The 57,671-nt window shown below is 29.0% G+C and carries 49 protein-coding genes and 5 tRNA genes (1 of these 54 cut by a window edge); 24 read left to right on the forward strand and 30 right to left on the reverse strand.

The genetic code is table 11. The features are described 5' to 3' along the window. Positions 1 to 1,305: the 3' portion of an ABC transporter substrate-binding protein gene (locus GCL60_RS14565; protein ID WP_153421407.1), read on the forward strand. 330 nt of this gene lie to the left of the window's left edge; the window shows 1,305 of its 1,635 coding nt (coding positions 331-1,635); its start codon lies beyond the left edge, outside the window; its stop codon occupies positions 1,303 to 1,305. Positions 1,306 to 1,316: 11 nt separating this feature from the next. Beyond that, positions 1,317 to 3,071 carry an ATP-binding protein gene (locus tag GCL60_RS14570; RefSeq protein ID WP_153421408.1) on the forward strand — a complete coding sequence of 585 codons (1,755 nt, stop codon included), beginning with the start codon at positions 1,317 to 1,319 and terminating at the stop codon, positions 3,069 to 3,071. Here the strand turns inward: GCL60_RS14570 and GCL60_RS14575 are convergent. The 11 genes from GCL60_RS14575 to rsmA all read right to left on the reverse strand — a co-directional run bounded on the left by GCL60_RS14575 (position 3,054) and on the right by rsmA (position 14,132). Continuing rightward, the gene (locus GCL60_RS14575) at positions 3,054 to 3,599 is read right to left on the reverse strand and encodes a hypothetical protein (RefSeq protein WP_153421409.1); all 546 of its coding nucleotides are present in this window, start codon (positions 3,597 to 3,599) and stop codon (positions 3,054 to 3,056) included. The two genes, GCL60_RS14570 and GCL60_RS14575, sit on opposite strands and share 18 nt — an antisense overlap. Positions 3,600 to 3,640: 41 nt before the next feature. Next, a complete protein-coding gene (locus GCL60_RS14580) occupies positions 3,641 to 4,033 on the reverse strand; it encodes a hypothetical protein (RefSeq protein ID WP_153421410.1) in 393 nt (130 codons plus the stop codon). A gap of 16 nt (positions 4,034 to 4,049) precedes the next feature. Next, entirely contained in the window at positions 4,050 to 4,523 is a 474-nt protein-coding gene (locus GCL60_RS14585; protein WP_161998232.1) for an NUDIX domain-containing protein, read from the reverse strand. A 27-nt stretch (positions 4,524 to 4,550) separates the two neighbouring features. Continuing rightward, positions 4,551 to 5,732, reverse strand: coding sequence for an MFS transporter (locus GCL60_RS14590; protein WP_153421412.1), 1,182 nt, complete (start codon positions 5,730 to 5,732; stop codon positions 4,551 to 4,553). A 144-nt stretch (positions 5,733 to 5,876) separates the two neighbouring features. Continuing rightward, positions 5,877 to 6,605, reverse strand: a complete 729-nt coding sequence (locus GCL60_RS14595) for a hypothetical protein (protein ID WP_153421413.1) — start codon at positions 6,603 to 6,605, stop codon at positions 5,877 to 5,879. Between the two features lie 47 nt (positions 6,606 to 6,652). Continuing rightward, complete coding sequence (locus GCL60_RS14600) at positions 6,653 to 7,747, reverse strand: FAD-dependent oxidoreductase (RefSeq protein WP_153421414.1); 1,095 nt, start codon at positions 7,745 to 7,747, stop codon at positions 6,653 to 6,655. 79 nt (positions 7,748 to 7,826) lie between these two features. Beyond that, a complete protein-coding gene (locus GCL60_RS14605; RefSeq protein WP_153421415.1) occupies positions 7,827 to 9,251 on the reverse strand; it encodes a S41 family peptidase in 1,425 nt (474 codons plus the stop codon). Positions 9,252 to 9,456: 205 nt separating this feature from the next. Continuing rightward, positions 9,457 to 10,281, reverse strand: coding sequence for a succinate dehydrogenase/fumarate reductase iron-sulfur subunit (locus GCL60_RS14610; RefSeq protein WP_237639069.1), 825 nt, complete (start codon positions 10,279 to 10,281; stop codon positions 9,457 to 9,459). Between the two features lie 19 nt (positions 10,282 to 10,300). Continuing rightward, positions 10,301 to 12,220, reverse strand: coding sequence for a fumarate reductase/succinate dehydrogenase flavoprotein subunit (locus GCL60_RS14615; RefSeq protein WP_153421416.1), 1,920 nt, complete (start codon positions 12,218 to 12,220; stop codon positions 10,301 to 10,303). A 6-nt stretch (positions 12,221 to 12,226) separates the two neighbouring features. After that, entirely contained in the window at positions 12,227 to 12,892 is a 666-nt protein-coding gene (locus tag GCL60_RS14620) for a succinate dehydrogenase cytochrome b subunit (RefSeq protein WP_153421417.1), read from the reverse strand. A gap of 352 nt (positions 12,893 to 13,244) precedes the next feature. Continuing rightward, a complete protein-coding gene (gene rsmA / locus GCL60_RS14625) occupies positions 13,245 to 14,132 on the reverse strand; it encodes a 16S rRNA (adenine(1518)-N(6)/adenine(1519)-N(6))-dimethyltransferase RsmA (protein WP_153421418.1) in 888 nt (295 codons plus the stop codon). 68 nt (positions 14,133 to 14,200) lie between these two features. Here rsmA and GCL60_RS14630 point away from each other — a divergent pair, with 68 nt between their 5' ends. After that, positions 14,201 to 14,839, forward strand: coding sequence for a glutathione S-transferase family protein (locus GCL60_RS14630; RefSeq protein ID WP_161998233.1), 639 nt, complete (start codon positions 14,201 to 14,203; stop codon positions 14,837 to 14,839). A gap of 1,105 nt (positions 14,840 to 15,944) precedes the next feature. Here the strand turns inward: GCL60_RS14630 and hflX are convergent. The 5 genes from hflX to GCL60_RS14655 form a co-directional block, all read right to left on the reverse strand. After that, entirely contained in the window at positions 15,945 to 17,354 is a 1,410-nt protein-coding gene (gene hflX, locus GCL60_RS14635) for a GTPase HflX (protein ID WP_153421420.1), read from the reverse strand. A gap of 131 nt (positions 17,355 to 17,485) precedes the next feature. Beyond that, positions 17,486 to 17,560, reverse strand: a tRNA-Thr gene (locus tag GCL60_RS14640). 55 nt (positions 17,561 to 17,615) lie between these two features. Continuing rightward, positions 17,616 to 17,692: transfer RNA gene (locus tag GCL60_RS14645), tRNA-Gly, on the reverse strand. A gap of 33 nt (positions 17,693 to 17,725) precedes the next feature. Continuing rightward, positions 17,726 to 17,811 (reverse strand) — tRNA-Tyr (locus GCL60_RS14650). A 7-nt stretch (positions 17,812 to 17,818) separates the two neighbouring features. Next, positions 17,819 to 17,894: transfer RNA gene (locus GCL60_RS14655), tRNA-Thr, on the reverse strand. A 221-nt stretch (positions 17,895 to 18,115) separates the two neighbouring features. On the opposite strand from GCL60_RS14655, the gene GCL60_RS14660 reads away from it, so the two are divergent. The 9 genes from GCL60_RS14660 to GCL60_RS14700 all read left to right on the forward strand — a co-directional run bounded on the left by GCL60_RS14660 (position 18,116) and on the right by GCL60_RS14700 (position 29,651). Continuing rightward, positions 18,116 to 18,679, forward strand: coding sequence for a hypothetical protein (locus GCL60_RS14660; RefSeq protein ID WP_153421421.1), 564 nt, complete (start codon positions 18,116 to 18,118; stop codon positions 18,677 to 18,679). A gap of 227 nt (positions 18,680 to 18,906) precedes the next feature. Further along, a complete protein-coding gene (locus GCL60_RS14665) occupies positions 18,907 to 20,385 on the forward strand; it encodes a hypothetical protein (protein WP_153421422.1) in 1,479 nt (492 codons plus the stop codon). Between the two features lie 326 nt (positions 20,386 to 20,711). After that, positions 20,712 to 21,125, forward strand: coding sequence for a hypothetical protein (locus GCL60_RS14670; protein ID WP_153421423.1), 414 nt, complete (start codon positions 20,712 to 20,714; stop codon positions 21,123 to 21,125). Positions 21,126 to 21,575: 450 nt separating this feature from the next. Next, positions 21,576 to 24,080: a hypothetical protein gene (locus GCL60_RS14675; RefSeq protein ID WP_153421424.1), complete on the forward strand. Its 2,505-nt coding sequence runs from the start codon at positions 21,576 to 21,578 to the stop codon at positions 24,078 to 24,080. 324 nt (positions 24,081 to 24,404) lie between these two features. Then, positions 24,405 to 25,436 (forward strand): ATP-binding cassette domain-containing protein, encoded by a 1,032-nt coding sequence (locus tag GCL60_RS14680; RefSeq protein WP_153421425.1) that lies wholly within the window; start codon positions 24,405 to 24,407, stop codon positions 25,434 to 25,436. Then, positions 25,429 to 26,226, forward strand: coding sequence for an ABC-2 family transporter protein (locus tag GCL60_RS14685; RefSeq protein WP_161998234.1), 798 nt, complete (start codon positions 25,429 to 25,431; stop codon positions 26,224 to 26,226). Before GCL60_RS14680 ends, GCL60_RS14685 begins: the two co-directional genes overlap by 8 nt. Then, complete coding sequence (locus GCL60_RS14690) at positions 26,227 to 27,003, forward strand: ABC-2 family transporter protein (protein WP_153421427.1); 777 nt, start codon at positions 26,227 to 26,229, stop codon at positions 27,001 to 27,003. A 163-nt stretch (positions 27,004 to 27,166) separates the two neighbouring features. Further along, entirely contained in the window at positions 27,167 to 28,264 is a 1,098-nt protein-coding gene (gene serC, locus GCL60_RS14695; protein WP_161998235.1) for a 3-phosphoserine/phosphohydroxythreonine transaminase, read from the forward strand. 193 nt (positions 28,265 to 28,457) lie between these two features. Continuing rightward, a complete protein-coding gene (locus GCL60_RS14700; protein WP_153421429.1) occupies positions 28,458 to 29,651 on the forward strand; it encodes a catalase family protein in 1,194 nt (397 codons plus the stop codon). A gap of 4 nt (positions 29,652 to 29,655) precedes the next feature. Here GCL60_RS14700 and GCL60_RS14705 read toward each other — a convergent pair whose 3' ends face one another. The 3 genes from GCL60_RS14705 to GCL60_RS14715 form a co-directional block, all read right to left on the reverse strand. Then, entirely contained in the window at positions 29,656 to 30,465 is an 810-nt protein-coding gene (locus GCL60_RS14705; RefSeq protein WP_153421430.1) for an ATP-binding cassette domain-containing protein, read from the reverse strand. 102 nt (positions 30,466 to 30,567) lie between these two features. Beyond that, the gene (locus GCL60_RS14710; RefSeq protein WP_153421431.1) at positions 30,568 to 31,719 is read right to left on the reverse strand and encodes a citrate/2-methylcitrate synthase; all 1,152 of its coding nucleotides are present in this window, start codon (positions 31,717 to 31,719) and stop codon (positions 30,568 to 30,570) included. Between the two features lie 151 nt (positions 31,720 to 31,870). Then, the gene (locus GCL60_RS14715) at positions 31,871 to 32,854 is read right to left on the reverse strand and encodes a 3'-5' exonuclease family protein (RefSeq protein WP_153421432.1); all 984 of its coding nucleotides are present in this window, start codon (positions 32,852 to 32,854) and stop codon (positions 31,871 to 31,873) included. Between the two features lie 479 nt (positions 32,855 to 33,333). Between GCL60_RS14715 and GCL60_RS14720 the strand changes: the two genes are divergently transcribed. Further along, positions 33,334 to 34,740: a hypothetical protein gene (locus GCL60_RS14720; protein WP_153421433.1), complete on the forward strand. Its 1,407-nt coding sequence runs from the start codon at positions 33,334 to 33,336 to the stop codon at positions 34,738 to 34,740. A 104-nt stretch (positions 34,741 to 34,844) separates the two neighbouring features. Further along, the gene (locus tag GCL60_RS14725) at positions 34,845 to 36,332 is read left to right on the forward strand and encodes a nicotinate phosphoribosyltransferase (protein ID WP_153421434.1); all 1,488 of its coding nucleotides are present in this window, start codon (positions 34,845 to 34,847) and stop codon (positions 36,330 to 36,332) included. A gap of 14 nt (positions 36,333 to 36,346) precedes the next feature. Here GCL60_RS14725 and GCL60_RS14730 read toward each other — a convergent pair whose 3' ends face one another. Next, on the reverse strand, positions 36,347 to 38,209 hold the full coding sequence (locus GCL60_RS14730) for a cation:proton antiporter domain-containing protein (RefSeq protein ID WP_153421435.1): 1,863 nt from the start codon (positions 38,207 to 38,209) through the stop codon (positions 36,347 to 36,349). Positions 38,210 to 38,311: 102 nt separating this feature from the next. Here GCL60_RS14730 and GCL60_RS14735 point away from each other — a divergent pair, with 102 nt between their 5' ends. The 4 genes from GCL60_RS14735 to GCL60_RS14750 all read left to right on the forward strand — a co-directional run bounded on the left by GCL60_RS14735 (position 38,312) and on the right by GCL60_RS14750 (position 42,590). Beyond that, complete coding sequence (locus tag GCL60_RS14735) at positions 38,312 to 39,271, forward strand: hypothetical protein (protein ID WP_153421436.1); 960 nt, start codon at positions 38,312 to 38,314, stop codon at positions 39,269 to 39,271. Between the two features lie 10 nt (positions 39,272 to 39,281). Then, positions 39,282 to 40,547: a fumarylacetoacetase gene (fahA, locus tag GCL60_RS14740; RefSeq protein ID WP_153421437.1), complete on the forward strand. Its 1,266-nt coding sequence runs from the start codon at positions 39,282 to 39,284 to the stop codon at positions 40,545 to 40,547. A gap of 350 nt (positions 40,548 to 40,897) precedes the next feature. Next, positions 40,898 to 41,902 carry a hypothetical protein gene (locus GCL60_RS14745; protein WP_153421438.1) on the forward strand — a complete coding sequence of 335 codons (1,005 nt, stop codon included), beginning with the start codon at positions 40,898 to 40,900 and terminating at the stop codon, positions 41,900 to 41,902. A 139-nt stretch (positions 41,903 to 42,041) separates the two neighbouring features. Continuing rightward, positions 42,042 to 42,590, forward strand: coding sequence for a pentapeptide repeat-containing protein (locus GCL60_RS14750; RefSeq protein WP_153421439.1), 549 nt, complete (start codon positions 42,042 to 42,044; stop codon positions 42,588 to 42,590). Between the two features lie 92 nt (positions 42,591 to 42,682). On the opposite strand, the gene GCL60_RS14755 is transcribed toward GCL60_RS14750, so the two are convergent. The 4 genes from GCL60_RS14755 to GCL60_RS14770 form a co-directional block, all read right to left on the reverse strand. Further along, entirely contained in the window at positions 42,683 to 45,247 is a 2,565-nt protein-coding gene (locus GCL60_RS14755) for a hypothetical protein (protein WP_153421440.1), read from the reverse strand. Between the two features lie 329 nt (positions 45,248 to 45,576). Beyond that, positions 45,577 to 45,653 (reverse strand) — tRNA-Asp (locus GCL60_RS14760). Between the two features lie 89 nt (positions 45,654 to 45,742). Beyond that, entirely contained in the window at positions 45,743 to 46,087 is a 345-nt protein-coding gene (locus GCL60_RS14765) for a hypothetical protein (RefSeq protein ID WP_153421441.1), read from the reverse strand. A 97-nt stretch (positions 46,088 to 46,184) separates the two neighbouring features. Then, positions 46,185 to 47,831, reverse strand: a complete 1,647-nt coding sequence (locus GCL60_RS14770; protein WP_153421442.1) for a peptide chain release factor 3 — start codon at positions 47,829 to 47,831, stop codon at positions 46,185 to 46,187. A 137-nt stretch (positions 47,832 to 47,968) separates the two neighbouring features. Here GCL60_RS14770 and GCL60_RS14775 point away from each other — a divergent pair, with 137 nt between their 5' ends. From GCL60_RS14775 to GCL60_RS14795, 5 genes are read left to right on the forward strand one after another with little or no spacing between them, the layout of a single operon-like run. Then, a complete protein-coding gene (locus GCL60_RS14775; protein WP_153421443.1) occupies positions 47,969 to 49,354 on the forward strand; it encodes an AAA family ATPase in 1,386 nt (461 codons plus the stop codon). Between the two features lie 32 nt (positions 49,355 to 49,386). Then, entirely contained in the window at positions 49,387 to 50,073 is a 687-nt protein-coding gene (locus GCL60_RS14780; RefSeq protein ID WP_153421444.1) for a hypothetical protein, read from the forward strand. Continuing rightward, the gene (locus GCL60_RS14785) at positions 50,024 to 50,794 is read left to right on the forward strand and encodes a hypothetical protein (protein WP_161998236.1); all 771 of its coding nucleotides are present in this window, start codon (positions 50,024 to 50,026) and stop codon (positions 50,792 to 50,794) included. Before GCL60_RS14780 ends, GCL60_RS14785 begins: the two co-directional genes overlap by 50 nt. Further along, entirely contained in the window at positions 50,791 to 51,279 is a 489-nt protein-coding gene (locus GCL60_RS14790; protein WP_153421446.1) for a hypothetical protein, read from the forward strand. The genes GCL60_RS14785 and GCL60_RS14790 overlap by 4 nt, the downstream gene beginning before the upstream one ends. Before the next feature lie 20 nt (positions 51,280 to 51,299). Then, the gene (locus tag GCL60_RS14795; protein WP_153421447.1) at positions 51,300 to 52,085 is read left to right on the forward strand and encodes an RsmE family RNA methyltransferase; all 786 of its coding nucleotides are present in this window, start codon (positions 51,300 to 51,302) and stop codon (positions 52,083 to 52,085) included. A 38-nt stretch (positions 52,086 to 52,123) separates the two neighbouring features. On the opposite strand, the gene GCL60_RS14800 is transcribed toward GCL60_RS14795, so the two are convergent. Both GCL60_RS14800 and GCL60_RS14805 read right to left on the reverse strand, forming a co-directional pair. Then, positions 52,124 to 52,597: a nuclear transport factor 2 family protein gene (locus GCL60_RS14800; protein ID WP_153421448.1), complete on the reverse strand. Its 474-nt coding sequence runs from the start codon at positions 52,595 to 52,597 to the stop codon at positions 52,124 to 52,126. Positions 52,598 to 52,693: 96 nt separating this feature from the next. Continuing rightward, positions 52,694 to 53,437 (reverse strand): substrate-binding periplasmic protein, encoded by a 744-nt coding sequence (locus GCL60_RS14805; RefSeq protein ID WP_153421449.1) that lies wholly within the window; start codon positions 53,435 to 53,437, stop codon positions 52,694 to 52,696. A gap of 228 nt (positions 53,438 to 53,665) precedes the next feature. Between GCL60_RS14805 and GCL60_RS14810 the strand changes: the two genes are divergently transcribed. After that, positions 53,666 to 54,562: a type 2 periplasmic-binding domain-containing protein gene (locus tag GCL60_RS14810; RefSeq protein WP_153421450.1), complete on the forward strand. Its 897-nt coding sequence runs from the start codon at positions 53,666 to 53,668 to the stop codon at positions 54,560 to 54,562. 122 nt (positions 54,563 to 54,684) lie between these two features. On the opposite strand, the gene aguB is transcribed toward GCL60_RS14810, so the two are convergent. From aguB to GCL60_RS14830, 4 genes are all read right to left on the reverse strand, one after another. Then, the gene (gene aguB / locus GCL60_RS14815; protein WP_153421451.1) at positions 54,685 to 55,548 is read right to left on the reverse strand and encodes an N-carbamoylputrescine amidase; all 864 of its coding nucleotides are present in this window, start codon (positions 55,546 to 55,548) and stop codon (positions 54,685 to 54,687) included. 3 nt (positions 55,549 to 55,551) lie between these two features. Then, positions 55,552 to 56,601, reverse strand: coding sequence for an agmatine deiminase family protein (locus tag GCL60_RS14820; protein ID WP_202614039.1), 1,050 nt, complete (start codon positions 56,599 to 56,601; stop codon positions 55,552 to 55,554). 107 nt (positions 56,602 to 56,708) lie between these two features. Continuing rightward, positions 56,709 to 57,053, reverse strand: a complete 345-nt coding sequence (locus tag GCL60_RS14825) for a hypothetical protein (RefSeq protein WP_153421452.1) — start codon at positions 57,051 to 57,053, stop codon at positions 56,709 to 56,711. A 209-nt stretch (positions 57,054 to 57,262) separates the two neighbouring features. Next, positions 57,263 to 57,595: an HU family DNA-binding protein gene (locus GCL60_RS14830; RefSeq protein ID WP_202614040.1), complete on the reverse strand. Its 333-nt coding sequence runs from the start codon at positions 57,593 to 57,595 to the stop codon at positions 57,263 to 57,265. Positions 57,596 to 57,671 lie beyond the last annotated feature (76 nt).

The raw sequence follows: 57,671 nt of genomic DNA on the forward strand, positions 1-57,671 counted from the left end.
TGTTATGCAAATTTAAAAAAGGGAATATTATTTCATAACAAAAGAGAAGTAACAGCTTATGATGTTGAATTTTCTTTTATAAAACAATTATTATCATTTAACAATGACAATTTTGCAAGAACAATTTTAGATGATATCGTAGGAATTGATAATTTAAAAAAGGAAAAAATTAAGCATATTAAAATTGATTCTCTTAATTATCCTTCAGGACTTATTTCTGGTTTAAAAGTAAAAGATAAATATAATATTATCTTTAATTTAAAAAGGGAAAATAGTCATTTTTTTCAAAAAATTTCTACAGGTTATTTGCCTATAGTGCCAATAGAAGAGTTTGATGAATCCTATTTAAAATGGAAAAAATATCCAATTGGTTTTGGAAAATATAAAGTAGTAAAAATAGATTTAAACAAACATATCTTTGTCATTGAAAAAGTAAATGAAAAAGAAGACATTCCTAAGTTTATTCGATTTTTATTTAGCGATAGTGATACAGGAGACATTAAGGGATATATTGGCTTAAATAAAGCAAATTTAAATTTTGATAGCCATATTATTTTTCCTGATATTTATTCAAATGCAGGATTTTTATTTAATTATAAAACTGAACTCGGTTCCAATGCAAATTTTCGTAAAGCAATATCATTAGCTCTAGATAGGTTTAAAATTGCAAAATCTTCGCCCTATGGCGAATTTGTCGCTGATGATCAAATGTTACCTGCATCGGGATGGCAAAAAAATTATAGAGCTGAAATTCCTATTCAAAAAAGAAATTTAGAAAAAGCTAAAAAGTTAATGGAAACCATACCTGAATCACTTTGGAAGGACAAAGTTTTTCATGTTCATACTTTTTGGAATACAAAAAAAGATTTAAATAACGAAAGTTATATTATTGAAATTAAAAATCAGCTGCAAGAAATTGGAATTCATGTGTTTTTTCATAATACAAACATGAATTATACAAAATTCAAAAAAAATGACAAAAATGTTTTATGGTGGACAGGTTTCGATACATCAACAACAGATCCAAACTCTAATTTTGCTTATTTTAAAAAAGGCTCTTTTTTTGATAATATATATCCAGATGATCCTGTATTTGAAAATTTATACTTTGATGCTACTAAGAATTTAAGTAAAAGCCCTATTTTTTCAAGAAATTTAAGCCAATATTTTACAGAAAATAATATCATGGTTACAGTTTTTCAAATGCGCATTTCATTTTTATATAGAAAAAATCGAATTTCTTCATTTGGTAACCAATACAGCCCTATTAAAATACTGGTATGGGAATTAAAACTTAATAAGTAGAAATTTTTGATATGATCAATAAAAAATTAAAAAAGTTTAATAAAAAATTTCATTTATTTTATTGGCTTTTAACATCAGTAATAATATCGTTTTTATTTCTAATTATAGATATTATAATTATAAATCACCAATTAAAAGATTATTATCTTTCAACTTTTGGATATACAGAATACTTAATGCAAAATAATTATTCTTTGGAAGCTTATAGAAGGTTGATTGAAGTTTCTTCTTCAATATATGTCTATGAAAGAGTAGAAAAAAATAACTTTTTTGCAGCAGAAATTTGGGACTGCGTTCAATGCAAAGATAATAAATTTCCAATTTGGCAAACAAATGCTTCATCTATTTCTGAAATTAAAAATGTTATTCTTTTAGAAGGAATTTTAAAGAAAGTAAATTCTATATTTATTTATAATAACTCACTAATTATTGGTGTTTCATTTCCTATATATTCATATAAAATAGCTAACGAAAAAGTTTTTCAGCAAAAAAAATATACTTTAAAGTTTTATAAAAAAGCTTTAGACTATAAAATTTTTAAAGATGGAACAACATTTATTGAAGTATTTACAATATTAAATATTTTAGTTTTTTTGAGTCTTATCTTTTTTATCATGATTCCAATTTCTATATTAAAAACAAAAGTTGCTAAAAACACCGCCAAAAAAATTGAATCTAAAACTCTTGAAAATATTAAAAACATGATAGAGCATGAGCTTGTTAATCAGGAAAATATATTAAAATATCCTTATGATCTTAAATCTAGCATTCATGCTGCACTTCATCATAACAATGTAGCTCAAATTATTTTAAGAAAAATTAGAATTGAAAGTATAAATCCTTTGGATGTTCTTGAAGAGGTCTGGAAAAATATTGGAAATACACACATAAAACTTTCTTGTTATATTAATATAGGCCATAAAATAAAATTTGATCGCAGTACTCTTTTTTTAGCATTTAATACTATTATTAAAAATGCTGTACATGAAAATGTTTTAGCATCAAAAATCGAAGTAAAAATAACTCAAAATTGGTTTTACAAATTAAAAAAAATCATATTAATTGAAATATCAAATGACGGAGTTAAAATTCCAAAAGAAATTAGAGGAAAAATATTAAATGGCTTTACAAATAAACCTGATGGACATGGCATTGGATTAAAAAATTTAAAAGAAATTTTACAAAAAAATGGAAGTAAATTATTTTTACATAATCAAAATATAACTTGTTTTTCATTTTTTGTAAGAGCTTCCGAAGAAAAATATGAATTGAACCAAAATTATATTCTTGAAAATAGTATAAAAAATTTAAAGGAAAAGGAAAAAATTAAATTTTGCACAAAATCAGATAAGCCACTTGTTGTAATCATAGAAGATAACGAATTAATATGGCATGGCTGGGAAGTAAAAATGATAGACGCAAATATCTTATTTTTTAGAACACCTGATGAATTTTTCTGCCATATTGATGAAGAAAAAATGAATGGGAATAATTATCTAACCAATATTGCTGCAATTGTTAGTGATTTTGATTTTGGTAATGGAGTGAATTTTATAAACTCAAATTTAATAGGTGGTATTGAAAATGAAGAAGAAAAATTTAATGGAAAAATAATTTTGTGCTCTGGTTTTAATGAGAAAATTCAAAAAGATATTCCAATTTATATGAAAGAAAAAATTGATTTATTTTTTCAAAAAAGGCCGATAACATATAATGAAATAATGGATATGATAGAAAATTTTAATAAATCAAAAGTTATCAATTAAGTTTTTTATACGGTTTATATTTTCTTCTGTAAAACACTTTTTATATATCATTTGTCTTACAACAATTGAAAAACCATGAACAGGTATTTTCATTTTTCTAATTAACACCAATAATCTTACTAATTCCCTTCTAGATTCTACAGATAACTCTTTATCAATTAAATGTATTTCTTTTAAAAAAGCTGAAGTAGAAGGATCATGATTAAATTCATGCTGTAAAACATTAAAAAATAGACAAATCATTTCAGGATATGTTTTATCAAAAAAATTTCCTAGTTTTAAAACGACATTATAGTCATCTAAAATTTTAATTGGATTTTCATAAATTCTTTGAAGAGTTTTTAAACTTATTCCTAAATAATTTGCCATTTCCTCTCTAGCTTCGAGTGGGAAAGATAAAAAATATTCTAAATGAGTATTATCTTCTTTTAAAGGTTTAATTTTAATTTGAGAATGGCATTCAGAAGAAATAATTAAAAGCATTTTATTCATTTTATGAGCAATATTATTAGCTACATCTAATTCCATTTTTTAGCACTTCACTGAACATTTATTTGAATAAAATATTTCTACTTTTTTATTTCTTCAATTGGTAGATTTTCGATAGTATTTTGACAATTTCCTTCTTCAATTGCATCAATAATTTTAGATTCGCTATTAAAGATAAACGATCTCTTACAAAACAGATTAACATTAATGGAATTATCACTTAAATGACCAGAAGCAGAAAAATATTCCATGTAAGAAATAATTTCGTTATTTCCTACTTTTTCTTTTTTACTTGGAGTTCCATATTTTGGATGTTTTAAAACTTCAACAATATCTTTTCCTATCCATGGCTTTAAAGAAATTTTTTCGGAACTTTTTTTAACAGTTTCATTATTTGAATTACTCGAGTTATTAGTTGAATTACAACTAACTAAAATAAAACTAAAAAATACAAATAAAAATTTAACTTTCATAATATCTCCTTTTTTTTTACCATCGCTCTGATTTTTCTAAATTAAAAAAAATCTCGGCAATTCTACGTTTTGTTGCTTTTGAAGCATTTTCAGGAAGCCTATTAATAGGAAACCATTTTACTTCAGCTATTTCTTTACTCTTAATTTTCTGAATTTGGAATTTTTTAATGATATATAAACTGACAATATCATCTACTCCACCATATATATTAAAATAACATTCAAAAATAACTGGATTTTCTTGAACTATTACACCTGCTTCTTCACGAACTTCTCGAATAACAGCTTCTCTTGGGGACTCTCCTTTATCTACTCCACCACCTGGAAAATGCCAACCTGGTGTATAAGTATGCATTACTAAAAGAACCTCTTCCTTATCATTAATAATAACGGCACGAGCTCCATTTGTAGATATTCCTACTAACTTTTGATAACTCTTCTTAAATGTAAGTAAAATTAAAAATAAAAATTGAATAGTTGAATTTTTCAAAATTTTAATCCTATATATTTATTTTATTTAGATTTTTTTGGAATATCTATATAATTGCATAAAGTAAATAGTTACCGGCAATAACATTGAAACAAAAAAACCATAAGATTGAGACAAACCCATACTCGCTCCAACAATAGGTGGTCCTATTAAAGAGCCTACTCCAAACATAGCAACCACTGCTGTATTTGCCCCTGCTAGACTACTCCCTTTATATTTTTTTCCTACAATTATTAGAGCCAATGTATAAAAGCCTGATATACAAGCACCCCAAAAAAATAAAATAAAGTATAAAATGAAAGGTGTTGTTATAAACAATTTAATTCCAATTGCACCAAAAATTCCGATTAAAGCACATATTATTAACGATCTTATTTCACCATATTTATCAGCAATAGCTCCTACAAAATACTGAAGACATGCTTGCCCTAATCCAACAGATATTAATAAAGAAACAGATATTTTTTCACTCAAACCACTTGTTTCACCATAAATAGGTAAAAGATTAAAAGCAGTTGTTTCTAAGTAACCATATACTACTGCCGCAGCCATTGCGATTGGAGTAGAAATAATAATAGGAAATAAAGATGCACCATGATCACTTGTTACATTTGGTACTTTTTTTCTTGCTAAAAATAATGGTAATAAAACTAAAAATAAAAAAGTTGCTCCAACAATAAATGGCGTAATTCCCTGTGATCCAGTTACTGTTAGTATTCCAGCCCCTAAAAAATAGCCGATACTCAAGCAAGATGAAAAAATGCCCATGATTCGCCCACGCATTGAATCTGAAGATAATTCAGCGATCCAAGTTTCACTGGCAACAAAAACACTATCGAGACACGCGCCAAAAACAAATCTTAATAAAAACCAAAACAATAAATTTTGAGTAAAATAAAAGCTAAAAAATGAAGAAATCCCAATTATAATGCTAAAAAAGATAAATATTTTTAGCCCAAATTTTTCCATAGATTTAACAAAAATAGGAGCTAATATAATAGCTGCTAATGCAGGCATAGCTGTATTTAAACCTATTATAGTTGAAGAATACCCCATTCTTTTCATGACAAAGGATAATAATGGCAAAGAAAGTCCAAAGCCAATTCCTGTTGCTGCAACACATGATAAAGCACAGACAATTCCAAAAAGATTATTTGGATTAGATTTTAATTGATTATTATCTAATTTATCAACATTTATAAAACTCATTATTAAAAAATTCCTCGAAAAAAATAATAAAACAATAAAAAATAAGAAAGATAATTGATTGAGAAATTAAATTATCTAATGAAAAAGAATATTTGAAAATAAATACATAGTCAAATTAAGTAATTTTAATTATATAATTAATTATTAATTTGTACCTTTAGTTGCTTCTTTTGGTATATTATTCTGAGCTGAAGGATTTTCATTATTTAATGCTTCTGGTGAAGAACTTGTCTCAACAGAAGGAGAAGGTTGTGGTTTCATTTGCATTGGAGCTTGATCTTTTAATGGTACTGAAGGAGCAAATTCCTTCTGCATTAAAGGAGTTGAAGGAGCTTTATCCATTGGCGCCAATTTTCCTGTTTCTTTAGAATAAACTCCTTTTTGAACTGGTAAATCAGAATATTCTGTTTTAGAAAACTTAGGCAATTCTCCTGGCATTAATGGATGATAACTTTGTTCAACACCTATTTCATAATGGGGCGCATCAATATAAATATTTCCATTACCATCTATATTTATATTTACATTTTCAAGTTCTTGATTTTTTATTGAGTTAATATTTACACCATTTAAGTAAATAATTCTTCCTGTCATATATGTGGAGTCATAAGGTAATTTTTTAGGGCTCATCGGAACTGGTTGAATAGAAATACCTTGGGGTTTTGGTAAAGTAACGCTTGGAGATCCCATTAAATCTAAACTTTGCGATGGAATAGGAATAGCAGCACTTCCAACTCTTTGAACCCCAGTTCCTTGTAATGGAGGGGTTTGAACTGGAATCTCTTGTTGAGCATTTTGTGCTTGAATATTTAATGGAGTTAAAAAAGAAAAAAAAATGATTTTGTTAAAAAATTTCTTTAAAAAAACTATCATATTGTTTCCTCTTTTATATTTTTAGATAATATTACCACTTATGCATTTTATTTAAAGAGTAAATTTTGCACTATATGTCCAATAACAGGAGCAAAAAGATACCCACTTTTATGCGCTCCAGTGCAAACAAATGCTTTAAATTTTGACTCTGAAATATTTAATTTATCTAAAACAACTTCAGTATGACCATAGCCAACCCTAAAACCATTTAATTGTGATAATTCATTTATTTCGCTTAAATTTGGTGAATCATCTATATTATTTTTAGCTAATTCTAATATTATATTATTTTTTAAATTTATTTCTTTTAAATTCACTTCATTAATTGATTTTATTCTTAAACTTGAAGAAGATATATAAGTTTTATTTATAATACCACTAAAAGTAACTTTAGATTTTAAGTCGTTAGATATTTTTTCAGATAAAATAAAATTATTATTAATATTATGAATAATGTTATCTCCAAAAAAAGTAGACCCAAATGTTAATCTTTCTTGTTTTGTCATTTGCAAAGGCAATGGAATGTTTAAATTTTCTAATAAACTTTTTGTCCAAGCACCTGTGCAAAAAATTAAATGTTCAATTTTTTTATCTTTAATTATTTCATGATATTTTTTCTCAGAAAAATTATTTTCTTCAAATAAAACACCCCTTTTTATTAAAACATTTTTTAATATATTTAATAATTTTTGAGCATCAACCCAAGATTCATCTAAATATTTTATTTTATTTTCTTCTATTTTTAGTATTGAATTTGTAGGAAGATTTTTTTTCTTTAATAAATTATCATCTTGCTTTACTCTTAAATAGTGCTTATCTCTATTATTGCTAGATGTAAAATAATCTATGCCTTCCCCATTTTTAAAAATAGTGTCAATGGGTAAAGAACAATTATCTTCTTTTAATAAATTATGAATCCAATTTTTATAAATTTTTTTACCGTGCAATTTAAGTTCAAAATGAGAATCTCGAGCAAATAATTGACCTTTTGTTGCTAAATTTGCTGCTGCTGCTTTAGATCCAGAAAATTTGTGATTATTTGTAATTATTTTAATTTCTATTCCCTGAAATATTTCTCTTGTTAAATATTCAGCTACAGATAATCCTAATATGCCAGAGCCAACAATAATTAATTTTGCCATCTTTCTACCTCATTAAAAAACAAAGGAAAGAGTCCTTTCCTCTTTCCTTTCTATATGACAAAAAAGATTAAAAATTAAGTTATCTTGAATTATCTTGAAGATAAGAATATTTACCCATACTTTTCAAATATAAAAAAGCACTCCGTACTTGATAATCATCTCTTAAATTCGATGGCCATGAATTAATTTCAATTTCATTTTCGTTTTGTCTTCCCTGTAATGCGATCGTATCTTGATCTTTAGCTTCTATATGCTTATCTAAATCTGCTTCTCTTCTTGGAATACGCTGATTGGGACCTTCATTTTGTAATTGTTGTACTTTTCCTAAAATACTTTGTGAAATTAAAGGAATATCCGGGGTAATTCCTTTTGCTTGAATACTTCTTCCTTTCGGAGTGTAATAACGCGCAATAGTCATTTTTAAAGCTCCTCCATTTGGCAGAGGAATAATATTTTGAACACTACCTTTTCCAAAAGTTTGGGTTCCCATAATAATTGCTCTTTCTCTATCTTGCAAAGCACCAGCTACAATTTCACTTGCACTTGCTGTGCCTTCATTCACTAAAACAATCATTGGAAAATTTGATAATGTGTTTCTTTTAATTGCGTATTCTACATCATCTGGTTTATTTAAATCTCTTCCTATTGTAGAAACAATAATTCCAGAATCAATAAATAAGTTTGTTACTTTTACTGCCTGATCAAGTAAACCACCCGGATTATTTCTTAAATCAAGAATCAACCCTTTTATTTTTCCATTATTTTTTGCTTCGAAAGATTTAATATATTTTCCTAGTTGCTCCGAGGCATCTTCTTGAAAAATGGTTAATCTTGTATACGCATAGCCATTTGAAAGCTGAGTTAAAGAAGCACTATTGCTTCTAATAATTTCTCTTTCAATTTTTACTTTTTTAATAATATTTTGTTTCCCATTTTTATCTGGAGTAAAATACTCTAAAGTAACATCAGTTCCTATAATTCCACGCATTTTGCTTAAAGCTTCTTCTATAGTTTTAGGGGTAACAACAATATTACCTACCGAATAAATAATATCTCCTACTTTTAATCCAGATCTTTCAGCAGGAGAGCGTTCAATAATTTCAACAATTTCTAATTTTCCACCTGCAGGATTAATGACAACACCAATACCACCAAACTTTCCACTCGTATCCGTTGAAAAATCAGAGTACTGTTTTTGAGTCAAATACGTTGTATGAGGATCAAGATCTGCAGTCATCCCTTTTAAAGCTTTTTCAATTAATACATCTGGATTTACGGCATTAGGCTCAACATAGTTTGACTCTAATAAATTAAGAACTTTTGAAAATGACTCTAATGATTGATATTTTTTATTTTCTAAATCATTTCTTTGTTTTATTTCTTTTGGATTATTTTCTGGTGGAGTTACATTTGAAAAAAGCAATTCTTTATTTGGATATGCGCTTTGGAATGTAAAGAACAAAAATAATAGAATAATAAAATTATATAACTTTATTTTAGTCATATTAATACCTTAATTTCAATTTATTATAAAATACACTTTATTAAATTCTTTTAATTGTAATATGAATAACATTTTATATAAATATGGTTAATTTTGACTAAAAATTTTTCATTATTATTGATCTTAAATTTGAAAATTATTTTATAAAAAAAATAAAAATAATTCATAATCTTATTTTTAATTTTATTATGAATTATTTTTTTAATTAGGCAGGAGAACCTTCGCTTGCACCACCTTTACGGTTTGGATAACTTTTACGTCCCGAAATCATGGAACGCATAAACTCTCTATTTAGCCTTGCGATATTCTCTAAACTAATATCTTTTGGACATGCACCAGCGCAGCTTCCCATGTTTGTACAAGAACCAAAATCTTCTGCATCCATTTGATAAACCATTTTTGCAACTCGTTCCGCTCTTTCTGCTTGTCCTTGAGGTAACAAAGAAAGTTGTGATACTTTTGCAGAAACAAACAACATGGCAGCCCCATTACGGCAAGCAGCAACACAAGCTCCACAACCAATACATGTTGCCGCATCAAACGCTAAATCGGCATTTTCTTTTGGAATTGGTAAAGCGTTTCCATCTGGAGAACTTCCTGTATTCACTGAAATATAACCACCAGCTTGGATAACACGATCAAATGCGCTTCTATCGACAACAAGATCTTTAACTAAAGGAAATGCTTTTGCTAAAAAGGGTTCAACAACGATTGTTTGTCCATCATGATAGTGTCTCATGTGCAACTGGCAAGCCGTAGTTGATTTTTGTGGTCCATGTGGATTGCCATCAATTACCATAGCGCATGAACCGCAAATTCCTTCTCGACAGTCATGATCAAAAGCAACAGGTTCTTCCCCTTTTAATATCAGCTTTTGATTTAAAATATCTAACATTTCAAGAAAGGACATATCTGGATTTACGTTATTGAGTTCATAATCAACCAACTTACCTTCAGAATGTGGATTTTTTTGTCTCCACACTTTAAGGTGCAAAGTCATCATTTTGTTACTTTCGTGTTTACTTTCCATAAGGCCATTATCCTTTTTATTACTTATAACTGCGTTGGGTTGGGTGACAATAATCAAACTTTAATTCTTCAACATGACGTTCTGGTTTTTTACCTTCACCTTTAAATTCCCACGCAGCAACATGGGCAAATTTTTCATCGTCTCTTTTTGCTTCATTATCTGGAGTTTGATGTTCTTCACGGAAATGGCCGCCACAGGACTCTTCTCTTGTTAGAGCATCTAGACACATTGTCTCACCTAACTCAATAAAGTCTGCAATACGTCCTGCTTTTTCGAGCTCTTGGTTTAATTGCTCGCCTGTTCCAGGAACAGAAATATTATTCCAAAATTCTTCTTTAATTTTTGGAATCATTTTAAGAGCTTTTTCCAAACCTTCTTTATTTCTAGCCATACCACAGTAATCCCAAATGACATGACCAAGCTCTTTATGAAATTGATCTGCCGTTTTGTTACCTTTAATTCCCAGTATTTTATTGATACGATTTTTTGCACTATCCATAGCTTCTTTAAACTCTGGATTATTTGTTGTTACTTTTTGTAAATTTGTTCCACCAATATAATTCGTAAGAGTTGTTGGAATAATAAAGTAACCATCAGCAAGGCCTTGCATTAAAGCAGATGCACCAAGGCGATTTGCTCCATGATCCGAAAAGTTTGCTTCACCTAGAACATGCAAGCCTGGAATAGTAGATTGTAAATTGTAATCGACCCAAAGTCCGCCCATTGTATAATGAACTGCTGGATAAATTCTCATTGGAGTTTTATATGGATTTTCACCTGCAATTTTTTCATACATTTGAAATAAGTTTCCATATTTTTCTCTAATTTTGTCTTCGCCCAATCTATTTATCGAATCTTGAAAATCTAAAAATACAGCTAATTTAGAAGGACCTACACCATGTCCATTATCACATTCTAGTTTTGCCGCTCTTGAAGCCACATCTCTAGGAACTAAATTACCGAAACTTGGGTAACGGCGTTCTAAATAATAGTCACGTTCATTTTCAGGAATTTGTGAAGGCATTCTAGTATCATTTAGATTTTTAGGAACCCAACAACGCCCATCATTTCTTAAAGATTCTGACATAAGTGTTAACTTAGACTGATGATCACCAGAAACGGGAATACAAGTTGGATGAATTTGTGTATAACATGGGTTTGCAAAAAGGGCTCCTTTTTTATGAGCTCTCCAAATTGCAGATGTATTTGATGCCTTTGCATTTGTTGACAAATAAAAGACGTTACCATAGCCACCTGTTGCAAGTACAACAGCATCGGCGTGATGCGCTTCAAGTTCACCTGTAATAAGGTTACGAACTATGATACCGCGTGCATGGCCATCTACCATTACTATTTCAAGCATTTCACGGCGCGGATACATATCCACATTGCCATCTGACACTTGACGCATCATAGCCTGATAGGCACCGATTAATAATTGCTGTCCTGTTTGTCCACGTGCGTAAAAAGTACGAGAAACCTGTGTCCCACCAAACGATCTTGTATCTAAAAGGCCGCCGTATTCTCTAGCAAATGGAACACCCAATGCAACACAATGATCGATAATTCTAACAGATGTTTCTGCTAAACGATAAACATTTGATTCGCGGGCGCGGTAATCGCCACCTTTTATCGTCTCATAAAATAAGCGATAAATGGAGTCGCCATCATTTTTATAATTTTTTGCCGCATTAATTCCACCTTGAGCAGCAATAGAGTGAGCTCTTCTTGGAGAATCATGAATAAAAAAACTTTTTACATGATAACCCATTTCACCTAATGAAGCTGCAGCAGAAGCGCCTGCAAGTCCTGTTCCAACAATAATAATTGAGTGTTTTCTTCTATTCGCAGGATTTACAAGCTTTGATGAAAAACGATGATTTGTCCATCTATCTTCAATAGGACCAGTTGGACTTTTTGAATCAAAATTAAATGTCATATTTTGTTACCTTGCAAGAAATACAAAAAGTGGTTGAGAGAAAAAACCCGCTGAAACAATAACTGCGTAGGTGTAGCCAAAATATTTAAAAAATTTATTATAACGGGGATGACTTATTCCAAGTGTTTGAAAAATAGATTGCACACCATGATAAAGATGCATTCCAATTAAAACCATAATTATGCAGTATGAAGCTACATAAACAGGATCTTGAAATTTTTCTAGAACCAGTTTAAATAAATCGCGCATTTGTACACCATCATAAGTAACAAGATATGTTGGTCCAAATTTAAATGTAATTAAATGCCAAATTACAAATGCTAAAACAATAGAACCTGTATAAATCATGGTGCGTGAGGTAATAGATGCTGATTTTTCTTTTACTGGTGTTACAGAATAAAATTTAGGTTTCGATCTTGAATTTCGGATAACTAAACTAATTCCTGTGAAAGCATGTATTAAAAGAACACCTAACAAAAAGGCCTCTATTATATAAATTGCAGGATTTGCTGTTAATGCATGCGCATATTTATTATATGCTTCAGCACCAATAAAAATTAATAAATTACCAAGCATATGAACCATAACAAACAATGACCATACTATGGCTGTAATAGCCATAAAGTATTTTTTACCAATGGTACTCGTTAAAAAACCAGAATTTGCCGACATAGAGCAATTCTCCTAAAAAAAGACAAAAAAAACATGACGACCTTATAAACAATTTGAGCCAAACACTCATCATGCCAAACATATAAAGCTAATACTCACATATAGCAAATTGCAAGCGTAACAATAAGATCGTACTTTGCTTAAAGCATAACCGTAATCAATCTTTTAGATCATCATTATCAATTAAAATATTAAAAATTGATTTATAAAGAAATCTTCTAATAGTATCAGCTTTTTTCTATGCGTAAATTTTGCATCATATATTTTTGTTATTAAAATTTGATATACACTTTTGATAATTTCGTAAAAAAAATTAAAAAATTATTGATAATGATTTTCAATATAAATTTTTTTAATTAATCCCTAAAAAAAATTTATGGAATGCTAATATTGTTTTTGGCGGGAGAGTATCTGGCCTAGTTTCTTCGCTAATACCATGTTGATGAGCTAATTTCCAAAAACTTTCTATTTTTCCCGGTTCTTTTTTTTCTAACTCACCTAATTGAGCAGCAAGTGCACGACGTAACATTTTTCTACGCGCACTAAATAAAACTGTTGTGAATTTACTAAAAGCATTATCTTCTTCAAACGTAGGAAAAGAAAAATCTTTAGGAGTTAATTGAATAATCGCAGAATCTACTTTTGGCCTTGGAACAAAACAATGTGATGGAACTTCAAATAGCTTTTGCACATGAAAAAACAACTGTATACGTACTGTTAATCTTCCATAATCTTTTGTTCCTGGCTTTGCATTTAAACGATCAGCAACTTCATTTTGCACCATAAAAATTCCATGATTATAAAATTCTTTATATTTGCAAAACCAAAATAATATATCACTTGTAATATAATAAGGTAAATTACCAACACAAATCGTTTTATTTAAATTTGAAATTTTTTTATCATTATCTGGAGACCATTTTAGAATATCAGTTTGAACCACATTAATTTGATCAGGATTACTTTTTACTAAAGTTTCATTCAAGCCGTCTACAGCTCTTTGATCTTTTTCTAGAGCAAGAATGTGAATTCCTCTATCAAGCAATGGTTTTGTAAGCGATCCCGAGCCAGGACCAATTTCATGTAAATATTTGTTACCATCTTTTAGAAATAAAGAATTGATAGAACTAGCTATTTTTTCAATAATATTTTGATCATTTAAAAAATTTTGTCCCAATGACTTTTTAGCATGTAGGTGAAAGACTTGATTTGGGTTTTCCTTAAATACTTTATTCCTCATAAATTTCCTAATGACTCAAGGTTATTCTATAATGACACCATTGAATTCATTGCAAGAAGGAGACTGTTGTGTCAAGTCATCAAATCATTCTTTATGAAAGCCCTGCCTCTCGCTCTGATAGAGTCAAATTTTTACTCGAAGAAATAAAGATTCCTTACAATAAAAAGACAATTTCCATTCCAAAAAAAGAATATAAATCTGAGGATTTCCTAAAAATAAATCCAAATGGAACGGTTCCTTTCTTAATAGATAACGAAACCGGTATTCATATTTCAGAATCGGGAGCTATTTGTAATTATTTAGCTAGAAAGTATAAAGATAGACTTTATTTTCCAGATAAAAATTTAAAAGAAATCGCTCAATATGAAGAAATGATGTATTTTGCTGTTAGCACTCTCGACCCTGTCTGTTTTCAAATTTTGTTTCATTCTAAATGGTACCCTGAGGAAAAAAGAATCCCATCAATTGTTGAAGAAAATGTAAGAAAGTTTGTTTTTTGCGCTGATTTTCTAAATAGAAATTTAGCAAAAAATAAATTTGTTTTAGGGGATAAAATTAGCACCCCAGATTTTATTATTGCTCCCTCTTTATTGTGTATTAAAGAAGAAGTAAAAAAACATTCTTTAATTCAAGAATATGTAATGAACATATTGAGTTTGACTTCTATGAAAAAAGTTAGACATGATGTAAAGATATTTAATTCTTAATTGTATATTTAATTTTTTGATAGAGTTTAAAACAAAAAAGCGTTGATTATCAACGCTTTTTTGAATCTTTTGCAACTGCTTGTGGCTCTTGAGGTTTTGATTGATTTACAACAGGAGCTGACTTCGCTTTGTCTTGTTTCTTCTTTTTTTTGCTGTCTTTACTAGGCATCACAATCTCCTTTTGACTGCATTGTTAACGTTACTTTATTAAGTTAAGTTATTATAACCTAGAAAGCAATACTAGTGACATTTTTTATTGATCAATAATTCAAATTTTTGATATTTGAACTCATTCGCCCTTTCTCGGCTCTTATTGTTTAGTATTTCATATTTTTAAAGTTTATATTTCTATTAAAATTTGTAATAAAATAGATATTGAAACTATTTACTATGTTTATTAAACATTTATATAATATTTTTTTTATTTTAAAAATTGATAATTTATTTTTTATCTATTCGATTCATAGAAAAATTTAAATATTTTATTTTTTTAAAACTGATTAACATCATTTTAAAAAAATCCTATATTTTGCAAAGTAAACTAATCTGACATTATTTTTTGACATTATAAAATCAGAGGGCCAGCCGTTCGGTGCTAACCCTCTGTGTCGTTCTTCTGAGGAAGAAATGTGGAATGTATATTTTGTGAGGACAATGCTATGGCGAGAGATCAAAGGTAGGGAAATATTTGGATGGTTTAAGAAGCCTTAATCCTCCGAACTTTTTGTGTCATGGCTTCTTTGTGAGTTATAAACTCAACTTATTTTAAATTGCAAGCCTTAACATGAGGTATCTAAAAAAAAGACTACCAATTTTTTTCTAACAAAAAAAACAATATTTTTTGATGCCTTGTTTTTTCAACACAACCATCAAAAAGAGACATAAGAAAATATGATTTTATGAATAAATTCATACTTTTTCAAACAATTAAAAAAATGACACACTTTTAAATATTGCTTTAATTTTAATCATATTAATAAATTTTTATTGTTTTTATACCAATTAATTATAATGAAGAGCTAAAAAAAAATATCAATTTTATTATTTTTTATAATTTATTACAATTAGATAATCTTCAGGGTAAAATGATCACAATATTTAATTTTTAAAGTTGATACCGTTCTTTTAATTTTTTTATGATTTCTTTTTTACCTCTAACAGTAATATAGATCCCGTCATTTTCATATTTTTCTTCTATGACTCTTAAATTTTCTCTAATATCTCCAATTGCCCCTTGGGTTTGGTAAGATATAAATAGTTTATCATCTGACATTTCTTTTTCAAAAAATTCTCTAATAAATTCATGAATCATTTTAATATCTTTATCATTTCTGGTTGAAATAAATAAAGAATCTGGAAATTCATGTCTCAGTTCATGCAGCTCTTTTTGGGATAATAAATCAATTTTATTAAATATATAAATAGAAGACATTTCTTCTGTAACACCAATGCCAGATAGTGTTGTTTTAGTAACTTCTAAATGGGTTCGCCAACTTTTATCGGAAGAGTCAATTACATATAAGAGTAAAGAGGAGTTTAATGCCTCATCTAATGTGGAACGAAAGGAAACCACAAGGTCATGCGGAAGCTTTCTTATAAATCCAACTGTATCTGAAACTAAAATTTTAGGATGCGTTTCCGGATGCAGCATTCTTACCGTAGTATCTAAAGTGGCAAATAGTTTATCTGCTACTAAAACATCACTTCCTGTTAATCTTCTCATTAAAGAGGACTTACCCGCATTTGTATATCCAACTAAAGCAACACAAGGCTGATCTGAACGTTTTTTACGCCTTGTTCCCTGTTCCTTTTGGATGGAAGAAATTTCTCTTTTTAACTCAGCAATACGATCCCTTATCCGACGCTTATCAAGCTCAATATCAGTTTCTCCGGCCCCTCGAGCACCAGCACCACTTCCTTGCCTTTCACTTGAACCACTTTCGCGAATACGCGGCGCCAAATATTTCAATCGAGCAATTTCAACCTGAAGCCTTGCCTCTCTTGTTTTGGCATGTTTGCTAAATATTTCAACAATGACACCGGTTCTATCAATCACTTCAACAGAAAAAGCGCTTTTAAGATTTGCTATTTGAGATGGCGTTAATTCACAATCAAAAATAATTGCATCTGGTTTTTTTGAGGGATCAAATACTTCCTCTTCATCTTCTTCATCATCAAGAGAGTAGTCATCTACTTCTAACTCTTCCTCTCTTTTATTATTTTCTTCTTCTTTTAATTTTGCTTTTGTTTTTTTGATGACGGGTCCTGTTTTTACAATTCCTGTTCCACCAGTAACCTTAGCAATTTCTTTTAATTTACCTTCACCCAACGGAACGGCACCTGAAACATTTTGTCTTCTTTGATAAGTAGTAGCGACTACCGTAAAGCCCAATGTGGTAACAAGTCTTTTTAATTCCTCTAAAGATTCTTGGTTTTCATAATCATTTACTTCTGGGGTTGGCACCCCTACAAGCATCGCTTTAGGAAGTTTTCCATTATTTAAATCAATTAGCATAAAAAACCTTTTTGTTTATTTCATCTGAAAAAAAGAAATTTTTTTGTTATATCAACAAAAAAAAGTATTTATCGTTTAATCGATACCAATATTATTAAATATTTTCTAGTGAAGTTGCTTTTGATAAATACTGGAGCCCATATCCGGGCTTGAACCGGAGACCTCTTCCTTACCAAGGAAGTGCTCTACCACTGAGCTACATGGGCTTATGTAAAATAGTAGATGCGAAAGAATCAAAAAAGAAGTGAGTTAAAACAAATTTGGAGCGGGTGAAGGGGCACGATCCCTCAACATTCAGCTTGGAAGGCTGACGCTCTAGCCAATTGAGCTACACCCGCTTAAGATGTGACTGTATAAATACACAGTATAAATGGTGGGGAGGGGCAGATTCGAACTGCCGAAGTCGTAAGACAGCGGATTTACAGTCCGCCCCATTTAGCCACTCTGGAACCTCCCCGATACCGTGGAGCTGGCTAAGGGAATTGAACCCCCAACCGCCTGATTACAAATCAGGTGCTCTACCAATTGAGCTAAGCCAGCGTACGTCTCGGTGAAGAGGTGAATAATGTATGACAGCCAATCTTGTCAAGCAATCTTATAAAAAAAAAATTATCCTATTACTTAAGGCACTTATAAAAAGATAACAATTGAGCCCCAAAAAAGGAATTTTTTTCCTAATTATTGTTTGACTATTATAATAACGATCAGTTTATTTTATATATCTCAAAGGATAAAATATAAAATAAGGAGATTAAAAAATTATGGGGGACTTAGAAAAAAGCATTTTTTATAAAGATACAAGCTTATCCTTTATTTCAAAAACTCTCTTTCTATTTACCTTTCTTTTCCCACTTACAGCTCAAGCTCAACAAGTTTATAGTGGCGGAGAAGATGACATGAGAGATATTTTTGTTGCAGGAGGATATGGAGCCTTATTTGGCGCCACTATGGGCACAGCTATTTTACCATTTTTATCTGGCTCTCCTATGAACAATATACGTGTTGTTGCTGGTGGGGCTTCTATTGGCTTTATGATGGGTAGCGCTTACGGATTGTATAATGTTTCTAAAGCCCAAACAAACTCATATTTTAACTACACACCCGAAAATAATGATGATAATTATTATTATAGTATGCCTCCTATCATTCCAGGGCAAGGGTATGTTGCACCAAAAAAAGAAGAAAAAAATATCGTTAAGAAAAAAGAATTGCCTAAAGCGGGCGCTCTGATTGTTGGTGAAGGAAGCGATATTGGATTCGCTATTCCTGCCTTTTGGGTTGGAGAAAAACAGTTTGGTTTTGTACTCGCCTCTTTAAGATTTTAGTTAAATATTTTTATATTTTAAAATAAATATTATTTTCAACTCCAAATTATTATTAGAAATTCAATTATTCATAAAATTTTACAAGTTAATACTCAAAAAATAGCTATTTAATTAATCATTAATCATCCCGTAATCCATTTTTTTATAATCTATCAAACTAGACCATGAATATGTTGAATTTTTCAGCATTTTCATTTTTAACGCACCTCTCAGAGAAAGGTTGTTTTATGTCTAGTTTTTGTAAACTTTCCCTTGTTTTATCTTCTGTGGCCCTTGCTGTTGTAGGTTGTAAAAAATCTTCTGGCGGCAGTGACTCTGCTAGCAGCTCAAATGACGCTCAAGCATCATCCCAAGGCACAACACCAGCAGCAGCAACAACACAAGATTACTTACTTATTGGCGCTCCAAATGCATCTAAAGGCATGGGCGCTGTTTTAATTTGTAACCTAGACGGAAGCTCATGTAGCCAATTTCTTGGTGGAGAAAGCACAATTGCAAGCGCAAAAAGCTTAAAACTTCAACCAGGAGATAAATTTGGAACAAGTATAACAGTAACTGCCTCAAGTATTTTTGTTGGAACTGCCAGCAAAACGGGTGGATCTGGCGAAGTTTATAAATTTGATCTTAGCGGCAAAAGCGGAGAAACTATTGATATTGCAGACTTGTTTCAAGAAAAACAATATTTTGGAAAAAGCATATTTGCAACTTCAAAAAGTTTATTTGTTGGAGCTCCACAAAGAAAAAACGATGCAGCAACATCTAGTGGTGCTTTGTTAAAATGTGACTTAGATGGTACAAACTGCGCTGATTTCCTTGGCGGAAGCGATACAAGCCCATCTACAACTGTATTAGCTCAATCTGCTGGAGGAGCTATTTCTGGATTTGGCGCAAGCGTTTTTGCTAACGATAAAAATCTATTTGTTGGTAGCCAAGGTGGAATTGGAAAAGTTTTCAAATGTGATGCAGATGGTGGAAACTGTCTTCCATTAGACACTTCAAAATTAGGACTTATCACTAACGATAACTTAGGAAGCACAGCAATTGTAGGCAATGACAAAAATCTATTTATTGCCGCTGTTGGAAGAGACCAAAACAAAGACATTTCATCAACTTACGACATTGGAGCTATCTTTCAATGCGCACTTGACGGAACAAGCTGTACTGAATTCCTTGGTGGAAAAAGCACATCCGCAACATCTGTTAGCTTAAAATTAGCACAAAATGATAAATTTGGTTCTAGTTTAGCTTTATCTAAAGATGGCCAATCTCTTTATGTAGGTTCTATTGGAAGAAAAGATCTTACAGGAAAAGCATTTGGTTCCGTATTTAAATGTGCAGTTGATGGTTCAAGCTGTACAGAAATAGTTGGTGGCCAAGTGGCTGAGCAAGCAGCTCCTACAGCTTCTTCTTCTGAAGCTTCTACTACAGCAACTACAGCTCAAGCAGCTCCTAGCTCTACAAGTGCAACACCAGCCCCAGCTGCTACCGCACCTGTTGTTGCAAGCGTAGGCTCTTCTGCTACTTCTTTAAAACTTGAAACAAGTTCAAAAGATAGCTCATTTTTTGGAGCTGGATATGACAATGTTTCTGGTCCATTAGTTGGAGCGAGCGTTGCTGTTGTAACTTTACCAATTCAAGCACAAGTTGCAGCTCCTGCAGCTCCTGCAGCTCCTGCGGCTCCTGCGGCTCCTGCGGCTGCTAAATAACGATTAGGCTTTTTTAAACAAAACTGAGCGTTATTCTAATGCAAAAAAGGTAGGGATTTATACAACTCCCTACCTTTTTTTTATTTAACTTATTGCCCCACCCCTAAAAGAAATTATTTTAAATAAATATAAAAAAAGTGTGTTCATTATCCTTATTTTTAGATATATACTTAAAATGTAATACATGAATAACTGAATTTTAGTTATAGTTATTACTTAAAAATGCGAGTGATTAACCGTAAAAAACGAAAACGCATTTATAAACCCACTTTCCTTTAAAAATATTCTAATATTATTAGTTATTTATTAAAAATAGAGTTATTCTTATGAGCTTAAATAATTTTGTGAAATTTGTATTAATTATATGCGCCTTTTCTATTAAAAATAAGGCTTTTGCCTGCTATGATCTGTTTGTAGATAATCAAGAAAAAACAACTTTTTCCTACAAAGACCACCCAATTCATCAAATCTGTACACCGACAACATGCCATTTTCAAATTTGCAATACTTCACTTTTTCAAACGACTTTTTATAAAGAAAATAAAAGAATTAATTTATTTATTAGGTATAATCAGGATTCAACTTTAGATGTTTTTTCAAACGAATCTGGTTTTATAAAATTAAATAAAAACCCAGTTATTGTAAATATTTTACCTCAACAAATTTATCTATGGTCAACTGATTATGGAATTTATATAAATGATAGCAATAGAAAAACTCAAGTACTTAAAGAATGGTAATTAATATAAAAAAAATCTCATCCATATTTATATTAATAAGAATAAAATTAATGGTAATCTAATTTAAATTAATTAATTAATGGTACTCTATAAAAGAATATTAATTTTATTAGATAAATTTTATTTACAAATTTAGATTATTTTATTAAGCCCAGTTTTGTTTTTTCATTCCTTTACTTTTCTTCATGGAATAGATTTAATATTTTTACAATACAACAGGATGTTACTATGAACAAAAAATCAATAATTACCTTAAATTTATCTTTATTTTCAAAAAATATTTCACATTTAATTAATATAAAATACTCCATTAAAAATTAGAAAAAGCATTTTAAATAAACCTTAAAAAATCAAGGTATAGAAAAAATATCTATAGAACAGTTCGAAATTGGAATAATAATTCCATAATAGATTAATTAAAATTAAAAATGATCAAAGGAAATTTTTTATATGAATAAAAAATGGATAACTCTTTTTCCTTTTTCTTTACTATTAATACAAACTTCTTATAGTATTAGTATAGAAGATGCTCAAAAAAATTATTATGAAATTGAAAGAATTCAAAATGAATTACAACAAGATTCTGATCAAGGTTCGCTAGCCCATGATAGGTGGAATAAATTTGATAAAATAAAAATTCAATTTGAAAAATACAAAAAAATTCATGAAAATATATATCTAAACACAAATAAAATATTAGACGCTATTTATTTTAAACCTATTAAAGAGAAACTCTTAGAATATTACGCAAGTTTAATTATAATTGAAGAGCTTGATAAAAAATATTTCGAATCAACCTATCATGGAAAAAATGCAGAAGCTGTGTTTTTAGAAACCGTTTCCCAATTTGATAATTTATTTATTCAATGTATCAATCAATCCATTTATTCTTATCTCAATGCTTTTGAAAAAAAACATACCTCTATAATAAATAAAATTGAATTTTATTCTTGGTTTAAAGCATATTTTCCAAGTATGAACAAAGAGCATAAGGCTGGATTTGAGCCTGCACATTACTATTCAGATTCATTTCATACATTATTTGATCATGAAATATTTAGACCATTTTTGTCATCAACAGAAAATAAAAATTATAATTTTAAAATTTCAGAAATAAGCTTTGGAGAATATTGGAATAATGCAAATTTAAAACCATCTTTTAAAAAAGTAACTTCCGAAAAAAAATTTAAATTTATTTTTAACAATGATCCAAAATTAATCAAATATTATTTAGATAAAAATCAAACTCCTTCACTAAAGATTATCGAAACATTAAAAAATAAAAAATCTTTAATTCAGTTAAAATTAATTACAAATAACTTTAACTCATCTATTTTAAAATTAATTCATTCTACCTCTAATAAAGCAAATATTTTGAGTTCTAAAAAAAATAATGCAATTACAAAAAATTTAATTTGGAGTCAGCAATTTAACCTTAACTATTTACAACCTCATAAAATAACATCACCATTAAATAAGAATTGCCTCTCAATATCAGAATCAAATAATTTATTATCAGAAAAAAATTCAAAAAATAATCTTAATTTAAATTCATTCTCATGCTCTATTTCAGATAAAAGTCAGGATTGGATCATTGTTTTTGAAAAAATGAGATTTAAAGGGTTTAGAATATATTCTGCATCATATCCTGGATATTGCTTGAAAGACTCAAACGAGTATGGATTATCTTTAAGTACATGTGATAAAGATTCAAAAAGTCAAATATGGACTTTCAATAAATTGCCTAATAAAGTGAATGCATTAATAAATGCAAAAACGGATAAATTTTTAAAAATTTCTGACGATTTAAATGATCAAACTTGGATGTTTCAATATACAAAATCTAATTTAGATCGAATTTTGTTTTCACTTATTAATAAAAAAGATACATATACTATTAAGGATTGGAGTAATGGTAATAAAATTAAAAATGATTTAGCATACGCAATAAATGTTGCTTTATTTATTCATAAATATAAATTAATAAGTCATTCTGATTTATTTTTTAATAAAGTAACTCTCACAAGATGGTTTCAAGATTTAGATTACAAATCAAAACAAGTTATTCAAAAAATTGCAAAAAATAAGTTTTATGAAATTTCTGAAACAGACATCTCAGAATCATTTCAATATCTGATTTTTACAAAAAAATTAAATAATAAAAATATAATTTTAAAAAACGCTAATGATATTCAATTAAATGAATTAATTGGAAACTCATTCCTTTTGCAATCCAACGAAATACCTAAAAACCTAAATAAAATATATTATAATATTCAAAATTCGATTTCAGATATCAATCATTCTTTATCAAAAGATAAGAGTGATGATATGTTATCACATTATAAGATTTCCCTTTTTCATTCTTATGTTCCACTTTATATAGTGCCTAATGATGAAGAAGCTGCTTTCAATCGTTTGGATCCTTATTTACAAAGATTTTTTGATATGGTGGATGAATGTGATCATTGGTTGCCTAACTTTAATAATGAAAGAATGCCTACATATAGACAGGTTTGGGAAAATTGGTCCAATGGCTCATGGGATCCTGACGAAGAGTTTCGCCAATTATTTGAAGAAACTTCCGAAATACGATCACAATTAACACCAAACCAATTTGCAAATATTTTTAGGCGCATTCAAGAATTGACGCTCCGTGATTATTCCGATGATGATATGAGCACTGCATCTTTTGATATCAGATCATTAGAATCAGATTTATCTTCACTATATGAAGAAGAGTCTGAAATGAGTTTTTGGAGTTCCAATATAAACTCACCCCTTATATTTGAACCAGAAGAATTAATAGAACCCATTTCGGATCTTATGGAAAATGCGGAATATTCCATGATTGATTTAGAAGCCTTCATAAATTCAAATGAACTTGCCTCTGTTACCACTTCTCTAGAAGCAACATCTGTCAGTACAATATTAACAATAATTCCAATTTTATAATTTAAAATTTATTTTGAGATTTTTTAAAATTTAAAATCTAAAAACTCCATAAATAAAAAATTTAGTGACTCATTTATTAAAAATATTGTAATTATAAAAATATATTTTAATCTTTATAGAGTTTGACTATTTTTTATATTCATAATAAAATTAAAAAATGATTCATGGTGCTTTGAATCTAATTTTACAACTAAAATAGTAGTATAATCATGCTCATGGACTACTTAAAATTAAAGAAATGACACTTATAAATATGTTTATACTAAATCTCTAAAATTATTCTAATTTTAACAAAATCATTTTAAAAATATAATAGGAAAAATAATGCAAAATGCTATTTGCTTAAAAAACATATCAAAATATGTTTATGAAAATATTCAAAACGATAATTTTAATTACTATAAGAAAATGATAAATTATTTTTCACCCGAAAAAACAAAAAAATATCTTGTAAAAAATTGTTCTATAAATTTAGAAAAAGGAAAATCATTAGCAATAATTGGACTAAATGGAGCCGGAAAATCTACATTAATGAAAATTATTTCAGGTGTTATCTCACAATCAGATGGTGAAATTAAAATTTTAAATTATACTCCCTATGACAGAAATAAATTTTTTCTAAAAAAAATAGGAGTTGTTTTTGGCCATAAAAGCTCCTTATTATGGGATATCCCATTAATATTTAGTTTAGAACTTCATAAAACCATTTATCAAATTGATGATTCTAGTTATCAATCTCGCTTAAATTACTTAACTGAAGTACTAAGTCTAAAAGAATGCTTAAATAAAAAAGTTAAATTTATGAGCCTTGGAGAACGTGTAAAATCGGATCTATTAATGAATATGCTACATAATCCTGAACTTATTTTATTAGATGAACCAACCATTGGTGTCGATATGGAATCAAAAATTAAAATAAGAGAATTTATTAATAATGAAAAAGAAAATAATAATTGTACTTTTATTTTAACATCGCATGACCCTGCTGATATAGAAAATTGTTGTGATAAAATTAATATCTTAGCTAAAGGGGAAATCGTCTTTTCAGAAGAGACTGAAGTTTTAAAGAATAAATATAATGAAAAAGTGAAAATAATTGTAAAAAAAGTAGATAAAAATTATGAATATTCTATTTTAAAAGACACCATTTCAGGATTTATAGATGCTACATTCAATGATATTGGAAACAACCTAAATATTGTGTTTGATAAAAAAAATGAGCTGTCAATTATAAACATTCTCATTAAATTAAAAATAACGTCTTTTGAAGTAAAAAAAATGTCTTTTGAAGAAATTTTAGCAGATAAATTTCAAATTTTTAAAAGTGATCATGAGGAAAGAATTGAGGATGAATAATTTTGTTGAAAAATTAGAACAAATTAAAAAATTTATATATATTTATACATATGAAACTTTATCGCACAAAGGAAGTATTTTATGCGATTTATTTATTGGTATTTCACTCCCAATTACAATACAAATTATTTCTTGGAATTATATTTATTCAAATGAGACTCATATTCATAATTATACCTATTTAAAAATGATTTTGTATATTATCGCAACAGTAACTATGTTTAATTTAAATAATGGCTATGATTTAATTAATGACACTTCAAAAAGAATTCAAAATGGATCTATTGATATATATAATATAAAGACAATGTCTTACTTTAGTTTTTCATTATTTACTATGATTGGACGGCAAATATTTTTTATTATATTTGGTATTATTATTCTTATATTATGTTGCATTTTAAATAATAATTATATTTATATTATTCCTACCATCATTTTTTTATTTTTATCACAATTTATTTGTTTTCAAATATCATATATTTTTGCACTTATTAATTATTGGGTAGTGCAGAATGATCTTATCCAATTTACGTATTTCTTATTAGCACAAATTTTAGGAGGAATTTTATTACCTATTGAGTTTTGGCCAGAAACATTCCAAACATTTCTAAAATACAACCCATTTAGGGTTACAATATCTGGAATACCTGATTTAATTTTAAACCCAAGCAATCTTTCTTTACTAAAATATACTTGTTTACTTATTTTTTACGGAATTTTATTTCAAATTATTATTTTATTTTTGACAAAAAAATCAACTAAAATAAATCCTTCTTATGGTGGTTAAATGTATTTAAAAATTTTATTAAAAACATTAAAACTAAATTTAAAATCTCAAATGGATTACAAAGTAAATTTCTTTGGTGATTTTATTATGACTATGTGTTATTATATTTTTACAATTTCTATATTTAAAATTATATTTTCTTATACAACTAGTTTTAAAGGATGGACTTTTCAAGATTTTTATTTATCTTTTTTAGTCTTTATTTCTATAAATTTTATTTTAGAGACTATAAGTGATTCTTTATATGAATTTTTTGAAAATTTGTTTTCAGGAAAAATAGATACTTATTTGTGCAAACCTTTAAATTTATCTTTTATTGTTATATTTAGTTATCTTCAACCATTAAAACTTTTATTTTCAATTATATTTATTTCATATTTGTACTATTATATTTTCATAAATAATTTATTTTTAAGCATTAATCATGCTATCTTTTTTTCTGCTTCATTAATTGTTTATATGATTATATGTATATGTTTTACGTTTATTTTTCATTCACTAAATATTTTTTCAGATAAAAATTTATATATTGGTTACTATCAATATCACATCATGCAATTATGCTTTATTCCTCCAAATACTTACGGAAGAAATATATTTAAAATTTTATTTATGACTGCTCCATTTATATTATGTTCTTCCGTTCCTATTTTTATTTTAACCCACCAAAAAATACATTTACTATATTATTCATTTATACCAATGTTTATAATGGTAAGTATTTCGATTTACTTATTAAAAAGTTATAAAAAGCTTTTAAAATCATTTGGCGGTTAATCTCAATCCTATGATTAGAATACCAATTTAATCATAGGATTAAATTCTAATTAAATAAAATCAAATTTATATATGATGTTTAAAAAGAGTTGTCTGACCTAGATTTTATTATATAATAATGATAATAAAAAAATCATCTTTTAACCCTAATGAGAGGTTTTTTATGAACGTTCATTATTTTAGCCCTGGACCCGCAAGTTTACCGGAAGCGGTTCGTAAGCAAATAAAAGAAGAATTACTTGATACTTTTGGAATTGGTGTGAGTGTTATGGAAATATCACACCGTTCTAAACAATATGAACAACTTAATGAAGAAACTCATGCACTTGCCAGAAAAGTATTTCAAGTTCCAAATACACATTCTGTCTTATTTTCATGCTGCGGTGCTCAACAACACTTTTCTATCATTCCACAGCATTTATCGAAACCAGGCGAAGAAATAGCCTATACAGACACTGGTATATGGGCTCATTTAGCATGCGAAGAAGTCTTTGCCATGCCAAGAAAAATAAACCTCGTATATGATGGACGCAATTGTGATTATGTTTCTTTAGGAAATCCAAGTAAATGGGATATTCCTAAAAATTCAAAATACGTTCATTTGACTGTAAATAATACTGTTTATGGGACAGAATACGCAAAAATTCCTACTTTTGGCGACATTCCCATTGTTCTAGATATGACTAGTTCGCTTGCTGGACGTACAGATATTCCTTGGGAATCAACAGCTTTAGTTTACGCCAGTGCACAAAAAAACTTTGGAATTGCTGGTGTATCCGTTGTTATTATTCGAAATGATCTCTTAGAAAAAAGCAGAGAAATCACTAAAGCAAATTATCTTGGTAAAGCCCTCTCTTATCATGCCATCTTTGACACAAAAAGTGCTTTAAATACTCCGCCCGTATTTCCTATTTTTGCTATGAATCGTATGCTTAAATGGATTGACCATTCTGGCGGAACCCCAACAATGGAAAAATGGTCCTTAGAAAAAGCTAAATTAATTTATTCCGAAATTGATGCAGGACTTTATATTGGCAGAACAGATAAAGACTGTCGCTCTCGCCATAATTTTGTCTTTAAGCTTCCTAAAGAAGAGCAAGATAATCACTTTATTGCTGAAGCAGCTAAACATAATCTTCTTGAAATCAAAGGGTATCGTTCTGTAGGTGGTATAAGAGCTTCTATGTATAACGGTGTGAGTGTTGAATCCGCTTCTGTATTTGCAGAATTCATGAGAGATTATCGTAAAAAATTTGGTTAATTCAACACTTTTATTTTAATAAATATTATTTTTTAAAAAATTTGCAAATATTATTTTAACATTATATATCTTTCAAATAAGTTTTTTCATTTAACGGATTCTTGTTCTTTATTTTCGTGCCTAAAATCTAATAAAGTTACTTTAATTATTATTTAAATTACAGCTCATTTTTTTATTATTAAAAGGAGAAAAAATGCTGAATTTTACGTTAAAAAAAACAGACCTTATTTTGTTGTCAATTACATCTATTTATGGAATTTCATTTTCTATAAACTCATATGCTCAAAACAAAAATAATATATTAACAAAACCAGATAGACTTTTAGAAATTGGAGAAGAACAAATTGATTCCAATGAAGATAATATCGCAGAACAAATTAGTGTAATGTTTCAAGAGATCGTAAAAAAAGGATATGCATCAAGACCTGGAGATGCAAGACCAGCTCGGCGTGACGCTCATGCGAAACATCATGGTTGTGCTATAGGAAAATTTATTGTCGAAAATAAATTACCAATTGAATTTCAAAAAGGTGTTTTTGCTACACCCAAAGAATATAAAGCTTTTATTCGTTTTTCAAATGGTTCATTTGATTTAAAAGCAGATAAAATTCCTGATGCTCATGGCATGGCAATAAAATTATTAGGTGTCAATGCCAATTTACTTAAAGAAACAGAATCAAATGGAGAAAATAATACCCAAGATTTTATTATGATTGATAATCCTGTTTTTTTCATGCGCACTGCTGAAAGTTATATTTCATTATTTATGGCTCAATCAAAAGGGCCTGAAGCTTTAAAAGAATGGATGAAAGATCATCCATACGAAGCAAAACTTGCATTTGAAACATTAAATAAAATAAATCCATCTCCAATTAGTGCTCAATACTGGAGTCAAACTCCTTATAAATTAGGAGAAAACTCTGCTTTTAAATTCACAGTAAAGCCTTGTAAAAATCAGACATTTATTACAATTCCAGAAAATAAAAGAGGTCCCGATTATTTAAAAGAAACTTTAGCAAAACATTTAAAGAAAAAAAATGCTTGTTATGAATTTTTCATCATTCCTCAAAAAGATTCCATGGCAATGCCTATAGAAGATTCTACAATTGAGTGGACTACAACTTGGAACGGAAAGAATAATATATTTAAAGTTGCAACTTTAATTTTACCAAAGGAACAACAACCAGACTCTGATAAATCAATAAAGTTTTGTGAAGATCTTTCTTTTACTCCATGGCATGGAACAGAAGAAATGCGCCCCTTAGGAGGAGTAAATAGAGTTCGTAAAACTGTTTATTTAGAAACCTCAAATTTAAGACATAGTTTAAATAATGCAAAACAAGCCTTACCAACGGAAGAAATTTGGAATTCTTTTTTATTAAAATAAGCAACTAAACATCATCTCGACCAGCAATAAAATTTTCAGCTTCTTGAGTTGAAGGCGTTGTAAAAAATTGAGCTGTTTGCGTATACTCAACAATTGTTCCATGACGCATAAATAACGTCCAATCTGTTACTCTACTTGCTTGATATAAATCATTTGTTGCCCATACTAGAGTTGTTTTTTCACTCATATTTAAAACTAAATTTTCTGTTTGTTTTAACATCACAGGATCCATTCGTAAAAAGGCATCATCTAATAAGAAAATTTTTGGCTTACGAATTAAAGCTCTAATAATTGCTAATTGTTGTAAAAAAGGAAGTTCAACTTGACTTGGTAATAACTCAGCTAATGAATCAATTAAAGCTTTATTATGTTGAGATATAGGCAAAGTATCTATTAATTCATGAAATGCTAAAACATCTTTTATTCCAGCTAAATTTTGAGAAAGCGCAAAGTTTTCTGCAATTGAAACGGGAAGCCACGCGCTTTTTTCAGATACAAGAGCAATTTGTGAATATATTTTTTTTAAAATTTCGTTTGAAGGTTTTTTACCAGATAATTGTATTCCAAGTATTTTAATATCACCACTTTGCTTAAAAGAACTTAATAATAAATTATTATCCATTTCCCATATAAACTGAGCTATAACGGATAAAACCATACTCTTTCCAGAGCCAGCTGGCCCAATAATAGCTACAGATTCTCCTTCATTAATACTGAAAGAAAGATCACGAATAGGGGATATAAACCCAACGGATAGAGAGTATTTTTCAAAAGAAATTACAGGATTTGTTACATTATTAAATGACTCTTTCATCCCATATCCTTTAAAAATAAATTTTTATTTCATAAAAAAAGAGTTCATAGATTTAATCCTCTATGAACTCAATTCTATAATACAAAAGTACTAAAAAGATAATTATTTTCTGTTTTTGATATCTACATATTTTTCATCTGCAGGTCCAATATATTTTGCTGCTGGACGATAAATACGGTTATCACGCCACATTTCTATAATATGAGAAGACCATCCTGCCACACGGGATACAGCGAAGATTGGCGTAAAATCAATAGATTCAATTCCCATTAAACGGTAAAGAGCTCCTGACCAAAAGTCCACATTTGGCCAAATATAGTCTTTAGAAGTTTTGCTTAATTCTTCAATCATCGTGTCATGAACGATACGAAGTGTTTCGTAAGTATCTTTTTCTTTTTTAGTAGCAACAAGTTTTTCAAGCATACCACGTAAAACTTTTGCTCTTGGGTCCATTGTTCTATAAACACGGTGACCAAATCCCATTACTTTTGCTTTTGTTGCAAGCGCATTCGCAACCCATGCTTTTGCATTTTGAGGAGCCCCAATGGAGTCTGCCATTTCAAGAACTTTTTCATTCGCACCACCATGAAGTGGTCCTGAAAGAGCTCCAATTGCAGCAGAAATAGAAAGTGATAATTTTGCTTCTGTAGAAGCAACAACTCTTGCTGCAAAAGTAGATGCATTAAAGTCATGATCCAAATGAAGAATAAGAGCTACGTCAAACATGCGAGCTTCATCTTTATTAGGAATTTCACCATTTAGCATATAAAGAAAATTTTCTGCATGAGATAAATCTGTATTTGGTGCTACTGGTTCAAGCCCACGGCGCTCTCTTGAAATGCGCGCAACCGCTGTTGCAAGTTGGCTAATAATTTTAGTAGCACTATGAATATTCATTTCTTCATTTTTTAAGTTAACAGGATGCTCTTCAAAACCAATTGCAGAAATAGCAGCTTGAAGGATTGCCATTGGATGTGCCGAACGTGGGGCAGCAGAAATCACAGCTTCAACTGCTTTTGGTAAAACGCGACTTGCTTTCATTTCTGTTGTGAATTTATTTAATTCGTTTTGATTTGGCATTTTTCCATATAATGAGAAAAAAGCGCATTCTTCATATGTAGATTTTTCCGCAAGTTCTTCAATTGAAATACCGCGATAAATTAATCTACCTACTTCGCCTTGTACTTGGCTTACAGATGTTGCATCAGCAACCACACCAGCTAAACCTTTAGAAAACCCATGTTCTTCTGACATATAAATGCCTCCTCAAACAATTAAAATCATTAAATTAATATATTTTATCCAATCACGAATACGAAACTCTAAGAAAGATTGAGATTGCGTATTTAGACCTCTATACTCCTGTAACCCCTCAGTGACAACTATCGGACGAAGGGCGTTTCTCTTAAGTTTTTTTAGCATAATTAAAAAACTTTGAGCTTTCATTAACTAATTCGCGGTAATTTAAAGGTTTTCCATCTTTTAAAAGCCATTTTTCAAAATGAAGTAAACAGTCTTTAAACTGCTCATCCGATAAAACACCTCTAAATTTTTGAATTGATAAAAAAACACCATAAGAAATCAATACATCTATAGCACAATATTCTTCAATTTTAGAAGATGAATGATTACAATAATACTCTTCTGCAACCAAAGAACCATCCATTCCTGACATTTTCCCGCCTAACCCCATTGCGCGCGCAATTATATCTAGGCCAACTCTTGCATTTTTATTGTCATAATTCGAAATAAAATTCATGAGATCAAAAACTTTATCTGATGCATATTTATATCTATATGAATCGTTACCTAAATTTTTAACATAATCCTCAATTGGACAGGTTATAAAATGTATTAAACTACGCTGTTCAATAACCATTAAATCAAAATTTGATATATTATAACCACAAAAAGTAACAGGGAGTTTTTTTAGTTTATTTTTCTGATAATCGCTCATGTAACGATTTCCCATGGTATGATCATACCAATGTTTATGAAAATCTTGATACTTAATTGAAAATTGCCAAAAATCTTCAATTATTTTCTTTTCATGTTCTAAAAATTCTTCGTATGAATTTACTCTAGGAATTGTTCTTTTAAACCCATCCATAATGTAATAAGTCTCAGGATCTATATATAAGGCACAAATAGATAAAATTGAATGATATAAAGTTTTTGGGAAATCTATTTTTGTTTGTTTTTTAAAAGCGTCATAAATTGAAAAATCATTCCAATGAATTTTCTCATTGAATGTAATATCAAGTTTTAATTCTTCTTTATAATTCATATATAAAAGAGGAATATCTGGAACTGTCTCAATATCAAATATTAAAAAAGGCGCTTGAGGCCTTTCCGTTTTTAGCACAGTCTGTGAGGTATTTATAGACATTTTCAAAATCCTTTAATATCATTAGATAATTTTATTCAAGAATACTTTGTATTTCTTTAAAGAAATACTTTTGTGAATTTACTATATTTTTTTATAAATTAAAAACTTATAATTTTTTCAATTAAAATTGGAAATCTATAAAAATTTATTTTAAGAATTTTTATCTTAAAACAAATAAATTAAAATGAAAATAAAAAAATTATCTTACATCAAGCATTAAACATTAAAAAAAAGAGCAATTAAAATTCATAATATTTTTATTGCTTACCAATAATAAATGTAATTTGATATTATAAAATAAATAAAAAATCATTTATAAAATTAAATTAGATTTAAAAAAAAACTTGCCAGATAGTTAAAACCAATTTAAATATGAATACTGGTGTTATTAATAAAAATTACATGAGGACTCCCTATCCAATTATATTGTTAAAATTGAAAACACATAAAATAAAAAACTTTCAGGAGTAAAAGCTATAATGTTAAATAATATTGATAAAGGAATGTATCTTAGATTTTGTACTGGTGTCTCAAAATTAGATTTTTACCCCTTCGCTGAAATTAAAAATTGGAAAAACTTAGGCTACTGGCTACTTGTATTAAAACCATATATAGATAAAGAAAATAGTGCCGACGGTATTTTAGAAAATTATACTTTTTCTGAGGCTGAAAATTCTTTAGAAGCTACTGTTTCCTTAAAAGCTACTTGGCAAGATGGTACTCCTGTTAGCAGTTTTGAAGCCGCAATGGGAATTGCAAAAGGTTTTACTCACAGAGAGCATTCAACCTCTATTCGAGTCATAGGAACAGAAGATATCAACAATATAGGTTGGGAAAAAAAATCTTATAAAGGAATAGAAATTATATCACCAATTAAATTCAAATTATTTTTTGAAGGAAAAATAGATAATATAAAAGGCGTTTTAGAAGATGCTCTTTCCTTTAAAACACTAAGAAATATAATTTGGCCTGTAAGGTTAAATTCATTTACAAATCCAGAATATAATTCTGGGTATTTTGATATTGTAAGTAAATATCCAATTCGATTCGAAAATGGAAAATATTTTTTAAATGTATTAGGGAATCAAGTTGAATTATCTACATTAAATTCAAAAAATGGATACGACTTTTATTTTAATACCTCAGATTACAATCAATTTAAAAATCAAAATGAAGCTGATCTCGACTTTATTGTAAATAAAAAACAAAATATGCATACATTTATTGGTATATATAATTCAAATAGCAAATTATTCAATACAAAAAAATCTCGTTTACAATTATCAAGTATCTTAAGAAATATCGCAAGCTCATTAAGTAAAGATGAAAACTACCACGTGCCTAAAGGACATTTTGATACTTCAGAACCTGGAAACCAAGCAAATGTAAATTGGCCTATTCAATTAGACTTTTTTCCAGAAGATATTAGAGATATTAAAATAGCGATTCCTTATTTAACTGCTAAAAATAAAGTTTTGCAAAAATTTGAAGAACTTTCAAATAAGAACGGAATATCCATTGAATGGATAGATATGTCAGAGGATTATAATAAATCACTTGATGCTGATCTTCAAATTTTTATAGCACGAATACAAAATAACAGACAAATTTGGTTGCAAAATATATTAAATTCAAATTCTGTTATTTTTAATTTAGAAAAATTTCCAAAAACAATACTGACTCTTAAAGAAATAAATATTAAATCGGCTTCTACAATTCCAATAAAACAGGACTTATTAGAAAATTTTGAAAACTCAGCTTTCGAAGAAGTCTCAATCATCCCTATTTTTAGATATTATTTACATTCTTATTCAAGAAAAAATTTACCAATTGTATTAAATATCTCGGAAAATAAGGAGTTTTATTTTTCATTAAATAAAAACTAAAATTATACTTTAGAATTTTTTTGATATATATAGAAAAAATAGGTTCATATTGAATTTAAAATTCAATGTGAATTTATTTTTTTTAAAAAATAAAGGTGATTTTAATGACTTCATTCTATAAATCGATTTACAAAAGCTCATTGACCTTATTAACAGATTTCTATCAATTAACAATGGCCTATGGATATTGGAAAAGTGGGGTATCAGAAAAAAAGAGCGTCTTTCATCTTTATTTTAGAAAGAATCCTTTTAAAAGCGGATATTCTATAGCTTCAGGACTTGAGTTAGTAATTAATTATATAAATCAATTTCAATTTAAAAATGAAGACATTGAATATTTAAAAAATTTAAAAGGGAACGATGAAAAAAATATATTTGAACCAGAATTTTTAGATTATTTAAAACATTTAAAGTTTAGTTGTGACATTGACGCTGTTGAAGAAGGTACTGTTTTATTTCCGAATGAACCTATTCTTAGAATTTCAGGGCCTTTAATACAATGTCAATTACTAGAAACTCCATTATTAAATATAATTAATTTTCATACATTAATCACAACAAAAGCGGCTCGCATTGTTTCTGTAGCAAATAATATACCTGTTCTTGAATTTGGCATTAGAAGAGCGCAAGGAATTGATGGAGGATTGAGTGCTAGTAGAGCTGCTTATATTGGAGGTTGTTCAGGAACTTCAAATACATTAGCAGGAAAAATTTTTGATATTCCCGTTAAAGGAACACATTCGCATAGCTGGGTGATGGCATTTGAAAACGAGTTAGATTCATTTTATGCGCTTGCAAAAGTAATGCCTAATAATGTTGTGTTTTTAGTTGACACTTATGACACTTTAAATGGCGTAAAAAAAGCAATTGAAGTAGGAAATTGGCTAAAGAAACAAAATAAAAAACTAATAGGTATTCGTCTTGATTCTGGAGACTTAGCTTATCTTAGTATAGAAGCAAGAAAATTATTAGATCAATCAGGCTTTAAAGATACAATTATTATTGCTAGTAATGATTTAAATGAACACATTATTTCTAGCTTAAATGATCAAGGTGCTGCTATAACATCGTGGGGTGTAGGAACTCAATTAGTTACAGCTTTTGATGAACCCGCTTTGGGGGCTGTTTATAAATTAGCTGCTATTCAAAATATAGATGGGACTTGGAAACATTCTATTAAAATTTCAGAACAGTCTATTAAAATATCTACTCCAGGAATTTTACAAGTAAGACGTTTTTACAAAAATAATTATTTTTTTGCAGATATGATTTTTGATACATTAACAGAAAAAAATGAAATAGAGCCTATTATTATTGATCCAGAAGACATAAATCGTTTTTACAAAATTCCTAAAGAATGTGAATTTGAAGATCTTTTAAAACCAATTTATAAAAATGGAGTACAAGTTTATCAATCCCCAAAGTTAATTGAAACCCGTGAAAAATGTTTGAAAATGATTGATAAGTTGCACAGCAGTATTAAAAGATTATTAAACCCACATCACTATCCAGCAGGATTAGAAAAAAATCTTTTTGATTTAAAAACAAGCTTAATTCATAAAATGAAAGATAAAAATAATTCGTTTTCATAATAAAATAGCATTTTTTAATTTTGCAGTTCTCTAATTTTTTCTAAAGATTCTCTTGTTCCAAATATAAACAATTCATCGTCAACATTAAACATAAAAGTAGATATAGGGTTTTTAATTCTATTATTTTTTCTATTAACAGCTAGTACAATACAATTATAATTTACCCTAATTCCTAAATGCAAAATTGTTTTATCAATAAATGGGTGATCCGCATTTAACTTGATACCTGCTAATGTACATTGATCTAAAGATGCAAATAGTTCATCTTGTCGTTCTTCATTACAAAAGTTTTGAAGATCATAAATTGATTTTTCATTTCCATATACTAATAAGGTATCATTAGGCAATATTGATTCATTAGCTTTAGGCGAAATTATTGTTCTTGCCTCTCTAGCAATTGCAACAACATTTACTGTAAATTTCTCTCTTAATTTTAAATCTATTAAATTTTTTCCGACTATAATAGAATTTGAAGAAATACTCACAGGCACCAAATATTCGTCCCACGGAGCTAATCTATCTAAAGTAGCTGTAACATTTTTAGAAGTCATTAACATATAATTTTTTTTCAAACGGTTTTTTGTATTATTAATTAAAAAATTTATCCCTTTAAATAAAGAATATTTTTCATAAAATGGAAGCATTTTATTTTCTAAAGAGAATTCAATCACAGATTGCGAATAAGATTCTATTAATTTATAAGTTGAATTAGGTAAAATGAATTCAGCTTTATCTGCTAATAATAAAGTACTCTTAACAATAAAAGGGGTGATTAATATCGTTATAATTGCAGTTGCTACAATAGCAGAAAAATTTTGATTATCTATAGCACCTAGACTTACTCCAACCTGAGCAATAACAAATGAAAGCTCACCGATTTGAACCATAAATCCACTAATACGAATTGAATCTTTAACACCTCTACCAGCAAATAGATTAAAAAATAAATTTATAGTAAATTTTCCAACAACAATTGTACAAACTGCAGCTAAAATAAACTGCCATTTATCAATTATAATTTTCGGAGAAAATAGAAATCCTATAGATACAAAAAAAACAAGTGCAAAAATATTTTTTACGGGTTCGATAATAGACTCTATTTTTCTAATTTCTCTACATTCAGATAATATAGAGCCCATAATAAAGGCTCCTAGCGCAGAAGAAAAATTCCATGAGGCAGAAAGAAAAGCAAGACCTAATGCTAAACCTATACTTAAAATAACTAATAATTCTTCTTTTCCTGCTAGAAAAGCGGAATGAATGATTCTTGGTAATAATAAAGTACCTAATAACCACCAAAGTAAAATACTGCATAGAAAAATAGGTAACAGTTCATATAATTTAATTTCACTTCCCGTTACAGAAGTTGAAAGCCAAATAATCATAAAAATAGCTACGGAATCTTCAACCAACAAAACAGCCATTAATTTATCTGCAAAACGAGCACTTGTTAATTGCTTATCTTCAAGTATTTTAATAATAACGGCGGTTGAAGCAGTCGATAAAACGGCGCCAATAAAAAGAGTTTCCGTTCCTGTAAGCCCTAGCGCACGACAAACTTGCGTACCTACAAACCACATGAGCAATGCTTGAAGTACACCTATTATAATTGGTGATGATCCTAATGATTTTATTTTACGGACACCAAAGTGAAGCCCCATTGAAAACATCAATAGCAAAACACCTATCTCTGCAAGAGTACTGGCAGAATCTTTACTAACAACATATGGTGTATAAGATATTGGCAACGAAAGGAGGACTCCACCAAAAATATACCCAAGAAGAAGAGGAAGCTTAAGGAATTTTTTAAAAATCCAGCCAAATGCACCTCCTGTAAGGAGAATGGCAGAAAGATCTTGGATAAAAATATTATGCATTAATATCAACTCCACATAAATTTGAAGATCACCTTAAGATAACTCAAAATTTTGTTTTTTAACAAGGATTCTCTTTAAGCAATTTTTTCACTAGGAGTTTTTATGAAAAGCTTAAACATTTTTATGCAAGAACTTTTAGATTATGCAGGCTTATACCCACCTACAAATTTAACTTTACAAGAATCTTTAAATAATTTCTCCAATTACTACTTTCACAAACAGAAAGACTGGTTAGGAAATTTTATTTTACCTGTAAATAAAATTGACGAAACTATTTTAATTTTAACAGAACAAAATACCTTTCAAAAATTAAATAATAAAGCTTGCTTTTCAATCATAATTTCAAATTGTGAAAATATTTCTGATTATTCAAACATTTTAGAAAATGATATTTTACTTATTAAAAAATTAATTCGTCAATTTGAAAACAAAATTATTGTTAACTCAATTGAATTTTTTCCACCAAAAGAAATATTTAAATCAAATAATTCCAATAAAATAATTGATATTTTAAATGTATTATTAGATAAATTTTCCAGTATTGAAAGCATAAATCAGTTATTTTGTGAAATTCCATTTATAGATAATATGGATCAATATATCGAAAAAATATCAAATTTTAATAATAATTACTCAAACAAATTTGCTGTTAAATTAAGAACAGGTGGTGTTACACCTGCTCAAATACCTCCTGCTAGTCAAATCGCAAAAGCGATAAGAATATGTGCAGAACATAAAGTTCCCGTGAAGGCAACTGCAGGATTGCATGTACCCGTTCCTAACGATAATCGCCATGTAGGAGCAAGGTTACATGGATTTTTAAATATATTTTCTTGTTTTCTTCTTTGTTATGAGAATTTAATGAGTATTGAAAATATGGAAAAAATAATTTTAGAGTACTCATATTCAAATTTTAAATTTACAGAAAATGGCTTTCGCATTGAAGATCATTTTATTTCAAATGAAAAAATGACGGAATTACGAAAATCATTTATAAAAAGCTTTGGTACTTGCAGCTTTATAGAACCAATTGATCATTTAATAGAAAATCATATTCTTTAAAGGAATCCTTATGCGCGAATTAAAGTCATGGCTAGAAATTACGAAATCACACGATTTTTCAATTTATAATATACCATTTGGTGTTTTTTATACAAATCAAAATCAAAATACCGCTCGTTGTGGAGCCGCTATTGGCGATTATATTATTGATCTAAATGAACTCATGCGGTATGGTTACTTTAAAGAAATAAAAGAATTACATAATGAAATCTTTAATCAAAATGCTCTTAATGAATTTTTCAGTCTTGGAAATTCTGTTTGTAATTCTGTTCGTGAAAAAATCCAAAATTTATTTTTAGTAGAAAATAACTCTCTAAAATCTCATCCTGATCATATAGAAAAAATTTTAGTGCCCTCTCACTCAGCTAAAATGATGCTCCCTATAAAAGTAAAAGACTATGTCGATTTTTACTCGAGCTTAGATCATGCTGTTAATGTGGGCAAAATGTTTCGTGATGAGAAAAACCCGCTATTACCAAACTGGAAACACATACCCATTGGCTATCACGGCAGAAGTAGCTCTATTGTAGTTAGTGGCACAAATTTTAAAAGACCTAAAGGACAACTTTGCGCCCCTGATTCTAATGAACCTACTTATAGTTATTCAAAACAAATGGATTTTGAATTAGAAATGGCTTTTATTACAAACAAGAATACCGCCTTAGGGGAAGTTCTCACACCAGACAATGCTAAAAATTCTATATTTGGGCTCACTCTATTTAATGATTGGTCTGCGCGTGACATTCAAAGATGGGAATATGTTCCATTAGGACCTTTTCTAGGAAAAAGCTTTGCCAGTTCCATGTCTCCTTGGGTTGTCTCTTTAGAGGCGTTAGCTCCGTTTGCCTTGCCCGCACCAGAAAAAGACACTCCCGAGTTAGACTATTTAAAATGTTCTGCAAAAGCTCATTATGATATTTGTCTAGATGTCTATATTCAAACGGAAAAAATGAAAGAACCTTTTTTAATATCCCAGTCTAACTATAAATATATGTATTGGAATTTACTTCAGCAATTGGCTCATATGACTTCAAATGGAACTCCTATAAGCGTTGGAGATGTCTATGGAAGCGGGACCATTAGCGGTCCTACAGCAAACTCGTATGGCTCCATGCTAGAACTTAGTTGGAAGGGCACTAAGCCCATAAGCTTACCAGATGGTACAAACAGAAGCTTTTTGCAAGATGGAGATTCTATTATCTTTAATGGCTACGCTATAAAAGACAATATCAGAGTTGGTTTTGGTAGTCTTACTGGAATTATTCTTTCGAATTAAAAATCACAAACTCTTGGGTATGATTCCAGCCTTTTGAATGTCTTTTTGGAAGACACTTATTTTTTTGATTCTCCTTATAATATTTTTAATTCCATATAAATATAACATATTTTCCCATATTAAATACTTTTATTAATAATTTCAAATAGTTAAACTATTTGAAAAGATTGTCTTCATTTTTGACGAAACATATAGTGTCTAGTACTTTCTAGTCTTCAATAGTAATCAACATGTATGGGATTCGTAAGGAAGCAATTTTTCCCAAATGATTTATCCCATAAGGACTTTTTTAATTAGATTATTTTAATAATTATGGACTTCTTATATATTTCTTTAGAAAGGAAAGTTTTATGCGTAAGTTACAAGAAGCAGTTCGATTTCCTCAGTCTGTTCAACTCTTTCGTTTTTGCTTTCGTGTTCTAGAGCTAAGACAGCCAAATGATAAAGTTCACGATCAAGACCTTGGTTCTATTCTTAATTATAACCCAAGTGATACAAGTCACTGGAAACGCGGAAAAAAAGCTATCCGCAATGTTCAATCTCTAGAAAACTTAGCTAAAGCTCTAGATGTTGACCTAGAAATCATCCAAGATCTTGCAGATGGTTTAGTAGACTTAGACGAAGCTTGGTGCGACTTCTGCGATGCAGAAGAAGAACGCCGCCTATCTTTAGAAGAGCCTGGAGTTCGTATTGAAAGACGCGATAGAAGTCTTGAAATCGAAAAAGTAGCTCAAGAAATATTAGCTAAAGCAAATGTTACTACTGTACCAGTTCATATCCCAGAACTTATCTCTGCATTTCCATTCATCCAATTGATGCCTGGTGATGTTTCTGACAAGCTCGCACGTAGTTCCCGCGTAAGACCTGGTCATTATGCAATTCGTTTCCGTAAAGGTGACATCAGAGCGCACACACGTACAGCAATTGCTCGCGAAATCGCTCGTATCGTACTTCTTTCTGAAAGAGAGAAATTCAAATTCACAAGCCGTTGTGAAACACTTTCTCAAGCAGAAATCGTTGATTTTGCAAATGCACTTTTAGTTCCAAGAGAAGCTCTTGCTGTTGAAATTCAAAAAATTTCTACACGTGTAAATATGGTTAAAGCTCTTGCTGACTTATTTTGGGCTCCAAAATCTGTTATCCGCTCTAGACTTTCTTCCATTCTATTTGAAACAGCTTCCAACAGTGTATTTGAAGCTGCTGCACTTGAAGCAAGAATTTCTGTTCAAGACAGAACTGAAATGGCAGATGAAGAGTTTCTTGATGAAGAGTTTAGTGAAGATGCAAATTCCCTTTCTTTTTCCAAAAAGCAAGGTCGTACAACCCCTACAAATGCACCTAGCTCAGTTCATTAATCAAACATATTTCAAATAAATTTTATTTGATGAATAAAAAAAGAGTGATTCTCATAGGTCACTCTTTTTTTTATTCTTGATTTTTTTACATTTTGAGGCAATGTTTAGTGTCAAGCCTAATTAAGGAGGTTTTCTCGAAATGGTGATTATTCTTAATAAAAAATCGAACCCTACTAAAGTTAGCATGATGGCTCGCAAAGTAATGGATGACGATGATGAAGATGAAGATGAATATATAGATGAAGAAGAAGAGGATGACGACGGGATACCTGAGATTCGTAGTGATCTTGACTCTGACGAAACAAAACCAAAAACATTAACGCGTAAAGAAGCGATTGATATTTTGCAAACAACTCGTGATTTTTCTAAACTTGATTTTCGTAAAGCAAATTTGGCAAAACTAGACTTTTCTAATTGCAATTTTGAAACATCTAATCTTTCTTATGTAAATTTCAAAGATTCCAATTTAGAAGGATGTAATTTTACAAATGCTAGTCTTTGGAATGCAAATTTAGAAGGAGCAAATTTAACAAGAGCTAATCTTGAAGATGCCGATCTCGACTATACAAAACTAAGAGGCGCTATTTTGTACAGAGCCAATGTACGGAGAGCAACGCTTCCTACAGATTTAATCCCTCGCGATGAAATCTTACGTTCCATTAATGAAGGAACAAAAGTAAACAGATAATTAAAATCTCTTTAAAAGTATTAAATTTAAAAAGCTATCTTTACTTAAAGATAGCTTTTTTAAAATTAGAGTTATGATATTAATAAAATTCACTAAATATCCTCAAAAATATCACGATTTATTTTTGAATCAAAAGCAAAATTTAAAACTGAAAAAATAACTTTATCTTCATTTATTAAAATTAAAGAATTTAATTTTAAATAATTATTTATTTCTAAATCTAAATCCTTAAGAAAATCTAAATAATATTCATATAATTGAACTTCTTTTGCTAATGACAATATAGATAAAAGAATTTTAATATAATCTGCTATGATTTCTTCTTCTATTTTTTCAGGAGTCATATTAAACTTAAAGTAAGATGCAAATGATTTTTTTTCATTTATCCTTTTATCAATTGTAATTAAATTATTGTCAAAATTATAATGATTTACTTTTTCATGAAGTTGAATCATTTTTTCATTAATAGCCTTAGAAAGCGAAACAATATTGCTTAATTTATCTTTATATATATCAGATATTTTATGAATGACTTCAATAGGATCACTTTTTCTATAATTTATAAAGAACTCAAATGCTGTAGATCTAGGAAATTTATTATGATCTAATTGTTTATCTTTGAACTCTTCATACTTTTCAGAGATTTCAGTCCAAGTACCTTCATAATTTGATTTAACGCTGGAAGATAGTTTTACTCCTAAAACAGTTGTAATAAGACTAAATGGATTTGCTGTGAAACTTGAAAATATCGAATTTGAAAATATAGTGCCACTTGTTTCTAATACTTTTAATTTATCTAAAATATTTGCCGTCAAGTTCACTGCACCTAAAACATAATTACCTGATTTATAAATACCAGAAATTTTCGTAAGTATAGAACTAACTTTTTTAAATTTATTTTTAACAGAAGAACTATTTGATAAATACAAAATACCGTCTAATAATCCTAAAGAACTCCATAATCCCCAATCATATATATCAGAGTATTTCATAAACACATCTGTAACTTTCGAAGTATTAATAACTTGAACAGCTTGCCTTACAAATAATTCATTACCACCAATATTATTTAAGTTATTAATCGCACTTTCTTTAAAAGTTTCATTTTTGCTAATATCTGAGTATAAAGGATTATTAGGGTTTATTTTGCTTGATTCATTAAATAACTTTTTAAGTTCTAATTCACTTAAATGGTTTGGTGATGAATCATTTAAAGAAGTTATAATAAAATCTAAAAATAAATTAGCTTTATTAATAGAACCTATTTTTGTTGACGCTATTTCCGATATTTTTTTATAATAATTTTTTAAATTATTATTATAATCATACTTATTATTAAAATGCTTTAGAAAAATTTTAAAATCACTATTTCCACGAAGCATAATAAGTAAACTTTTGGAAATAAATTTCATTGACTCAGCCTGTACTTTTAATGTCTGCTCAACCGTATTTTTATTTCTATAGTAACTCATTGCTTTATAATAAATATCTTTATTTTTATTAATTGCATTATTATAAGCAATATCATTAGAATTTAAATTTGAAAAAAACTCTCTACCAGCAATAAAATCATTATATAGTTTTTGCTGATTGATTCGGAATTTTACGTAATATTTAAATGAATTTGAAACATAATAATTAAAATCACCATTTCTTGATGTAATTTGCTCTAATTGCTTCAAAACGTCTTTTAATTTATATAAATCAAAATCTAATTTATGATCAATATTTTTGTAAATTGAATTTGAAATATCAAATTCAGAATTACCAGTAGCTAATGACATATTTTTATTAAATTTTTCATTATCAATATGATAGTAAGCATTACTTCTAATACCAATATTGTAGACTCTTTTTAAGGTATTTATTAATTGATCTTTAGCAATTCCAATTCCAGTTACAGTTGCTGTCGTTATCAAAGTGGAAGCGACAGTTACCCCAGCAGGAGGAAAAACAAGAGACACTAGTATTCCATGAAAACTTACAACAGGAGATATAAAATATTCATATATTTGCATATCTGTGAATGTTAAATAGTAATCAGCTCGATCTCCATAATTTTTATTTAAAGTTTCTCTGACAATATTTTCATTTAATTTATGTAAAACTTTTGTCAAAATTTTATCAATTTTATTTTTATCATAAATTTCAAGAATAAATTTACTTAATTTTTCGTACTCCTGATAAAACTTCTTAAAGTCTCTGTTTTCTTCATTTCCCAAAACTTTCATAAATTCCGTTTTATCTAAAGTTTCTTTACTTAAGTTATCAATATCTCTTTTATTATTAACAAATTCAAGAATTTTACTTGCATTATTTCTATACTTAATATTTTCAATTTCTTTTTGTAATATTAATCGTTTCTTTTTATCATTTACTTCATCATACTTTTTATTATCAACTATTCTTAGAATTTCTCTAAAATTACCATTATTCCTATAAATATCAATACATCTACTTAAAATTAAAAGATTATTCATATAATTTTTATTTAAATTACCTCTAGAAAAATAAAATAGAGACTCATTATATAAAACAAAAATTCGGAACATAACCCTATAATAAGGATTAATATCATCTGTAGAAAAAACGATTTTATTAGCTATGTCTTGTTTATTAGATATACTATAAAACTTGTCATTTGAAACTGGACACACAATTAAGCTCCTTCAATAAAATTTTTGGTTTCATTAAAACCAAATTAAATTTTTATTAAAACCAGTTAATGTGAAGCAAAATTTATACCAATAATTAACTCTATATAATTTAATATGTTAAATATTTTTAAGACAGATTTTTTTTTTTAAATAGAAAATAACATCTTTTAGAAGAATAAAAAAAGACAAATTATATTAATAATATATATAAGAAATATGAGAAAATAGATTATTTAATTCATCGCATAATTCAAAAACAAGAAAAAATATAACTATTTTATTAAATAAAAAAAATCGCCCAAAAGGCGATTTTTTTTTTAAAATTATAATGGCGGGATGGACGGGACTTGAACCCGCGACCTCCGGCGTGACAGGCCAGCGTTGTAACCAACTCTACTACCACCCCACTCATGTGAACAACTGTATGCCAGAGAAGATTAACCAATGCAAGCAAATATATAAAAAAAATTGTTTTTTTTATATATGTAATTACAACTACTTAAAAGACCTTAAAAATCCGCCAAAAAGGATATAAAGTCCAAACAAAATTGATAAAATAGCAAAAATATAATAAAAAATATTAGATATTGAATACTTAGGCTTTCCTTTTTTATTTGCCTTTTGAAGACCTTTATAATGCCCTTGTTGGGGTGTTTTATTATTTTGATGATTTTTTATATTACGAGCTAAAGAATCAGAATGGGCTCTACCACTTCCATGCTTCTGCTTTTTATACTCAGCTTTATGCTTATGGTCACTTATTTGAATAATTTTGCCACCCGAATTATTATCATTATTATTACTTTGAAATGAGCATAATTGGAATAAGTTTCTCACCATGATGAAAGCTCCTCGAGAAGAGAAGAAGGATTTATAGAACCCTATGCATTCTTAATTATATATTTAATTGCATACTTACCAATATACATTAAAAAATCTATTCATCAAATATATTTGTTGACATACGCATCATATTTCCATGCAAACTCGAATTGCTTCTAAATAACTGTATTTTATTACATTTTTCTTGAAAATAAGATAATGTGAAATCATTTTTAAATAAAAATAATGGATACCCTTGCATATCTCGTACACTTACCACATCTGTAGCTGCTTTGGCTTCAGCTATTTCTTCGGCAGATGCATTTGTCCAACGCGCATGTTTATATGCAAGAGAATCTAAAGAACAATCAACATTGTACTCATTTTTTAATCTAAAAAGAAGTACATCAAATTGTAAATTCCCAACAGCTGCTAAAATAGGATCACTTGCCGATCTACTCTCATCCACAAACATTTGAACAGTGCCTTCCTGACACAACTGCACTAACCCCTTTAATAATTGCTTTCGCTTTAAAGCACTGCTTGTTCTTACAACAGCAAAGTTTTCGGGAGCAAAGGATGGAATTCCTTCAAATTCAAAAGTTCCTCCTTCAACCAAAGAGTCTCCAATGGAAAAAATACCTGGGTCATAAATACCGACAACATCTCCTGCGTAAGCTTTTTCTAAGGTACTTCTATCTTGCGCAAAAAACTGTTGAGGGTGAGTCAAACGGATTTCTCTATTTAATCTTGGAATTGTTACGTTAACTCCAGCCTCATACACACCACTAACGATTCGCAAAAAAGCAATACGATCTCTGTGTTTTGGATCCATATTGGCTTGAATTTTAAAAATAAATCCACTGAAATTTGTAGATAAAGGCTCTATTTGCCCTTGATTACTTCCTTTAGAAGAAGGAGGTGGGGACATTTCAAGAAACTTTTCTAAAAATAAACGGACGCCAAAATTTGTCATAGCGGCACCAAAAAAAACAGGAGAAAGCTCTCCACGTAAGAATCTTTCATTTGAAAATTCATCGCCTGCCATTTCAAGCATTTCTAAACCATCAAGAGATTCTGTTAAAAGATCCTCAGGAACAAGTTCAGATATTTTTTCCTTATCAGAAAGGGGTATTACTCTAGCAACAGTTTCTGTTGTCGTATTTCTTCCCTCAAAGTAGTGAAGACTTTTTGTGTTTCGTTCAATAATCCCACGGAATCTTTCACCGGAAGACACAGGCCAGCTCATAGGATAAGTAGCAATCCCTAAAACACTTTCAATTTCATGCATCAATTCAAGAGGATCGCGAGACTCTCTATCGAGTTTATTTACAAAAGTAAAAATAGGAATGCCACGAAGCTTGCATACTTCAAAAAGCTTGATAGTTTGGGGTTCTACACCTTTAGCAGCATCAATTAGCATGATTGCCGCATCTGCGGCAGCTAAAGTTCTGTAAGTATCTTCAGAAAAATCTTGGTGCCCTGGTGTATCGAGAAGATTGCAAATAAAGTTACGATATTCAAAATTCATTACGCTGGTAGATACCGAAATTCCGCGTTGTTTTTCGAGTTCCATCCAGTCGGAGGTGGCAAATTTCTTAGATTTTTTTGCTTTAACGGATCCTGCTAAACGTATTGCTCCTCCAAGAAGCAATAACTTTTCCGTCATTGTCGTTTTTCCTGCGTCAGGATGTGAGATGATAGCAAACGTTCTTCTTCTGTTTACTTCATTGCTTAGTATATTTTTGTCAATGGAAGACATGAGTTTCTCCTAAGGGGATACTAAAAATGACTGCTTTTTGCTAGCACAATTTTGACACTAAGGGAATTTCAGAGGTACAAGATTGCGAGGATACTTGAGAACAGGTGAATCACTACATGCACCAAGAGGCATTTTTCATGAATCAGGTAAGCTTATTACAACTTAGAGAAGTCGCAGATCAATTGATTTTGCTCGCTGGCACTTTCCAAATTAAACCCCATTATCTTCGCGCTAAACAAATAAGACAAGCCGATAAATCGCTTATTGCGGTTGACGCTTTTTTTTCACAAGAATTAGCCTCCGAAGCAAAACAATGGTCAGAATCCATTGAAGGACTTAGTGTTCTTCGCAAAAAACTAGCTTCAGTTGAAGAAAAGCAAAATGAAATTGAAGAGCTAGATATCAGAATAAACACGCTGAACAAAACAACATTGCCTTGGATATCCCTTGAAGATAGCGAACGGCAAAAAATCATTCAAAATGCTAAAAGAGCACAAGACTTCATTAACAACCACCTAGAAAAAACTGAAGCACATATTATTCATAGATACAATAGATTTTCTGCGTTAAAAGAACTTTCGCCTTACGCTGACAATGCAAACTATCTATGCGAAGCTGTTTTCCATTATGAAAATAGAGAAAAATATGAAGCAAATATAGAAAAAGTAGAAAAAAAGAATTTAGGAGCTAAAGAAAGATTAAAAACAGTAAATCGTGGATTTTGGCTTGCTGTTATTTTTTGTATTTTTATTGTTACAATTCCTATCTGTTTTTTATTTGCTTTAAGCCTTTGGAAACGTAAAAAAGAAATTGAAAATCAAATTGCAAATGCTGAAGAAACTTTAAGAAGAGAAAACAAAAGACTTATTGCAGCAGAAGAAGGATCCGTGGTCGCTCAAGATATTCGCTCTTTATTAGGCGAAATATCTTTAGAACAAATCAGAGATACCCTTGCTGAAGTTCGTGATCTCCGTGCTGAATTTCAAGGCCCAGAAAGAACAACAAGTTCAACTGCAATTCTTCTTAGTTTTATAGATTTACATAAAATCAAACTTTGTGAATTATTTGGAGACATACCTGAAAATCCTATTAAAACTTTTAAATGGCTTTCTGATTATGTCACTAAATATCAAAATACTGAAACAACTATTAAAAATTTAATCGCAAGAAAAAATGAAGTTACACAACAGCAAAAACAACTAACAAAAGGTTATTCATCTGAAATTTTAATAAATAGCATTAAAAAACTTGAATTGGTTGTTGAAAGTACCATGCGGTTTCCATTTGATCAGGAAAATAAATCTTATTTTTCTGATATTTGCAAAAATATTCCTCCGTTACTATCACAAGTCAAAGAAGTTTTATTTTTTGTTAGTAGAAGTCATCCGATTGACGTTCAATACTGGAATATGTTGCGTATCAAAATTCAAGGGTTTTCAAATATAATGTCACTATGTGTTCTTGATGCTGAAATTGCTAATATGGATTCAGCAAATGAAGTTTTAAAGGAAGTAAATTCGTAAAACAGTTCATTAAAAGTAAGGAAACCCTTGTGATGAAATCAATGTGGATTGCTCTAAGTCTATCTTTGCCTTTTAGCCCTTTTGCTTATGGAGAAGGTGAAGAAAATAAAATCTCATTTGATTTTTCAAAAATGACAATTTCTACATTTGGGGTTTTTAATACCAATCAAGAAGAACAAAATAGTAGTTTAAAAGCAGAAGTAAATGCGCGAAAAAATGCCATTCAAAATATTGGAAATTATTTTAAAACCACTTGTCAAAAAATTGAAAAAGGTCAGCTAGGAACTAAACCGGAATGGGAAAATTTTTTCCATTCACAAGGAAGCGAAATTTTTTCAAATGGAGTTGTAAAAGTTTCTTTAGCAGCTCCCTTTAGAGATGTTTTGAAAACACCAAACAACTCTAAAAAGAAGCCAGTTCTAACAGATGATGGCAAAAAAATTGCTTTTTCTATGCTTTTTACATTGCCTGGAAATTCCGTACAATGTGGAGCAATTATTCTTGATGTTGGAAGTAATAAAAAAGTTTTAATTTCACCATCAAAAGTAGTTTCTTCTTCAATTGGACTCACTGTAGTTAAATTAGTATATGATGGAAAATCAGAGTTAAAGCCAGCGACACCTGAAGACGCAACCATTATTCAAAACTCAACACTTGCAAAGGATCCATATGTACCTGCCAGTGTTATTCCTATTGTTGTTGTGGTTCCCGAACCATAGCATTGCTGAGTTTCATAAAACTCTAAATGAAAAACAAACCATTTATAAAGAAGAAATTCCTTTTGTTATTTTTATTTGTGAATATTGTGAAAAAAAACAAGAAAAAGTATCTATAAGTTATAATCCTAAACTAGTCCAAAATATTTCAAGCTTTCATTTTGTTTCAAACTCAAACTGGACTGCAGATGTCCAATTATTATTAAAAAAACAACAAGAAACGGAATATCAATTAACAGGAAATAAATCTTGGCCACCACATATTCCATATTCCATTTCCCCACTGATTTTGAAAAATGGATTACTCATTTTTTTAAATTATAGTGCTGAATCTTCTTCAAATTCCAAAGCTATAAATAGCAAATATATTCTTTATTACAAAAAAAGAATCATTATTGGCAAAAATGAAGAGGAGATAAAATCATCATTAAATGAATATCTTCCTAAATTAAATAAAAGAGATGGCATTCGTTTTTATATTTCTAAAGAAATTTCTGGAGATAATATTACTGATATAGAAAAAGTAATAAAAAACTTTACAGCTGATAAAAATTCGATAATTATCCCATACGAAGTGACTTCTGATGGAGTCCGATACAGAAGCGATATTGATACAACACGTATCATGCAGGCTATAAAACAAATTAACCAATTTGTTCCAAATTTATCGGCACAAAAACCAAATGGAACAAATGATATTATAGAAATTACTAAAACAAAATGAATCAAAACACCGTCATTTTTAAATACACAATTCTTGCTTACAATGAACTAAAAAAAATAAAATATAATAAAACTTCTTCTCCAAAAGAAGATGAATTTTTTAATAAGTTTACAAAATCAATTCAAAAAAATAATGCTTTTATAAGTTCTGACATATTATCAGAAGAATTAGCAAATATATTTTTAAACCAAGCAAACATAGTCTGTGAATTTGAAGCTCTCACATTTATGCCAGATGAAAGTAGATTAGATTATGAAAATACTAAAAATGATTTAAATTATTATATAAATAAAATAGATCATCTTTTATTAAAAAATAATTTTGAGTTTACAAAAAACTTCAACGAGCATGATTGGCGAATTTTAATTTCATTTATGGCTACTTTTAAAGAATGGGTAAATAATATTAAATTTTTTGAAATAGATAATGAAAAAAAATATGAAGTTTTAAAAGAATCTCCCTTAATATCTATTTGTCACCTATAAAAAATAACAGGTATTTACCAATGAGCATCCAAAAACAAACATGGACTTTAATTTCTAATAACATCAATGAAAATAGCAAGTATTTGATAATTAATGATAATGAACACCATTATGGATATAATGTTCTTAGAATAAAAGAAAGAACATCAATTCAAGTTACTAACTGCCGTGGAATTATTGCAGAAGGAATCGTTACATCTGCTAATAAAAAAGAACTAGTAATTGATATTAATTCCGTAAGAAAAATTGAAAAGACAAAACTAGAAATAAATTTATGGCTTGCCATGCCAAAACCAACAACACTTGACGAAGTCATAGCAAATTCTTCTGAAATGGGCGCAAATCAAATACATATATTTAAAAGCGAAAAAGCGGCATCAAAAGCACCTATAAAGCTAGATAAGTTAATACAATTAAGTAACGAAGCTACTCGAATTAGCAAAAGCGCCTATTCTTCTGAAATTTTCTGTTATGATAGTTTGAATCACTTTTATCAAGAATATGTATCAAAATCAAATTCAAAAAAAATAATACTATTTTGTGATGAATCACATGTATACGAAGGTAAAATTACAAATTCAATTCTTAATAAAATTCAAGAAAATTACAAAAAAAATATAGAAGAAATTTGTATTTTAATTGGACCAGAAGCTAGTTTTTCTGACAATGAAAGAGAATTAATTTTAAATAAACTAAATGTTATTCCAGTTTCTTTAGGTAATAATATTTTAAGAGTTCCAAATGCAACAGCAAGCGCTTTAGGTGTTGCCATTAGTTTTGTAAATGATATTTCAAATAAAGAATAAGATGGTTTATAAAATTATCAAGGCTTAAATATTATTAACTAAAACATGGAGTTTTTATTTGCAGATTTTTCTGGAATTGCCTGAATAACATCCCAGTGTTCCACAATTTTACCGTCTTTAACTCTAAAAATATCTACGATTGCAACACCTCTATCTTCTTTACTTTCTTTAGAATGAACATGTAAATATACCAGATCTTCTTCCGCAGCAGATCTTTTTATTTCTGATATCGCTTGTGGATATTTTTTAAAATAGGGGACAAAATAATCAGTAAATGCTTTTTTTCCATTTGGCACATGAGGATTATGTTGAATGTATTGATCACCAATATAAAGATTTGCTGCTTCTTGAGGTTTATGATCTTTAAAAGCCATATTATAAAATTCTGTTACAATTTTTTTATTTTCTTTCTCTTTATCTGAAAAAGCAAATAGAGAAGAACTGCCACTTAGCAATATGGAGCAAGCTAGAATTTTTAAATATTTAAATTTTGAGTAACTATTTTTTGCCATGGATTCAGATTCCTTTTTAATGAATTTGAAATAGTAATATGATTAAAATCAATATAAATGAATTTAAATTTTTAATCAATAAAATAAATAAAAATTTTAGTTTTGATAACGTATTTTATTATATTCATCAGTTTTTATATAGTTTTTAGCTTCTTCATCAAATTTTTTTATAATATCGCCATTAATATCTTTTCGAAAAGCTATATATAAATTATTTATATTAATTAAAATATCAACTTTATTTATTACATTAAAATTTTTTATTTTCATTTTTTTATATTGATTATACTGATCATCATTTAAAACAGTAAAATCTGACTCAAAATTAATGATTGAATTAATACAAGATAATTGGTCAAATTTTTGAATTTTTTTTGTTTCATTATATTCTAAAATTTTTTGTATTGGTTTTTCAATAAAATAACCTAATGAATGACAATATATTGAACCCTTGAAATCTTCTATATTTATTTTATTTTTATTATTTGTAAAAATATAAGATTTTATTTCGACAAGACTTACTTTTGAAAAATTAACTTCAAGACTTCTTTCTTTTGTAAGAACATACGGAAAAGTTGCGTCATATTTTGAATTTTTAACCATATCATATCCCCGTGCCCAAGGTAAAAAATCTAAAGTATAAGAAATATTTAATTTTATTAAGATTTTTTTAACAATAGAAGAAAAAATACCTCCATCTTTTAATTTTTCATCACTGTATGGAGAATAGTCATTTCCTGTTACTAATTTTAAAGAATTAGAACCCTCTAAGGAAAAACAATTCAAATGCAATATAAATAAAAATAAAATACTCTTTTGGTATATAGTAAAACAAAACATCTAGATCCTCTCTATAAAATTAGAATTAAATGTTATTATATTCAAAACCATAATCAAAAAATATTTTTTGATATATAAGTTATATTAGGTAAATATTACATCCTATTTAGATTAATAAATACTCAAAAAATGACCTTTAAAACCTGTCAAATTTAATTTATATTAAAACAAAATAGCTTATGTTAAATTTTTTTAATCATGAATAATTTAAACATGGAAAAGTATTGAATGATATTATATAAAAATATGCCAAAAATTTATATTATATTTTTTATTTTTATTTTTACCCATCAAGCTCATGCACTCATGATTATAAAGCATAACTTAAGTGCATCTGAAAATGAAAACTCATTGAGTTATGAATACGCCATTTTAAAATTAATTTTAGATAAATCTAAAGATAAATATGGCGAATACCAATTAGTAAAATCGATAAAAATGTCGCAAACTCGAGCATTTCATGAGTTGAGTAAAGTTGACTCAGAAGTAAATATAATCGCATCAATGACTTCTATAGAGAGAGAAAAGAAATCATCTCCAATTAGATTCTGCTTATTTAAAGGACTTTTAGGAGTTCGCATTCCTATTGTTTTAAAAAGTGAAAAGGAACGAATTGAAAAAATAAAAACGTATTCAGATTTAAAGAAACTTAGCGCAGGGCAGGTATTTGATTGGCCTGATACACATATTTTAGATGCTAATAATATGAATGTCATAAAGGCAACCATTTATACAGGATTATTTCCTATGCTTGTCTTAAAGCGATTTGATATTTTCCCATTAGGAGCTTTAGAAGTTTATCAAATTGAAAAAGAGCATGAAGCTAAATACAATTTAAGTGTTATTGAAAAATGGGCAATTGCCTATCCAACAGGTTATTATTTTTTTGTAAATAAAAAAAATAAAATATTAGAAGAACGACTAAATTATGGATTTATAAATGCAATTAAAGATGGCTCATTTGATGAAGTATTTAATAGATATAATAATAATTTTTTACAAATCGCCAAATTAGAAAATAGAAAAATATTTAAACTAAAAAACCCAATTTTACCTAAAACGACTGTATTTAAAGACAAAAACATATGGCATCCATTAATAATGAAAGAGTTTTCTGAATTTTAAAATTCTTAAAAAATGAAAAGGACTACCTTTGCCAATAAGATAACAAAAGCAGTCCTTAACTGAATTGAAATTTAGTATTATGAATGTAATGATAAAATTAAAAAGAAAAAATTAATTTGACTTTAAATTTTTCCGTCTAAAGTCAAAAGAAATTTATATTTATCTGGCCTTCTATCTCTAAAAAAACCCATTCCAGCTCGAAAAGTTTTTGCTTCGGTAAAATTTAAATCGGCATATAATATACATTCCGATATTCTATCTGCCTCAGCTTTTTTCTCGCCCATAAAATCGCAAATAAAAGAGCTGCCATAAAATGTCATATTTTTTTCAACACCAACACGATTAGGAGCTGCTAAATAAACAGAATTACATACAGCATGACCAATCATAGCTCTCTGCCACATATCTTTCGTATCAATAGAATGAGCTTCTGGAGGCTCTGATCCAATTGCAGTAGGATAAAGTAATAAATCCGCTCCTTGCAATGCCAAGCTACGCGCGCATTCAGGAAACCACTGATCCCAACAAATACCAACTCCAATATTTCCAAAACTGGTATTCCAAACTTTAAACCCAGTATCGCCTGGATTAAAATAATATTTTTCTTGGTAACAAGGGCCATCTGGAATATGAGTTTTACGATAAATACCCAATAAATCACCATTCGCATCAATCATAGCTAAACTATTAAAATATGCCTGACCCGATTTTTCAAAAAAGCTGATAGGTAACACAACATTTAACTTTTTAGCCAAAGCTTGAAAATGCTTTAAAAACGGATGAGATTCGACTTCATTTGCTAAATCAAATAAATGATCATGTTGCTCTTGACAAAAATAATGATTTTCAAATAACTCGGGCAAAAGAATAATATTAGCACCTTTTTCTACAGCTTCTTCAATAAATTTTGTTGATTTTATGATATTTAAATCAAGTTTATTTGCCATACTCATTTGAATAATAGCAAGTTTAGCTTGTGCTGCCATAACTTATTTTCTCCAAATTTTTCCCGATGGTTGTTGTTGTGTAACACAATGAAAAGATCCACCGCCTTTTATAATGTCTTTTGAACTTAATCCAATTACTTTTCTATTAGGAAATAGAGGACGTAAAGTATTTAAAGCAATTTCATCATGAGGATCATTATAAATTGGAACAACAACAAACTCATTTCCTATATAAAAATTAGCATAAGTTGATGGTAACCGATGATCATCTATTTCCATTCTATTTTTAGGTAACACTAAAGGAACCAAATTAAATGGCCTTTCATTTATATCTGTTGATTTTTTTAATATTTCAAAATTTCGCATCATAGGAGCATAATTCGTATCATTTTTATCTTCTGTCATAGAATAAACTATAGTATTTTCGTTAACAAATCGAACTATGGTATCTATATGACCATCAGTATGATCACCTTCCAAACCATCTTCAAGCCAAATCAATTTATTTATTCCTAGATAATTTTTTAAATAAACTTGAATATCACTTTCAGATAAATCAGGATTACGCATTTTACTTAAAAGACATTGCCTTGTAGTTAAAGCAACACCTTTTCCATTTACTTCAAGAGAACCACCTTCCATAACAATATTTGGCTTAAAAAAATCTATATTTAAATTTTTTGCAACATAATATGGAGCTAGAGTATCTAAATCCCATTTAAACTTTTGTCCCCAAGAATTAAATTCCCATTTAACAAAACTTAATTGTTCACCGTTTTTAATAAATATAGGTCCATTATCTCTAAACCAAATATCATTTAAAGGAACAAGATGTAATGTTACATTAGGATTATTCCCTATTCGATTGAAGGCATCTTTATGTGCTTCCTCATCTCGGACTAATAAATGAACGCGCTCAAATTTTGCAATTGTTGTTACTAAAGCTGCAAATTCATTGCGAACACCATCTAAAAAGCCAAACCACATTTCATTATCAAAAGGCCAGCAAGTCCATGTTGCTGAATGCTCGCTCCATTCTGCAGGCATTGAAAAGCCAATTTCATTTGGCAAATCCTTAATGGGATTAGACATTAAATTATCCTTTATTAAAATAAAAAGTGAAAATAAAAAAAGACTCAAACCAGTGAGTCTCATACATGATAGATTTAAGATAGTCTAGAGTAGATTAAGAGCCTAAACTAACCACCACCTTTAAACACACGTGCCGTAATCGTTTTAACTTCTTTTTGAACAACCACAACTTTTTTAGCTTCTACCAAATAATCTTTAATGGCGTCATAAGCCCTTCTTTCATCGCCTCCAGACGCAAGCCATTGAGCAACGGTAGAGCCATTAATAAAGTCATTTGCAAACGCAAATATTACTTTATTTGCCTCTTGATAAGCACTAGCAGAATCAAATCCCTCATTTTCAAAACAATTTTGTGCGAAATTTAAAGCTCTTTGGACCGTTTCTTCTAAACGATTTGTTTCCATACCTCGGCTTAAGTGAACATTATTTTTTGGTTTGAATTTTTTTGGCATAAATAAATCCTAACATTCTAAAAGGCTTTAGGTTACAAAACCTCCTTTTATTATATCGGCTTTTATTTTTTAAATGATAAATTTATCATAATAGTATACCAATATAGAGACAAAAAATATATAAAATCAGGAAATATAATAAGTTACATTAAAAAAGACTAGTAGGTAAATCCTTACTAGTCTTTTGATAAGTAAACCTAAAATCAGTTTTATTTTTTCTTTTTAGCAGCTGATTTTCTTTTTACGCCAACTTTTTCTTTAAGTGAAGAAGCAACTCTAAAACTTACTTTTTTAGAAGCTGGTATTTTAATTTCTTCACCAGTTTGTGGATTGCGTCCCTTACGAGCTGCGCGGTCTTTTACTTGAAGAATTCCAAGTTTATCAATACGAACTTTCTTGCCCGCAGCAACATGATCTTCAATTGCATCAAGAAAAGCTGCAATGACTTCTTTGGTTAATTTTTTTGGTAACTGATCAAATCTAGAAGAAACCTCAACTGTTAAAGCAGAAGTAGAAACAGTCGCAACCTTTCTTTTTGTCATAAACATCCTCGCATGTGAAGGTTAAATGAAACTGCCGTTATAGTTGCCTGAAATGACATATATATCAAGAGGCAAA

The organism is Silvanigrella paludirubra (genome assembly GCF_009208775.1).
Taxonomy (GTDB): Bacteria; Bdellovibrionota_B; Oligoflexia; order Silvanigrellales; family Silvanigrellaceae; genus Silvanigrella; species Silvanigrella paludirubra.

Coding starts and splice junctions, on each gene's coding strand:
- GCL60_RS14570 (WP_153421408.1), top strand. CDS start 1,317: ATGATCAATAAAAAATTAAAAAAGTTTAATAAAAAATTTCATTTATTT.
- GCL60_RS14575 (WP_153421409.1), bottom strand. CDS start 3,599: ATGGAATTAGATGTAGCTAATAATATTGCTCATAAAATGAATAAAATG.
- GCL60_RS14580 (WP_153421410.1), bottom strand. CDS start 4,033: ATGAAAGTTAAATTTTTATTTGTATTTTTTAGTTTTATTTTAGTTAGT.
- GCL60_RS14590 (WP_153421412.1), bottom strand. CDS start 5,732: ATGAGTTTTATAAATGTTGATAAATTAGATAATAATCAATTAAAATCT.
- GCL60_RS14595 (WP_153421413.1), bottom strand. CDS start 6,605: ATGATAGTTTTTTTAAAGAAATTTTTTAACAAAATCATTTTTTTTTCT.
- GCL60_RS14600 (WP_153421414.1), bottom strand. CDS start 7,747: ATGGCAAAATTAATTATTGTTGGCTCTGGCATATTAGGATTATCTGTA.
- GCL60_RS14605 (WP_153421415.1), bottom strand. CDS start 9,251: ATGACTAAAATAAAGTTATATAATTTTATTATTCTATTATTTTTGTTC.
- GCL60_RS14610 (WP_237639069.1), bottom strand. CDS start 10,281: ATGGAAAGTAAACACGAAAGTAACAAAATGATGACTTTGCACCTTAAA.
- GCL60_RS14615 (WP_153421416.1), bottom strand. CDS start 12,220: ATGACATTTAATTTTGATTCAAAAAGTCCAACTGGTCCTATTGAAGAT.
- GCL60_RS14620 (WP_153421417.1), bottom strand. CDS start 12,892: ATGTCGGCAAATTCTGGTTTTTTAACGAGTACCATTGGTAAAAAATAC.
- rsmA (WP_153421418.1), bottom strand. CDS start 14,132: ATGAGGAATAAAGTATTTAAGGAAAACCCAAATCAAGTCTTTCACCTA.
- hflX (WP_153421420.1), bottom strand. CDS start 17,354: ATGCTAATTGATTTAAATAATGGAAAACTTCCTAAAGCGATGCTTGTA.
- GCL60_RS14660 (WP_153421421.1), top strand. CDS start 18,116: ATGGGGGACTTAGAAAAAAGCATTTTTTATAAAGATACAAGCTTATCC.
- GCL60_RS14665 (WP_153421422.1), top strand. CDS start 18,907: ATGTCTAGTTTTTGTAAACTTTCCCTTGTTTTATCTTCTGTGGCCCTT.
- GCL60_RS14670 (WP_153421423.1), top strand. CDS start 20,712: ATGAGCTTAAATAATTTTGTGAAATTTGTATTAATTATATGCGCCTTT.
- GCL60_RS14675 (WP_153421424.1), top strand. CDS start 21,576: ATGAATAAAAAATGGATAACTCTTTTTCCTTTTTCTTTACTATTAATA.
- GCL60_RS14680 (WP_153421425.1), top strand. CDS start 24,405: ATGCAAAATGCTATTTGCTTAAAAAACATATCAAAATATGTTTATGAA.
- GCL60_RS14685 (WP_161998234.1), top strand. CDS start 25,429: ATGAATAATTTTGTTGAAAAATTAGAACAAATTAAAAAATTTATATAT.
- GCL60_RS14690 (WP_153421427.1), top strand. CDS start 26,227: ATGTATTTAAAAATTTTATTAAAAACATTAAAACTAAATTTAAAATCT.
- serC (WP_161998235.1), top strand. CDS start 27,167: ATGAACGTTCATTATTTTAGCCCTGGACCCGCAAGTTTACCGGAAGCG.
- GCL60_RS14700 (WP_153421429.1), top strand. CDS start 28,458: ATGCTGAATTTTACGTTAAAAAAAACAGACCTTATTTTGTTGTCAATT.
- GCL60_RS14705 (WP_153421430.1), bottom strand. CDS start 30,465: ATGAAAGAGTCATTTAATAATGTAACAAATCCTGTAATTTCTTTTGAA.
- GCL60_RS14710 (WP_153421431.1), bottom strand. CDS start 31,719: ATGTCAGAAGAACATGGGTTTTCTAAAGGTTTAGCTGGTGTGGTTGCT.
- GCL60_RS14715 (WP_153421432.1), bottom strand. CDS start 32,854: ATGTCTATAAATACCTCACAGACTGTGCTAAAAACGGAAAGGCCTCAA.
- GCL60_RS14720 (WP_153421433.1), top strand. CDS start 33,334: ATGTTAAATAATATTGATAAAGGAATGTATCTTAGATTTTGTACTGGT.
- GCL60_RS14725 (WP_153421434.1), top strand. CDS start 34,845: ATGACTTCATTCTATAAATCGATTTACAAAAGCTCATTGACCTTATTA.
- GCL60_RS14730 (WP_153421435.1), bottom strand. CDS start 38,209: ATGCATAATATTTTTATCCAAGATCTTTCTGCCATTCTCCTTACAGGA.
- GCL60_RS14735 (WP_153421436.1), top strand. CDS start 38,312: ATGAAAAGCTTAAACATTTTTATGCAAGAACTTTTAGATTATGCAGGC.
- fahA (WP_153421437.1), top strand. CDS start 39,282: ATGCGCGAATTAAAGTCATGGCTAGAAATTACGAAATCACACGATTTT.
- GCL60_RS14745 (WP_153421438.1), top strand. CDS start 40,898: ATGCGTAAGTTACAAGAAGCAGTTCGATTTCCTCAGTCTGTTCAACTC.
- GCL60_RS14750 (WP_153421439.1), top strand. CDS start 42,042: ATGGTGATTATTCTTAATAAAAAATCGAACCCTACTAAAGTTAGCATG.
- GCL60_RS14765 (WP_153421441.1), bottom strand. CDS start 46,087: ATGGTGAGAAACTTATTCCAATTATGCTCATTTCAAAGTAATAATAAT.
- GCL60_RS14770 (WP_153421442.1), bottom strand. CDS start 47,831: ATGTCTTCCATTGACAAAAATATACTAAGCAATGAAGTAAACAGAAGA.
- GCL60_RS14775 (WP_153421443.1), top strand. CDS start 47,969: ATGAATCAGGTAAGCTTATTACAACTTAGAGAAGTCGCAGATCAATTG.
- GCL60_RS14780 (WP_153421444.1), top strand. CDS start 49,387: ATGAAATCAATGTGGATTGCTCTAAGTCTATCTTTGCCTTTTAGCCCT.
- GCL60_RS14785 (WP_161998236.1), top strand. CDS start 50,024: ATGTACCTGCCAGTGTTATTCCTATTGTTGTTGTGGTTCCCGAACCAT.
- GCL60_RS14790 (WP_153421446.1), top strand. CDS start 50,791: ATGAATCAAAACACCGTCATTTTTAAATACACAATTCTTGCTTACAAT.
- GCL60_RS14795 (WP_153421447.1), top strand. CDS start 51,300: ATGAGCATCCAAAAACAAACATGGACTTTAATTTCTAATAACATCAAT.
- GCL60_RS14800 (WP_153421448.1), bottom strand. CDS start 52,597: ATGGCAAAAAATAGTTACTCAAAATTTAAATATTTAAAAATTCTAGCT.
- GCL60_RS14805 (WP_153421449.1), bottom strand. CDS start 53,437: ATGTTTTGTTTTACTATATACCAAAAGAGTATTTTATTTTTATTTATA.
- GCL60_RS14810 (WP_153421450.1), top strand. CDS start 53,666: ATGATATTATATAAAAATATGCCAAAAATTTATATTATATTTTTTATT.
- aguB (WP_153421451.1), bottom strand. CDS start 55,548: ATGGCAGCACAAGCTAAACTTGCTATTATTCAAATGAGTATGGCAAAT.
- GCL60_RS14820 (WP_202614039.1), bottom strand. CDS start 56,601: ATGTCTAATCCCATTAAGGATTTGCCAAATGAAATTGGCTTTTCAATG.
- GCL60_RS14825 (WP_153421452.1), bottom strand. CDS start 57,053: ATGCCAAAAAAATTCAAACCAAAAAATAATGTTCACTTAAGCCGAGGT.
- GCL60_RS14830 (WP_202614040.1), bottom strand. CDS start 57,595: ATGACAAAAAGAAAGGTTGCGACTGTTTCTACTTCTGCTTTAACAGTT.